Source organism: Paenibacillus sp. FSL M8-0228 (assembly GCF_038007385.1).
GTDB classification, from domain to species: domain Bacteria; phylum Bacillota; class Bacilli; order Paenibacillales; family Paenibacillaceae; genus Paenibacillus; species Paenibacillus polymyxa_D.
In genome coordinates, this window is the sequence record NZ_JBBOXA010000001.1 from 2363603 (window position 1) to 2421273 (window position 57671).

General features: G+C 46.5%; 51 protein-coding genes and 2 pseudogenes (2 of these 53 running past the window's edge). 48 read left to right on the plus strand and 5 right to left on the minus strand.

The window, feature by feature from the left end:
• The 6 genes from MKY98_RS11120 to MKY98_RS11145 form a co-directional block, all read left to right on the plus strand.
• Positions 1-316: the final stretch of an ABC transporter permease gene (locus tag MKY98_RS11120; protein ID WP_029519088.1), read on the plus strand. 647 nt of this gene lie to the left of the window's left edge; 316 of the gene's 963 nt are visible here — the last part of the coding sequence; its start codon lies off the left edge, out of view; the stop codon is at positions 314-316.
• Between the two features lie 14 nt (positions 317-330).
• A complete protein-coding gene (locus MKY98_RS11125; RefSeq protein WP_029519089.1) occupies positions 331-1218 on the plus strand; it encodes a carbohydrate ABC transporter permease in 888 nt (295 codons plus the stop codon).
• Between the two features lie 26 nt (positions 1219-1244).
• The gene (locus tag MKY98_RS11130; RefSeq protein ID WP_029519090.1) at positions 1245-2891 is read left to right on the plus strand and encodes an extracellular solute-binding protein; all 1647 of its coding nucleotides are present in this window, start codon (positions 1245-1247) and stop codon (positions 2889-2891) included.
• Positions 2892-2937: 46 nt separating this feature from the next.
• Positions 2938-4899: a sensor histidine kinase gene (locus MKY98_RS11135; RefSeq protein ID WP_069010224.1), complete on the plus strand. Its 1962-nt coding sequence runs from the start codon at positions 2938-2940 to the stop codon at positions 4897-4899.
• A complete protein-coding gene (locus MKY98_RS11140) occupies positions 4871-5659 on the plus strand; it encodes a response regulator transcription factor (protein WP_069010223.1) in 789 nt (262 codons plus the stop codon). The genes MKY98_RS11135 and MKY98_RS11140 overlap by 29 nt, the downstream gene beginning before the upstream one ends.
• A 131-nt stretch (positions 5660-5790) precedes the next feature.
• On the plus strand, positions 5791-6603 hold the full coding sequence (locus MKY98_RS11145) for a DUF3891 family protein (protein ID WP_069010222.1): 813 nt from the start codon (positions 5791-5793) through the stop codon (positions 6601-6603).
• A 104-nt stretch (positions 6604-6707) separates the two neighbouring features.
• Here the strand turns inward: MKY98_RS11145 and MKY98_RS11150 are convergent, their stop codons facing one another.
• Positions 6708-6845, minus strand: a complete 138-nt coding sequence (locus MKY98_RS11150; protein ID WP_023988334.1) for a hypothetical protein — start codon at positions 6843-6845, stop codon at positions 6708-6710.
• A 255-nt stretch (positions 6846-7100) separates the two neighbouring features.
• On the opposite strand from MKY98_RS11150, the gene MKY98_RS11155 reads away from it, so the two are divergent.
• The 6 genes from MKY98_RS11155 to MKY98_RS11180 all read left to right on the plus strand — a co-directional run bounded on the left by MKY98_RS11155 (position 7101) and on the right by MKY98_RS11180 (position 16878).
• On the plus strand, positions 7101-8246 hold the full coding sequence (locus tag MKY98_RS11155) for a glucose-1-phosphate adenylyltransferase (protein WP_029519096.1): 1146 nt from the start codon (positions 7101-7103) through the stop codon (positions 8244-8246).
• Between the two features lie 23 nt (positions 8247-8269).
• The gene (gene glgD, locus MKY98_RS11160; RefSeq protein WP_029519097.1) at positions 8270-9373 is read left to right on the plus strand and encodes a glucose-1-phosphate adenylyltransferase subunit GlgD; all 1104 of its coding nucleotides are present in this window, start codon (positions 8270-8272) and stop codon (positions 9371-9373) included.
• Between the two features lie 45 nt (positions 9374-9418).
• Positions 9419-11872 (plus strand): glycogen/starch/alpha-glucan phosphorylase, encoded by a 2454-nt coding sequence (locus MKY98_RS11165; protein WP_069010221.1) that lies wholly within the window; start codon positions 9419-9421, stop codon positions 11870-11872.
• 190 nt (positions 11873-12062) lie between these two features.
• Positions 12063-12614 (plus strand): DUF2062 domain-containing protein, encoded by a 552-nt coding sequence (locus tag MKY98_RS11170; protein ID WP_049817076.1) that lies wholly within the window; start codon positions 12063-12065, stop codon positions 12612-12614.
• A 210-nt stretch (positions 12615-12824) separates the two neighbouring features.
• The gene (locus MKY98_RS11175) at positions 12825-15500 is read left to right on the plus strand and encodes a YhgE/Pip domain-containing protein (protein WP_069010220.1); all 2676 of its coding nucleotides are present in this window, start codon (positions 12825-12827) and stop codon (positions 15498-15500) included.
• Positions 15501-15903: 403 nt separating this feature from the next.
• Positions 15904-16878, plus strand: coding sequence for an aldo/keto reductase (locus MKY98_RS11180; protein ID WP_029519103.1), 975 nt, complete (start codon positions 15904-15906; stop codon positions 16876-16878).
• A 150-nt stretch (positions 16879-17028) separates the two neighbouring features.
• On the opposite strand, the pseudogene MKY98_RS11185 reads toward MKY98_RS11180, so the two are convergent.
• Positions 17029-17145, minus strand: a pseudogene (locus MKY98_RS11185) (multidrug resistance efflux transporter family protein); the annotation flags it as partial.
• 184 nt (positions 17146-17329) lie between these two features.
• On the opposite strand from MKY98_RS11185, the gene MKY98_RS11190 reads away from it, so the two are divergent.
• Positions 17330-18517, plus strand: coding sequence for a GTP-binding protein (locus MKY98_RS11190; protein ID WP_069010219.1), 1188 nt, complete (start codon positions 17330-17332; stop codon positions 18515-18517).
• A gap of 5 nt (positions 18518-18522) precedes the next feature.
• Here MKY98_RS11190 and MKY98_RS11195 read toward each other — a convergent pair whose 3' ends face one another.
• Positions 18523-19383 carry a LysR family transcriptional regulator gene (locus MKY98_RS11195; protein ID WP_029519105.1) on the minus strand — a complete coding sequence of 287 codons (861 nt, stop codon included), beginning with the start codon at positions 19381-19383 and terminating at the stop codon, positions 18523-18525.
• 134 nt (positions 19384-19517) lie between these two features.
• On the opposite strand from MKY98_RS11195, the gene MKY98_RS11200 reads away from it, so the two are divergent.
• From MKY98_RS11200 to MKY98_RS11220, 5 genes are all read left to right on the plus strand, one after another.
• Positions 19518-19847 (plus strand): antibiotic biosynthesis monooxygenase family protein, encoded by a 330-nt coding sequence (locus tag MKY98_RS11200; RefSeq protein ID WP_013310063.1) that lies wholly within the window; start codon positions 19518-19520, stop codon positions 19845-19847.
• Between the two features lie 78 nt (positions 19848-19925).
• Positions 19926-20945 carry an ATP-binding cassette domain-containing protein gene (locus MKY98_RS11205; protein WP_069010218.1) on the plus strand — a complete coding sequence of 340 codons (1020 nt, stop codon included), beginning with the start codon at positions 19926-19928 and terminating at the stop codon, positions 20943-20945.
• Positions 20942-21757 carry an ABC transporter permease gene (locus MKY98_RS11210; protein ID WP_029519108.1) on the plus strand — a complete coding sequence of 272 codons (816 nt, stop codon included), beginning with the start codon at positions 20942-20944 and terminating at the stop codon, positions 21755-21757. The genes MKY98_RS11205 and MKY98_RS11210 overlap by 4 nt, the downstream gene beginning before the upstream one ends.
• Before the next feature lie 61 nt (positions 21758-21818).
• Positions 21819-22493: a response regulator transcription factor gene (locus MKY98_RS11215; RefSeq protein WP_029519109.1), complete on the plus strand. Its 675-nt coding sequence runs from the start codon at positions 21819-21821 to the stop codon at positions 22491-22493.
• Positions 22490-23614: a sensor histidine kinase gene (locus MKY98_RS11220; protein ID WP_029519110.1), complete on the plus strand. Its 1125-nt coding sequence runs from the start codon at positions 22490-22492 to the stop codon at positions 23612-23614. Before MKY98_RS11215 ends, MKY98_RS11220 begins: the two co-directional genes overlap by 4 nt.
• An 87-nt stretch (positions 23615-23701) precedes the next feature.
• On the opposite strand, the gene MKY98_RS11225 is transcribed toward MKY98_RS11220, so the two are convergent.
• The gene (locus tag MKY98_RS11225; protein WP_069010217.1) at positions 23702-24571 is read right to left on the minus strand and encodes a DUF421 domain-containing protein; all 870 of its coding nucleotides are present in this window, start codon (positions 24569-24571) and stop codon (positions 23702-23704) included.
• Between the two features lie 272 nt (positions 24572-24843).
• On the opposite strand from MKY98_RS11225, the gene MKY98_RS11230 reads away from it, so the two are divergent.
• The 27 genes and pseudogenes from MKY98_RS11230 to MKY98_RS11360 all read left to right on the plus strand — a co-directional run bounded on the left by MKY98_RS11230 (position 24844) and on the right by MKY98_RS11360 (position 53914).
• Entirely contained in the window at positions 24844-25113 is a 270-nt protein-coding gene (locus tag MKY98_RS11230; RefSeq protein ID WP_029519113.1) for a glutaredoxin family protein, read from the plus strand.
• 29 nt (positions 25114-25142) lie between these two features.
• Complete coding sequence (locus MKY98_RS11235; protein WP_069010216.1) at positions 25143-26483, plus strand: LLM class flavin-dependent oxidoreductase; 1341 nt, start codon at positions 25143-25145, stop codon at positions 26481-26483.
• A 17-nt stretch (positions 26484-26500) separates the two neighbouring features.
• Complete coding sequence (gene ssuE / locus MKY98_RS11240) at positions 26501-27031, plus strand: NADPH-dependent FMN reductase (RefSeq protein WP_069010215.1); 531 nt, start codon at positions 26501-26503, stop codon at positions 27029-27031.
• A 107-nt stretch (positions 27032-27138) separates the two neighbouring features.
• Complete coding sequence (locus MKY98_RS11245) at positions 27139-28029, plus strand: LysR family transcriptional regulator (RefSeq protein WP_029519117.1); 891 nt, start codon at positions 27139-27141, stop codon at positions 28027-28029.
• A 160-nt stretch (positions 28030-28189) separates the two neighbouring features.
• On the plus strand, positions 28190-29041 hold the full coding sequence (locus tag MKY98_RS11250; protein ID WP_029519118.1) for a transporter substrate-binding domain-containing protein: 852 nt from the start codon (positions 28190-28192) through the stop codon (positions 29039-29041).
• Between the two features lie 76 nt (positions 29042-29117).
• Positions 29118-29897: an amino acid ABC transporter permease gene (locus tag MKY98_RS11255; protein WP_069010214.1), complete on the plus strand. Its 780-nt coding sequence runs from the start codon at positions 29118-29120 to the stop codon at positions 29895-29897.
• Complete coding sequence (locus MKY98_RS11260; protein WP_069010213.1) at positions 29894-30604, plus strand: amino acid ABC transporter permease; 711 nt, start codon at positions 29894-29896, stop codon at positions 30602-30604. The genes MKY98_RS11255 and MKY98_RS11260 overlap by 4 nt, the downstream gene beginning before the upstream one ends.
• On the plus strand, positions 30601-31353 hold the full coding sequence (locus tag MKY98_RS11265) for an amino acid ABC transporter ATP-binding protein (RefSeq protein ID WP_025722945.1): 753 nt from the start codon (positions 30601-30603) through the stop codon (positions 31351-31353). The genes MKY98_RS11260 and MKY98_RS11265 overlap by 4 nt, the downstream gene beginning before the upstream one ends.
• 9 nt (positions 31354-31362) lie before the next feature.
• Positions 31363-32379 carry an LLM class flavin-dependent oxidoreductase gene (locus MKY98_RS11270; RefSeq protein WP_069010212.1) on the plus strand — a complete coding sequence of 339 codons (1017 nt, stop codon included), beginning with the start codon at positions 31363-31365 and terminating at the stop codon, positions 32377-32379.
• A 56-nt stretch (positions 32380-32435) separates the two neighbouring features.
• On the plus strand, positions 32436-33593 hold the full coding sequence (locus MKY98_RS11275) for an amidohydrolase (RefSeq protein WP_069010211.1): 1158 nt from the start codon (positions 32436-32438) through the stop codon (positions 33591-33593).
• A pseudogene (locus tag MKY98_RS11280) lies at positions 33593-33736 on the plus strand (dockerin); the annotation flags it as partial. The gene MKY98_RS11275 and the pseudogene MKY98_RS11280, both read left to right, overlap by 1 nt.
• A gap of 371 nt (positions 33737-34107) precedes the next feature.
• Positions 34108-35514: a discoidin domain-containing protein gene (locus MKY98_RS11285; RefSeq protein ID WP_069010210.1), complete on the plus strand. Its 1407-nt coding sequence runs from the start codon at positions 34108-34110 to the stop codon at positions 35512-35514.
• 249 nt (positions 35515-35763) lie between these two features.
• The gene (locus MKY98_RS11290; RefSeq protein WP_069010209.1) at positions 35764-36699 is read left to right on the plus strand and encodes an ArsR family transcriptional regulator; all 936 of its coding nucleotides are present in this window, start codon (positions 35764-35766) and stop codon (positions 36697-36699) included.
• A 197-nt stretch (positions 36700-36896) separates the two neighbouring features.
• Complete coding sequence (locus MKY98_RS11295) at positions 36897-38621, plus strand: ABC transporter substrate-binding protein (RefSeq protein WP_049817073.1); 1725 nt, start codon at positions 36897-36899, stop codon at positions 38619-38621.
• 107 nt (positions 38622-38728) lie between these two features.
• The gene (locus MKY98_RS11300; RefSeq protein ID WP_029519127.1) at positions 38729-39682 is read left to right on the plus strand and encodes an ABC transporter permease; all 954 of its coding nucleotides are present in this window, start codon (positions 38729-38731) and stop codon (positions 39680-39682) included.
• Positions 39683-39697: 15 nt separating this feature from the next.
• Complete coding sequence (gene opp4C, locus MKY98_RS11305; RefSeq protein ID WP_029519128.1) at positions 39698-40624, plus strand: oligopeptide ABC transporter permease; 927 nt, start codon at positions 39698-39700, stop codon at positions 40622-40624.
• Positions 40625-40637: 13 nt separating this feature from the next.
• Positions 40638-41621, plus strand: coding sequence for an ABC transporter ATP-binding protein (locus MKY98_RS11310; protein ID WP_069010208.1), 984 nt, complete (start codon positions 40638-40640; stop codon positions 41619-41621).
• A complete protein-coding gene (locus tag MKY98_RS11315) occupies positions 41614-42582 on the plus strand; it encodes an ABC transporter ATP-binding protein (RefSeq protein ID WP_069010207.1) in 969 nt (322 codons plus the stop codon). Before MKY98_RS11310 ends, MKY98_RS11315 begins: the two co-directional genes overlap by 8 nt.
• Before the next feature lie 266 nt (positions 42583-42848).
• The gene (gene rpsN / locus MKY98_RS11320; RefSeq protein ID WP_029519131.1) at positions 42849-43118 is read left to right on the plus strand and encodes a 30S ribosomal protein S14; all 270 of its coding nucleotides are present in this window, start codon (positions 42849-42851) and stop codon (positions 43116-43118) included.
• Between the two features lie 249 nt (positions 43119-43367).
• Positions 43368-44360 carry a cation diffusion facilitator family transporter gene (locus MKY98_RS11325; RefSeq protein WP_029519132.1) on the plus strand — a complete coding sequence of 331 codons (993 nt, stop codon included), beginning with the start codon at positions 43368-43370 and terminating at the stop codon, positions 44358-44360.
• A 208-nt stretch (positions 44361-44568) separates the two neighbouring features.
• A complete protein-coding gene (locus tag MKY98_RS11330) occupies positions 44569-46473 on the plus strand; it encodes a heparinase II/III domain-containing protein (RefSeq protein WP_029519133.1) in 1905 nt (634 codons plus the stop codon).
• A gap of 28 nt (positions 46474-46501) precedes the next feature.
• Positions 46502-48412, plus strand: coding sequence for a glycosyl hydrolase (locus tag MKY98_RS11335; RefSeq protein ID WP_069010206.1), 1911 nt, complete (start codon positions 46502-46504; stop codon positions 48410-48412).
• A 56-nt stretch (positions 48413-48468) separates the two neighbouring features.
• On the plus strand, positions 48469-49605 hold the full coding sequence (locus MKY98_RS11340) for a glycoside hydrolase family 88 protein (RefSeq protein ID WP_069010205.1): 1137 nt from the start codon (positions 48469-48471) through the stop codon (positions 49603-49605).
• A gap of 399 nt (positions 49606-50004) precedes the next feature.
• Entirely contained in the window at positions 50005-50499 is a 495-nt protein-coding gene (locus MKY98_RS11345; protein WP_029519136.1) for an RDD family protein, read from the plus strand.
• A gap of 76 nt (positions 50500-50575) precedes the next feature.
• Positions 50576-51295: a hypothetical protein gene (locus MKY98_RS11350; protein WP_029519137.1), complete on the plus strand. Its 720-nt coding sequence runs from the start codon at positions 50576-50578 to the stop codon at positions 51293-51295.
• A gap of 358 nt (positions 51296-51653) precedes the next feature.
• The gene (locus MKY98_RS11355; RefSeq protein ID WP_069010204.1) at positions 51654-53621 is read left to right on the plus strand and encodes an ATP-dependent DNA helicase; all 1968 of its coding nucleotides are present in this window, start codon (positions 51654-51656) and stop codon (positions 53619-53621) included.
• Positions 53615-53914 (plus strand): DUF6509 family protein, encoded by a 300-nt coding sequence (locus MKY98_RS11360; protein WP_069010203.1) that lies wholly within the window; start codon positions 53615-53617, stop codon positions 53912-53914. The genes MKY98_RS11355 and MKY98_RS11360 overlap by 7 nt, the downstream gene beginning before the upstream one ends.
• A gap of 117 nt (positions 53915-54031) precedes the next feature.
• Here MKY98_RS11360 and MKY98_RS11365 read toward each other — a convergent pair whose 3' ends face one another.
• Complete coding sequence (locus tag MKY98_RS11365; RefSeq protein ID WP_341010880.1) at positions 54032-54394, minus strand: hypothetical protein; 363 nt, start codon at positions 54392-54394, stop codon at positions 54032-54034.
• Positions 54395-54650: 256 nt separating this feature from the next.
• Between MKY98_RS11365 and MKY98_RS11370 the strand changes: the two genes are divergently transcribed.
• The 3 genes from MKY98_RS11370 to MKY98_RS11380 form a co-directional block, all read left to right on the plus strand.
• Positions 54651-55574 (plus strand): PLP-dependent cysteine synthase family protein, encoded by a 924-nt coding sequence (locus MKY98_RS11370; RefSeq protein WP_029519141.1) that lies wholly within the window; start codon positions 54651-54653, stop codon positions 55572-55574.
• 1 nt (position 55575) lies between these two features.
• On the plus strand, positions 55576-56706 hold the full coding sequence (locus MKY98_RS11375; protein ID WP_069010201.1) for a bifunctional cystathionine gamma-lyase/homocysteine desulfhydrase: 1131 nt from the start codon (positions 55576-55578) through the stop codon (positions 56704-56706).
• A gap of 195 nt (positions 56707-56901) precedes the next feature.
• Positions 56902-57671 carry the beginning of a PHB depolymerase family esterase gene (locus MKY98_RS11380; RefSeq protein ID WP_069010200.1) on the plus strand. 1987 nt of this gene lie beyond the right edge of the window, so 770 of the gene's 2757 nt are visible here — the first part of the coding sequence; the start codon lies at positions 56902-56904; its stop codon lies beyond the right edge, outside the window.

A 57671-nucleotide genomic window follows, 5' to 3' on the forward strand; every position in this document is an offset into this window, starting at 1 on the left:
CATTGACGGGGCCGGACGGTTTCAGAAAATGTGGTACGTCACACTTCCCGCTATCAAGGGGACCATATCCATTTTGTTTATTTTGGCGGTCAGCGGCATATTGAACTCCAACTTCGATCAAATTCTTGTCCTGCGTAACTCGCTGAATGAAAGTGCAAGTAATGTAGTTGATATTTATGTATATCAGGTGGGCATTCAGCAGGGCCGTTTCTCGTATTCTACCGCGGTGGGTTTGCTGAAATCGGTTCTTGCTCTCATTTTGCTGCTAATTGCCAATTCGGTGACCAAACGGGTGAATAATACATCCCTATTTTGAAGGAGGACGGGTGCATGCAGCTATTGCAACGTAGAACAGCAGGCGAAGCGATATTCGATTTCATGAACAACGTCTTCATGCTGATCATTTGTTTTGTGACATTGTATCCCGTGTGGTATGTGCTGGTGAACTCCTTTAACGAAGGAGCAGACGCTATGCGGGGTGGCATTTACTGGTGGCCGAGAGTCTTCAGTCTGGGCAGCTATCAGGCCGTATTTGCTAACAACGGTATTATGACTGCGATGGGAGTGACTATTGCCAAGACGCTTATCGGCACGATTGTTCATGTGTTTTTTACCGCTATGATTGCATATGCATATTCCCGTAAGGAGCTGATCGGGCGCAAGCTGTATATGCTGATTGGTACCATTACCCTGTTTTTCGGTGGGGGATTGATTCCAACGTATTTGCTGATTCGTGATCTCGGACTGCTGGACAGCTTTTGGGTGTACATCATTCCTGCGATGTTCAGCTTTTTTGATCTTATTATTTTTATGGCTTTTTTCCGAGAACTGCCGGATGCACTGGAAGAGGCGGCGAAAATAGACGGTGCGAATGATTTCGGTATCTTCTGCCGAATCGTGCTCCCTGTATCCATGCCGGTAGTAGCGACGATTGCGTTGTTTCATGGGGTATACCAGTGGAACGATTATTTTACTGGAATGATCTATATTAATAATACGGATCTTCAGCCGATTCAGACGTATTTGTACCGGGTTGTTGCCCAATCCAGCTCTAATCAAATGATGGCTGCTGCACCGGGGGGCGTTGCCCAGTCTGTCACTTCGCAATCGATCAAGCTGGCGACGATGGTCGTGACGACATTGCCCATTGTACTGGTATATCCTTTTCTGCAGAAGTATTTCGTCAAGGGTCTGATGATCGGATCGATCAAGGGTTAGCACATCATCCAAGGGGGAGATTTATGATGAATATTCGCAAATGGCAGAAAGGGCTGTTGGCCGTCGTGCTGCTGATAGGACCGCTCGCGGGGTGTACGTCCGGTGGAAGTGGCGCTGTCACGGAATTGAAGGACGAGAAAACTAAGGCTTCGGCAGATACGCCAGGCTGGAAGGCGGATACAGAGCCGATTACGTTTGACTGGTATTTGAATTTTTCCTGGTTCCCGAACAAGTGGGGAACGGATATGACCTCGAAGTATGTGACGCAAAAGACTGGGGTCAGCGTTAATTTTATCGTACCCGCAGGGAATGAAAATGAAAAACTGAATACCATGCTCGCCTCGGGCAAACTGCCTGATTTTGTCACGCTCAGTTGGGGGGAAGATGCGATCAAAAAAATGATCGAGGGCAAGATGGTGCTCCCACTTAACAAGTTGGCCGAGAAATATGATCCATATCTGATTAAAGTGGCAGACCCAGCTAAAATGTCATGGTATCGTCAAACGGACGGGAATGTATATGGGTATCCTAACGCGTCCTCTTCACCACAGGATTACCAAAAATACGGCCAAAATTTTGTCTCCAATCAAACGTTTATGGTTCGGAAGGATATGTACGAGGCGATTGGCAAGCCGGATATGAGAACACCAGAGGGATTCCTGAAAGCGCTTCAAAAAGCAAAGGAGAAATTCCCGGAGATAAACGGTCAACCGCTGATCCCGATAGGGTTCCACGAATTTACGGATAACGGAAATTATTCTTTTGAAGACTATTTACTTAATTTTTTAGCCGTTCCACATGAGAAGGACGGAAAGCTGTACGACCGTCGATCGGACGAAGAGTACATTCGCTGGCTCAAAACATTCCGTCAAGCCAATGAGCAGGGTCTGATCGCCAAGGACGTATTTATCGACAAACGTCCGCAAATGGAGGAGAAGGTGGCACAGGGACGGTATTTTGCCATGCTATATCAGCGCTCTGATTTTGCTACACAACAGGTGACGTTGCATGCGAAAGATCCCAACTCCGTCTACATTGCGGTGGATGGACCTTCCAACAGTAAGCTGGACCCGCCGACGCTGGCCGGGCCGGGCATTTCCGGGTGGACGGTGACGCTTATTTCGAAGGATGTCAAAGACAAGGAGCGGGCTATTGAATTTCTGACTTATCTGATTAGCGAGGAAGGGAATCGTGATCTGTATCTGGGGGAGCAGGGAAAGCTGTGGGACACAGTTAACGGTAAGCCAGCCTTCAAGCCGGAGGTACTGGAGCTGCTGAACAAGGATCGGTCTGCATTTGACAAAAAGTATGGCGCCTCCTTCACTTTCTGGATGCTGATGGATACAAATATGAATTTGCAGTGGGCGCCGCCCAGTGTCGAGCCGTATAAGCAGCCTGAAGATTGGACGAAAGGCAAGACCCACAGCTTCTCTCAATATGAGAATATCAAACCGACCGGAACCTCGGCAGAAGGCATTGCGTCAGGCCAGATAGACAAAATTTGGGGCAAGGCATTACCGAAACTGTTGCTGGCTTCCTCGGATGAGGAGTTCGATCGGCTGTTTGCCCGCTTTTTGGAAGACCGCAGAAAAGCAGGCTATGACAAGGTATTGGCTTATCAGCAAAAAGCCTATGAGGAAAACCTTAAGAAAATTGAACAGTTCACCAAATGATTTAATTCAATAACTTAATCTATTGAACCCCTAAGGATGTGATTACATGCCAGGCCGTGCACGTTCACAGATGAAGAGCCTGCTGCGCCGCACGATATGGCAGTGGATGACGGGAACGACCGATCGGCTTGGCGGTTGTTCCCTTCAAGTTAAGCTCATTGTCGCGTATATCGGCGTCATTTTAATCCCGGTGGTATTGTTCTCGCTATATACCTTTCACCAACTGTACGAGAATACAATGAAAGACATTACCGTACAAAATCAGTATGTGTTGGATACAGAGCTGGCCCATATTCATAGCAATATGGAAATTATGGAGCGAACCGCACAGCTTGCGATCTCAGATCGCAACGTGCTTCATTATCTAACCGAGGAACGTGAAATAAGCAGCGATGAGCTAGTCCAATTCAACTTGAATGTGTTTCCAAATTTACAGCACTTGCTGTACAGTAATCCCAATGTAGAGAACATTCGACTGTATACCAATAATCCCCAGACGCATGAAATATGGCCGATGATTTTCAAAGAATCACGATTGCCTAAGGCTTCCTGGCTGAAAGCGGCTCAACTCCGACAAGGGAAAATATGGTGGGATATGTACAAGGGGCCGAAAAGCTTACTTGGGGGACAATCCCGCCAGGAAAGTGAGACAGTGCAGTATATGGCACTGCTGCGTGAAATTCAGTCTACTGGAGGAAGACACGCGGGGTTGGTAGAAACAAATATGAGGCTGGAGCTATTTTCACCTAGGGTATTTGGAATCCCGCAACGTAATCGCGCATGGCAAATGTTCATTCTGAACGGCGGGGATTCCATCTCAAACGGTGGAAAATTAGTGTCTTCTACCGATATAGCTATAGCTTCCTTTCAACCTGATCCCATTCCGATCCCTCTGTCCCATGTGCACCATCTGTTACAGTCCCGCGTTCAGGGACAGGGTGGTGTTTTTGACTTTACCTATGGGAATAAGCCTTATCTTGGTTTGTATCGTTATATAGAAGGGTTGGACGCCTACCTGCTAAATGTGGTGGCGCTGGACGGTCCGCTGGGTGATCTCCGTCAGAAACGCAATGCTATGCTGCTCATTATTAGTATGCTGATTTTGTTTATGTCCGTCATTTCCTATACCTTGCATGCCTTCATTCTCAAGCAGCTACATACCCTGCGTGAATCCATGAAAAAAGTAGAGCAGGAGGGTGACTTTCAGCTTAAGATTCCAGTATATGGACGGGGAGAAGTGGCTGAGCTGGCTTTATATTTTCGCAGTCTGCTGAGTCGAATTAACGGGCTCATTGCCGAGGCAGTACACAAGCAGGCCACTGCTCAAGAAGCTGAACTGCTAGCGCTCAAGCATCAGATTGATTCCCACTTTCTCTATAATACATTGGAAAATTTAAAAATGATGGCGGAGATAGAACGGCAGTATCCGCTGTCGGATGCCCTTACCTCCCTTGGCTCGATGATGCGTTATAATCTCCAATGGTCCGGGTCGTGTGTTGCGTTGCGGGATGAAATCCGACATATCCAGCATTACGTGGCCATCATGAACATTCGCCACGATAACCAAATTGGATTGGAAATTCATCTATCGTCGGCGTTTATGGAACTGGAGATGCTGAAAATGTCGCTGCAGCCTGTAGTCGAAAATGCTATCAAGCACGGGTGGAGTACATTGCAAAGCCCATTCAGCATCACGATTGAGGCCTGCTCTAAGCAGGATATCATAGAATTGCGTATACAGGATAACGGAGTGGGGATATCTGAAGAAAGAAGAAACGCCATCATGGCTGGTCTAGCGCGAACGAATATGGATTTCCACGAGCCCGGGATGAATGGGGGAATCGGTTTGTATAATGTGCATCGCCGTTTAAGTATGCAGTATGGCGCAGAGTATGGCATAAGACTGGACAGCATCCACGGACAATCGACGACAGTGACCCTGATTTTGCCTAGACGTTACATGATGAGGGGGACGGACCATGACGACCAAGCTGTTGATTGCGGATGACGAGAAAAATATTCGAATGGGACTTCAAGCTATGATCGAACGGGAATTTTCCGGTCTCTATGAATGTGTACTGGTCAAGGACGGAAGGGAAGCCTGGCAGCATGTGAAGCAGTTTTTGCCCGAGTTGGTGATAACGGATATCCGTATGCCTATTATGGATGGCATTATGCTGATGCAGCATATTCGTGAGCTGGAGCCGGAACGCAGGCCTTCGGTGATCATTCTCAGTGGATATGACGAGTTCCAGTATGCGCGCGAAGCGATTCGCTGTGGGGCACGGGAGTATTTACTCAAGCCGATTGTAAGGGAGGAACTGTTCGGTGCACTGGCAGTTTTGAATGAGGAATTGAAGCAGAGGAACCCCCTCACATACGATAGTGTTGTCGGCGTAGAGAAAGATAGACTAGCTGGCGCGAGTGCCAACGTCGATAGAAGTGGTAGTATGACACGTGCTATCCAATATATCCACGCTCATTACAGCGAGGATTTGAATATGGCAGTAGTATCCAACTCAGTATCCTTGAATTATACGTATTTTAGTCAGGCGTTCAAAGCCTATACAGGCCTCAGCTTTGTTCAATATGTAAAAAGGCTGCGCATTACAGAAGCCAAAAAGCTGCTGGAGTGTCAAGGGGGCAGGATCTATGAAATTGCGGCTAACGTGGGCTTTGACAATGCAAAGCACTTTAACAAAGTGTTTCGTGAGCTGGAGGGGATGAGCCCGCAGCAGTTTCGAGTGCAGAATCAAAGGGGTAATTAGATATAAAGAGGGGGAAAACTCCACTGCCTTTTTACCCTTATCCTGATATAATAAACGTATGCATAACCATGACCTTCAATCAGAGAGTTTGTACACAATCACACGAATCGCCGAACGGAAGGGGAGAGCATATGGTTATTTATGAAACGGACCAAGCTTATATCATGACGACGCAGCATGACCATGCCCATATTTCAGGTGAGTTGGCTTTACAATGGGAAGAGAGTGCCTTCAAGAATAGACGTCATAAGCAGGATTTTGTATATGCAGCAAGGGAGCATGATCGGGGTTGGATACAGTTAGACGCTGCTCCTTTCTGGAATGATCATATGTCAGCACCTTATACATTTATTGATTTTCCACTCAGTCCACGTTTTGTTTTCTATCGTCTTGGGATTGATGAAGTCGAACAAGGAAACACGTATGCTGCGTTGCTGTGTAGCTTGATGTACAAGGAGCTAGTCGGGCGGACCGAGCATCAAAATGCTCAGGACAAGCAGATTACGCATGCTTATCAGGAAGCGGAGGAACAGCGTCGTCTGAGGCTCAAACAGGAGCTGGCATGTGGCGTAACCTTCGACCATCAAGTGCGGACGGATGTACGGAGAATGTTGTTTTGCGACGAATTGAGTCTGTTTTTGTGCAGTCGAGAGCCGGGTACGCCTACAGTAGAATATGAATGGTTTGCTGAAGGTTTGAGCTTCCCGGCTGTTCGTCATGAAAGCGGGCGAGTTTGGGCCGAGTGGCTATCGGATCAGACTGTAGGTCTCTCCTTTTTTCCTTTCAAGGGCAAGGTAGGGATTACTCATACCTTTAAAAAGGTGGACAAGGAGAAAATTCGTACCTTCGGTCTCCTAGAGGCTTACCGTTCTTCCGAATGGACGCATCGAACCTTTACCGTTGAACATATCATGGAAGTAGAAGAACATAAGGAGAATGCCTGACCGTCTACGGATACAGCCTCGAACAATAATTTGTTTGTAGACGCAGAGAAAAGCCTCCCTGAACCATGATTCAGAGAGGCTCGCTTTTTTCTAGCTTTAACATTTTACGATTTTGCAGAGGTTTTCGCACGATTGACAATAGTCTGTACCTTATTCAATACCTTATCGCGTGCCCCTTTATTTTTCATCAGATACGTCACACCCATTCCCAATGCTGCTACCACCCATTTCTTATTCTTCATAAAGTACGCCTCCTTATGATCATGTTGTCATACCCAAATGCTTAAAAGCATCCAAAATGTGAAAAGATGAACGGGATTTTACGATTTAGTGATTCCTTGCACTCGTTCCGCATAACTATGATTTACCCTTCTCCATCACATCTTACCCGTTCCTTCGCCAATGAAACGATTACGACTGTCTTTTCATGTTTAATGGATATTATCAAATATCCCGCCACAATGGCTTCAGACGCACATGACAGGGAGGTCTTTGTTATGAGAAAGAAGGAAGTGGTTGCCATGCTGCTCGCCGGCGGACAAGGCAAAAGACTCAAAGGACTTACTCGTACACTAGCCAAACCGGCAGTATTTTTTGGGGGAACTTACCGCATTATTGATTTCCCTCTCAGCAATTGCACTCATTCTGGTATAGACACCGTAGGCGTATTGACCCAATACGAGCCGTTGGTGCTTCATTCCTATATCGGCGTAGGCAGCGACTGGGATTTGGATCGTCTGGATGGAGGAGTGTTCGTTTTACCTCCGCACGAGAAAGAAGATGGAAACAACTGGTACAGGGGCACGGCGGATGCAATTTATCGAAACCTGCATTTCTTGGATCAGTATGACCCGGAGCATGTACTCATTCTGTCAGGGGATCACATTTATAAAATGGACTACAGTCGAATGCTCCACTATCACAAGGAGAAGGAAGCAGACTGCACCATTTCTGTTATCAATGTCACGATTCAGGAAGCTAAACGATTTGGAATCCTGAACGCTGACGATGATCTGAAAATATATGACTTTGAGGAGAAGCCTGAACAGCCGAAAAGTACATTGGCCTCCATGGGTATTTATTTGTTCAAATGGGAGGTGTTGCGTCGCTATTTACTGGAAAGCGCAAGCGATTCTGAATCCTCACATGATTTTGGCAAGGATATCATTCCATTGTTGCTTCAGCATGGCCGGTCGCTGTATGCGTACCCGTTTGCTGGGTACTGGAAGGATGTAGGTACCATTCAGAGCTTGTGGGAGTCCAACATGGATCTTCTGGTTCAGGATCCGCCTTTGGATCTGAACGATCCTTTCTGGCGCATCTATACTCGCAGCCCCAATCAACCGGCCCAGTATATAACCCAACGGGCGATCCTCAAAAACAGCATTGTAAATGAAGGTTGCATGGTGGATGGAGAAGTAAGGCATTCTGTACTATTTTATGGGGTCGAAGTAGGTGAAGGGAGCGTCATTACCGATTCTGTCATCATGCCGAACGTAAAAATTGGGCGCAATGTACGTATTCACCGGGCTATCGTGAATGAGAACATCGTTATTGAAGACAACGCGTTTATTGGACCTGAAGATAGTTCTGATGAGATTATTTTGTTCGATCAGGAAAGCCAGCTTCATGCACGAATTTAACCCGGATAAGGACGGTGTCTGCTATGAGTCGACTCATTGGAGTTATCAACCTGGATCACGAACTGGATCAGTTGAAGGAGTTGACCTATTTCCGGTGCGGGGCCGCAGTCCCCTTTGCTAGTCGATATCGGCTCATTGATTTTACCTTATCCAATATGATGCATGCAGGGGTGCATGATATTGCACTGTTTATCCGCCGCAAATACCGTTCGCTGCTGGATCATCTGGGCGAAGGTCGGCCTTGGGATTTAGACCGCAGACGGGGCGGGTTGTTTATTTTGCCACCTGACTGGAATGATCCGACGGATGCATCGCGTGGAGATTTGCAGCATGTGCACAACAATCTGGATTTTTTTCATCGCTCATCGGGGCAAACCATTATTCACGCAGGAACTCAGCATGTCAATAAGGTGGATATCGAGGATGTATACCGTTATCATCAGGAGAAAAATGCAGATGTTACCCTTGTATATAAACCCATAGACCAGCTAGAATCTGAGCATGATCCTTGTGCACGACTGGAGATTGATGAGAACGGACGAGTGACGGGTATTCATCAGGAGCAGGATCATCATAACATTTATTTGGAAATGTTTGTGATGGACAAAGACTTGTATCTGGATCAGGTGAAGCATTGCATTGCCCATCAGGATAATCATTTCTTTCGTGATGCCATCCAGAAAAACCCAAGTGGACTGCGTATTTATGCGTATCGTTATGAAGGTTATCATGCGGTTATTAATTCTATTGAGAGCTACTATAAAAATAGCATGAAGCTGTTGGATCAGCAGCAGTATCAAGCCCTGTTTCAGAATCAGCCGGTACACACCAAAATCAAGTATGAAGCCCCGACCCGCTATACGCACAGCGCCGAGGTGGATCATTCACTTGTTGCCAATGGCTGCACCATTGGAGGCAAGGTCGAGAATAGTATTCTTTTCCGTGGAGTGCGGGTGGAGGAGGGCGCGCGGGTAAGCAACTCGATTATTATGCAAAAATGTGTCATCCGTAAAGGGGCAGTTGTGGAGAATGTGGTTTTAGATAAAGATGTACAGCTTTCACCAGATCGAACTCTGATTGGAGACATTAGAGTTCCCTATGTCATTGCCAAGAATAGCGTAATTTAAAGGATATACTTAGCCATTAAAACGGAAATAACAGGAGGTACAACTTTGTTCAGCAATAAAGAAGCATTTAAGCAGGCTTTTCGAGAGCAACTGGTCGGAAGGCTGGGCAAACCGATGCAGGAGGCTCAGTCGGAAGACGTATATAAGGTTTTGGGTGGCATGATTCGTGAACAAGTCGGCAAGAATTGGGCAGAAACGAACCAAGCCTATAAAGAAGGACAAGAGAAGCAGATTTATTATTTTTCCCTGGAATTTTTGATAGGTCGTCTACTGGGCAGTAATCTGCTGAATTTGGGCGTACTGGATATGGTTCGGCAGGCATTGGGTGAACTGGGCTGGGATCTGGAGGAAATTGAAGAACAGGAGGCGGACGCGGGGCTAGGCAATGGGGGTCTCGGCCGTCTGGCGGCTTGCTTCATGGACTCGCTGGCATCCCTTGGCTATGCAGGACATGGCTGCGGCATCCGGTATAAATATGGTCTGTTTGAACAGCGTATTGTGGACGGCAATCAGGTTGAACTGCCGGATTACTGGCTACAGAAAGGGAATGTCTGGGAGGAACGTCGTCCTGATAAAAAGGTCGAGGTTCATTTTTGGGGAAGAGTGGAAACCCACGAACAGGAGGGACGTCTTGTATTCGAGACAAAGGATGCTGAAACGGTCTGGGCTGTCCCTTACGATATTCCGCTGGTAGGCTATGGTCATACACAGGTGAATACGCTGCGGATTTGGAGTGCGGAATCAGCGCTTGATCCCGTTCGAGGACCGATTCGAGGCGAGGGCGGTTATTACCGCTTTCTCGACTACAATCGATCGGTGGAATCTATCTCCGCATTTCTATATCCGGACGACTCCAATTATGAGGGAAAGCTGCTTCGCTTGAAGCAGCAGTATTTCCTGTGCTCGGCCGGATTACAAAGTATTTTGCGTACGTTTGAGAAGCTTCGTTTACCTTATAGCCATTTGCCCGATAAAATAGCACTGCACATTAACGATACACATCCGACCCTAGTTATTCCGGAACTGATGCGTATTCTGATGGACGTGAAGGGCTTGGGCTGGGACGAAGCATGGGATATTACGACGCGAACCGTTTCATATACGAATCATACGATATTAAGTGAGGCGTTGGAACAATGGCCTGTTAATATGGTACGGGAGCTGCTTCCTCGTATTTCTTTAATCATTGAAGAAATTAACAAACGTTATTGCGCTATGCTACTGGAGCGTTACCCAGGCCAGGACATCAAAATTGGTGAAATGGCGATTATTCACGGTGAACAAATCCGTATGGCCCACTTGGCAATCGTCGGCAGCTACAGCGTTAATGGGGTGGCTGCGCTGCATACGCAAATATTAAAGGAACGAGAGATGAAGTCGTTTCACGAGCTGTACCCTGACCGTTTTAACAATAAAACAAACGGGATTGCCCATCGCCGCTGGCTGATGCACGCCAACCCGGAGCTGGCAAGCTTGTACGATGAGACGATCGGCACACGCTGGAGGACCCGTCCAAGGGAGCTCATCGACCTGCTTCGTTACAGTGGGGACGAGACGTTCAAAGAACGGATACAGGCGATTAAGCGAAATAATAAAGTCAGGCTTGCTGAGCATGTTTTTGCAAAACAGGGCGTGCGATTGGATACGTCCTCCATTTTTGATGTACAGGTCAAACGGTTGCATGGTTATAAGCGACAGCTGCTCAATATTTTGCATGTGATGCATCTATACAGCCAGCTTAAAAGTAATCCGGGCCTGGATGTGACGCCACGCACATTTATTTTTGGAGCCAAAGCCGCCCCCGGTTATTTTCTCGCCAAACAGACGATCAAGCTCATTAATAACGTGGCGGACACGATCAATCGAGATGTGGAAGTCAAGGACAAGCTGAAAGTCGTTTTCCTTGAAAATTATTCGGTCTCACTGGCGGAGCTGATTATTCCTGCGGCGGATGTCAGTGAGCAGATTTCCACGGCAGGCAAAGAAGCTTCAGGCACAGGCAATATGAAATTTATGATGAACGGTGCGCTCACAATAGGTACATTGGACGGAGCCAATGTTGAAATGCATGAAATGGTAGGCGATGCCAACATGTTCATTTTTGGATTGAAGGTGGATCAGATCGAGGCATATTACCGGAACGGCCAGTATTCGGCGCGCAAAACAGCCAACAGTGACGAAAGACTGCGTGAAGTGCTGGATCAACTCGTGAACGATGCTCCTTTTACGCGGCATGAACGGGAATTTGAGGCCATTTATCAATCCCTGATTGATCATAATGATGAATACTTTGTGCTCAAGGACTTCGCAGCCTATGTGGATACGCAGGTTCATATTGAACAGGTGTATCGGAATCCCTCGGAGTGGGCTCGGCGTGCTATTGTCAATATGGCACACTCCGGTAAATTTTCTAGTGATTGTACGATTCAGCAATACGCGGCTGAGATTTGGGACATTGTACCTCTCCAGAACGATGTCTACAAGCGAATTCTGTCCTAAAACGGCGAAACAGGCGGAATAGCATTGCTTTTCGAACGCTGAGGGTTATAATGACAGTATAGACATAAGTAAGGATGGGAGCTGTAAATACTCATTCCTGAACTTGAATTGTACTGTTGAAGGAGTCCTCCTATTGATAAAGCTCAATCCGAAAAGGCTCAAACCTCATAAATCGAAGAAGAACTATAATATGTTTCAAAATATAGGGCGTGCGATTCGGCTGAATTTCATCAAGCTGTTGCGCGCCCCTGGAGGAGTTAAAAAGATCTCCTTGGGCTTCGCCATTGGCTTTGCGCTGGAGATGATTGTGATTTCCACGGCTTCTCTGGTATACCTTGTTTTTTATCCGATTGTTCGTCTGTCTGGCGGCTCGCTGCCTGCGGCCATCGTGGGTAACGTTGTAGGTAAGCTGACCTTTTTACCAATTGTACTGATGCCATTCGCCAAGCAAGTGGGGGCTTGGATTTATCCATCTCATTATCCGGTACATGTCAGGGGCGGACGACTTCACGAGCATTCTTTTATGGAGCTGTTTCACGGCAACTGGTCTGTATTCAGAGACTTGTTGCACGGAGGCTTGCACATCCTGATCGGTATGTCGATTTTCGGTGTGGTGCTGGGCATTATCTCGTATTTTGTCATTCAGGTTCTGTATAATCGTTCGCTGCACAAACGGTTGGAGAAGCGGAAGTTGCGTCATGGCGCAGCATTTTCGGCGGCCAGACTGCTGAAGAATGGATAACTATGTATAAGAAGGAAGCTCTTCGAGCCTATTTATTAGGTCTGAAGGGCTTCTTTGAGTTGGGGCAAGAAAAAGCCTATGATCTCTATAAGACCCATACGCTTTTGGCATATATTGTAACAGGATTGGCTTCATTCGCTCGAATCGTTTACAATACGTGTGCATACAACAATGGACGACAGGTTAATGTACATACAAGGAGTGATGAAGTTGCGGAAGATATGGCAAATCTACTTAACAGACTGGAGAAATGTATTCAAAGTATCGACCGGGACTTTATTAGTCATTGGCATCATTCTTTTGCCTTCCGTCTATGCATGGGTGAATTTGAAAGCGATGTGGGATCCATATGCGAATACATCTGGAATTAAAATTGCAGTAACCAGCCAAGATCAGGGTGCAGAAGTAAATGGTAAGAAGATTAATATCGGCGATGAGGTTTTGCATAACCTTCAAAATAACAAGAAGCTGGGTTGGACTTTTGTCAATGAAGCGGAAGCACGGAAAGGTGTGTTGGATGGTGATTATTATGCCAGCCTGCTGATCCCGAAAGACTTTTCAGAGAAAATTACGAGTGTGCTGACGGAAAATCCGCAAAAGCCGGAAATTGATTACGCTGTAAATGAAAAAATTAATGCAGTAGCTCCAAAAATTACATCTTCGGGGGCAACCTCTCTGACGAACCAGATTAGCCAAAACTTTATTGAAACTGCCAGCCAGGCGGTATTGACGAAGTTGAAGGAAGCTGGAGTAAAGTTGGAGGAGGAACTCCCGACAATTCGTAACATTGAAAACCGGGTGTTGGAGCTAAATAATCGACTACCGGATATCGATAGGTTGGGCAAACAGGCCTTGGAGCTGGAGCAAAATTTGCCGAAAATTAAGGCGCAGGGACAAAAGATTATCGCATTGAAGGAGAAAATTCCTGAAATTAACCGCGCCGGTGACCTGGTGCTCAAAATTGACAAAAACATGCCTGAGCTGGACAAGGTAGCCGCTGTTATTTTAGATATCCAAAAAAGACTACCTGATATTCAAAAGGCTGGTGATCGAATTGTTGAACTGGATCAAAATTTTAGCAAGGTAGAAAGCGCACTGACCACCGCCCTGGAGGATACGCAAACGGCTCTTAAAGTTATTAATGCTGCCCAGAGGGCACTGCCAGAAGTACAGCAGATAGCGGACACAGGCAAGGACTTTACAACCGGTTTACTTGAATTTCTGGACAAAAATGAGGGTGCGCTTGATTCGATAGGTACAGTAGTTAAAGAAGATTTACAACTGGTACAACAAATTGCGAATGAGGTTTCTCAGATTACAGACATCATTCGTGGTGTGGATTTTGATCCTAAAGCAGCACAAGCTGCGGTGAATCGTGTCAGCGGTAGGCTGACAACTGCCGTGGGGGTGCTGGATCATATTTCTCAATTGCTGAACCGTGTGAACGGATACTTGCCAAGTCAACCTCTGGATTCACTTATTTCCCGTGTGGGCGGGGTGGAGGATCGTTTCCGCCGTCTGAATAGCACAGTAACTAGTATCGGGAATGCCATCCAGCGCGGTGAAAAGCCCGCGCAAAATCTGCTGGATGACACTGATCGCCTTGCTGGAGAAATCAGTAGCGGAATTGACAGCATTTTGGGCAATTATGATACGGAGTATGCACCCGCCATTCAAAAGGCGCTAGATCAGATCAAATCCGTTGCCCGCAATTCTGCCAATGTGCTGACTACAGCTCAAGAGCAGCTACCGAATATTGAAAAGCTATTAAATGACGCACAGGCTGCAGCAGAATTCGGCCAGCAAGAGCTAACACGTCTCCAGCAGGATCTGCCACAATACCGTCAGAAACTGCATGAAGCGGCGACAACGATTCAGGGACGTATGGGCGAGTTTACGAATGCTGTGAACAAAGCAGCAGACTTCGTAAATAACGATTTGCCGACGGTTAAAAGTAAAATTCATCAGGCGGCAGATTTTGTGCGTAATGATTTGCCCAAAGCGGAACAACAGTTTGTCAAAATGGCTGGCTTAATTGAAAATAAATTTCCTGAAGCGGAAAAAGCGGTGCACCAAGTAGCCAATTTTGTAAGGAGCGATCTTCCAGCTGCCGAGGATTCCATACGTCAGGCTGCAGATACCATTCGCAAGCTTAAGGGCGAAAATGCACTCGGACGCGCTATTGCATTGCTCAAGGGGGATGTGAAAAAGGAAAGTGAGTTTCTCGGCAGTCCGGTATCGTTGAAGCAGGAACGGATATATCCAATCCCTAACTATGGTTCTGCGATGTCCCCTTTTTACACTACATTGTCGATTTGGGTAGGTGCGATGCTACTGGTATCAATGTTCAGGGTAGATGTGGATGACCCGGAAGGACAATTTAAAAGCTACCAAGTGTATTTCGGACGGCTGATGACATTCTCCACAATTGGTATTTTTCAGGCGCTGAGCGTATCTCTCGGTGACTTGTTCCTGCTCGGGGCGTATGTGGATGCCAAAGTAGCCTTTGTACTGTCCTCTATGCTGATCAGTCTGGTGTTTACGGCGATGACCTATACACTAGTTTCTGTGTTCGGCAATATCGGCAAGGGACTGGCGGTGATCCTGCTGGTGCTTCAATTCTCCAGTTCAGGAGGGACGTTCCCGATTGCGACGAGTACACCATTCTTTCAGGCGCTGAATCCATTTGTACCATTTACCTATGCGGTTAGTCTGTTACGAGAGACAGTAGGAGGGATGTTGGCTTCAACGGTGATACGGGATGTGGTGATGCTGTTTGTATTTATCGGTGTTTGCTTCCTGTTTGGATTGGTGTTGAAGAAGCCGCTCAGCAAGCATACGAAAAAAATGGCTGAGCGAGCGAAAGAAACGAAATTAATTCCTTGATTGTTAAATAGAGAGTGAGTTACGGTGGATAAACGCGCTCCGCGAAGGATTTGATCTTACGATCGCTGTTGCCACGGGATTCTTTGGATTAGATAGACATGAAAAGGTAAGAATCCCGTGGCAAAGGCGAACGCTCCGCTTCTCCAGATTCAAATCCTCCGCTCTGCTGGCATCCGCCGTAAAGTCACCTTCTTTTAATATTCGGCGGGTAGTACGGGGAGGTGGCCTCCGCATGTTATGCTTCGGCATGGTGCGGAGGCCTTTTTGCATGCGCTCTCCAAACTTTAAATTGCATTTGGGGGTGTTTCAATGCGGTTTGTTCTGGTGAATAAACGGAGTATGGTCTTTTTTGGCATGTAATTTTGCGGAATTTTAAAATCCTTAAGCAAAGGCGGGAGGTAGTATGGAGTATTCATACTTAGGAAAGTCAGGCTTAAAGGTGAGTCGGTTATGTCTGGGGACGATGAATTTCGGACCAGAAACCGAAGAAAAGGATGCGTTTAAAATTATGGATGCCGCACTGGATGCGGGCATTAACTTTTTTGATACGGCTAATGTATATGGCCATGACCGTAAAGGTTGGACAGAGGAAATTATCGGACGTTGGTTCCAGCAGGGCGGCGGAAGACGCGAGAAGGTCGTGTTGGCAACGAAGGTATACGGAGATATGAAAAATGAACATGACGGACCCAATGCAGGATCAGGCTTGTCTGCTTACAAAATTCGCCGCCATTTGGATGCGTCTCTGAAACGTCTGCAGACCGACCATGTAGAGCTATACCAAATGCATCACATTGACCGAAACGTGTCATGGGATGAGCTGTGGGGCGTATTCGAGTCCGTGGTGGATCGGGGACAAGTTGGTTATATCGGTTCCAGTAATTTTGCGGGCTGGCACATTGCGGTGGCGCAGGCCGAAGCGAAGGCACGGCGTTTTTTGGGGCTTGTATCCGAGCAGCATTTGTACAACTTGAACGAACGTTCCGCCGAGCTTGAAGTATTACCGGCAGCTCAGGAGCTGGGGCTGGGTGTGATCCCATGGAGCCCGTTGGCGGGCGGACTGCTGGGACGGAATGCGTTAGCTGGTACAGGTTCCCGCAGCGCACGCGCCAAGGAAAAGGTGGAGCAGAATCGTATGAAGCTGGAGCAATTTGCAGCATTGTCCCGCGAGCTGGGTGAAAAGGAAGACGTGATTGCACTGGCTTGGGTACTTTCCCATCCGGCTGTAACGGCTCCAATTATCGGACCACGGACCTTAGAACAGTTAGAGGATGCTCTACGGGTACCTGAGGTCAAATTGAGCGAGGAAGTGCTTGCCAAGCTGAATGAGATTTTTCCAGGTCCAGGAAAACCTGCGCCAGAAGCCTACGCTTGGTAATAATACTTTGTACTCGTCATAAAGCATCATTCTTTGTTAGAAATCATCGGCAAAAAGCAGCAGATCAGGAGCCTCTCTTTGATCTGCTGCTTTTTTCTGGTGCCTGATCCACATTTGAACGACCATGGAAAAAATATATATGCGCTAAAACAAAAAGATTAATTCTCCCATTAATGCAAAAAGAACTTCCAGAGATTGTGTTGCTTCTACGGTCGCCAGTTTTTGCATATTTCCACGAACCTGATCTATAGCTTTAAAAAATAAAACTCTTTAAATATCGTTATTTCTCATATTAATAATAACTTAGGTCATTCATTTCAAGAGTTTTTTTACGGTTGACAAGGCAAAAGGGATGCTGTATATTACTGAAAGTTGGTGTTAATAGTAATTATTACGATTTAAAAAATGAAAATGAAAATGAAAAGCCGATATTCAAGGGAGCGTACCAGCGATGAATAAGAAAGCAATACCAGTAACAGTGTTGAGCGGATATTTGGGTGCAGGAAAAACAACGATTTTGAATCATGTATTAAACAATCGGGACGGAATGAAAGTGGCAGTCATCGTCAATGACATGAGTGAAGTGAATATAGATGCTGAGCTGGTTAAAAAAGAGGGCGGCTTGTCCAGAACAGAAGAAAAACTGGTCCAGTTGTCTAATGGTTGTATTTGCTGTACATTGCGTGAAGATTTATTGGTGGAGGTCAAGAAACTGACGGAACAAGGCGAGTTTGATTATATTTTAATCGAATCTACAGGCATCAGTGAACCTGTGCCAATCGCTCAAACCTTTACGTACGCCGATGAAGGAACTGGCATTGATTTGGCATCGCTGGCAAAACTGGATTGCATGGTGACCGTAGTCGATGCGAACCGTTTCTGGCATGATTTTGAATCAGGAGAAACGTTACTGGATCGCAGGCAGGCTACTGGTGAAGACGACACGCGTGATATCTCGGACTTGCTCATAGACCAGATTGAAACCTGTGATGTATTGATTCTGAATAAGTGCGATCTGGTTCAGTCTGCTGAGCTGGATAAGCTGGAGGGTGTGCTGCGGAGATTACAGCCTGAAGCCCGAATCATTCGTACTTCCAAGGGAAAGGTCGCTCCTTCGGACATTTTGAATACAGGGCTGTTCAATTTTGACAAGGCTAGTCAATCCGCTGGATGGATTCGGGAGCTGGAGCTTGAAAGCCATACACCGGAAACGGACGAATATGGGATAAATTCCTTTGTATATCGTCGTAGAAGACCATTTCATCCTGCAAGATTGGCTGAATTTATGAACTATTGGCCGGAGGAGATCGTTCGCGCCAAAGGTTTGGCCTGGATTGCAACCCCGCAGGATTGGGCAGCGAGTATTAGTCAGGCAGGACCATCTATTCAATTTGGCCCTGCGGGAAGCTGGCTTGTTGCATTATCCGAAGAAGAACGGCAGGAGATCGTTGCAGCTGACCCTGAGGCTCTGGACCAATGGGATGAACAATGGGGCGATCGCATGAACGAAATCGTCATGATCGGTATCGGAATGAATCGACCGGACTTGGAAGAAGAGCTAGATGAATGTCTGCTGAACGATAATGAAATGGATATGGACTGGTCCAGTTTTGAAAATCCGCTTCCTTGGCCGACATGATGAAGCTAGTTGATCCATTCATTAATAAAGTCCATACATTTTTTAGCTGCTGGAGAAACATTTTTTAAGGAAGCGGTAGCGATACCGATAGTACGGGAATGCCTCTCATCCAATGGACGAATAGAGATGTCGTAAGGAATGTGAGACAGGATCATTTCAGGAAGAATACTCACGCCTAGTCCATTCTGCACCATAGCCATAATCGCATGGTCATCTTCTAATTCATATTTGATTTTAGGTGACATATTATGCTGTGAAAAAATATTCCTTACATCGGTGTCACAGCCTGCAACAGGCATAATAAAAGGCTCATCTCTGAGCTGTTCTACTCGAATGGAGGCTTGCTTTCCCAGAATATGATCGGAAGGAAGTAGACAAAGCATGCTTTCTTCTTTTAAGGGCAACGCCTCTAATGTGTCTAGCGTGGGGAGGTTCACAAAGCCGAAATCAGCCTCCCCACTGATTATCCAGCTCTCAATTTCATGGTAGTTCCCATCGAGCAGTTTTATTTCAATAAGAGGAAACTGCTCATTGAATTTTTTTAGAATACGGGGCAGCCAATGAATAGAGACGCTTGAAAATGTGCCGATCTTTACGGTTCCGATTTCCAATCCTTTAATTAGAGCTACCTCTTGGTAGAGCTTTTCGTCCATTTGTACGATCTCTCTAAATTGCTTCATCAATCTTTCTCCGTTATTGGTCAATCTGATGCCTGAACGACCTCGGATCAGAAGAGTCAACCCTAATTCATGTTCCAATCCAGAGATCGCATGGCTGATTGCCGATTGTGTAAGATTTAAAACTTCCCCGGCCTTTGTGAAACTTCCCATTTCAACTACGCAAAGAAAAATCTTATATTTAAACAAATTCCTGTTCACTCCTATTTTTTTAATGAAATATATTCATGTATCATATCAGATATATTCATTTTTTTTATTTAATATTTATGATTATAATCAAATGAAAGAAAGGTTATATATTTTTGTTTTAGGAGGAACATATGAACTCAATTGCTAAAACTCCTCGGCCACCCTATTATGCGGCTATCTTTACTTCTGAACGTACGGAAGGAGATGGCGGATACGGAGTGATGGGAGACAAAATGGTGGAACTGGCTGCCGAGCAGCCTGGTTTTCTAGGTGTGGAAAGTGTTCGTGATCACAATGGAGTAGGCATCACAGTTTCCTATTGGGAGTCTCTAGACGCTATAAAAAATTGGAAACATAACGAGCTGCACAAGGTAGCGCAGGAAAAAGGGAAATCCGAGTGGTATAAAACATTTGGTTTAAGAGTGAGCAAGGTAGAACGAGATTATTTTTTTACAGTGTAAATAGGTTCAATATCTTTCTATTCATATTCAGTTCATAAACGTGGGTTATCCTCGCTATAGAAACCGTATAGGGAGGATATGAATGTGGATTATACAGACAAAAAAGAGACCTTGGCCATTGAAGCAAGGGGACTCGTTAAAACTTTTGGTGATAAGCATGCGGTTGACGGTGTCGATTTGAATGTCCATGCTGGCACGATCTACGGTGTGCTCGGCCCTAATGGAGCAGGTAAGACGACTACCATCCGAATGCTGTCAACGTTATTGCGACCTGATGGTGGATCAGCGCGTATCTTCGGGCACGATGTAGTAAAGGAGCCGCAGGTTGTGCGTCAATTGATCGGGGTAACAGGCCAATACGCATCGGTCGATGAGTCGCTTAGCGCTACTGAGAACTTGATCATCTTCTCTAGACTGCTTGGACTGGGACGTGCCGAGGCGCGTCATAAGGCAGCGGAGCTGTTGGAGGAATTTGGCTTGGCCGAAGCAGCCAAGCGATCGTTAAAAAATTTTTCGGGAGGCATGCGCCGCCGACTGGACTTGGCCGCCAGTCTCATCGCTAAGCCGCCGCTGATCTTCCTGGATGAGCCGACTACCGGACTAGACCCGCGCACGCGTGTCCAGATGTGGGACACGATCCGGCGTCTGGTCAAGACCGGTTCCACCGTACTGCTCACTACCCAGTACCTCGACGAGGCGGATCAACTTGCTGACCGAATCGCGGTGATCGATCATGGCCGGGTAGTCGCTGAGGGTACGGTGGATGAACTGAAAGCGGCAGTGGGGGCGTCGACTCTGCAACTCAAAGTGCAAAATCAACAGGACATTGAGAGAGCTGTTCAGATCGTTGAACAGGTGCTTTCAGTCAAGTCCAGCGTGTCAGTGGAAGTTGGAAAGATTATTTCTCCGATGGCCAATGCAGATCGGGTAACGGACCTGCTGATTGCCCTCCGTACTGGAGAGATTCGTCTAGCAGAAATGAGTGTGCAAAAGCCGACGCTTGACGAGGTGTTTTTGTCCATCACTGGTCATGGGGCACAAGTAAACGAGCAGCAGACGTCCCAAGGAGCGCATGCTGGGGAGGGGGCGAGAGCATGAAGAGCACTACGGTTATGACAGGTTTTGATCGCACTTTGAAGAAGTCTGTGAGTTTCAGACAGGCGTTCTTCAATTCCATGACGATGGCCTACCGGGGCATTCTGAAGATCCGGCATACTCCCGAGCAATTGTTTGATGTCACGCTCCAGCCGATCATTTTCACACTTATGTTTACCTATATCTTTGGTGGCGCCATCTCAGGAGACGTGCAGCATTATTTGCCGGTTATTATTCCAGGCATCCTCGTGCAGACTGTGATCTCGACCTCCGTCGTTACCGGCGTCCAACTACGTGAGGATATGGACAAAGGAGTGTTCGACAGGTTCAAGTCACTCCCAATCGCACGTATTGCGCCTTTGGCTGGAGCTCTGCTGGCTGACAGTATCCGGTATACTATTGCGACTGTACTTACCTTCGCCATGGGGTATATTTTGGGGTATCGGCCAGAGGGAGGGCTGCTGAGTGTTGCTATCGCCGCGCTTTTGGTCATCGTGTGTTCCTGGGCAGTCAGCTGGATTTTCGCCTTCTTTGGCGTGATTGCCCGCACTGCTTCCAGTGTACAGGGCATCTCCATGATTGTTCTGTTTCCGCTCACTTTTGTTTCCAACGCATTTGTGCCTGTGGACACAATGCCTGGTTGGCTACAGTGGTTTGTGAACGTTAACCCGATTTCACATCTTGTGAACGCAGTCAGGGAGCTTGCGAATACGGGAACGATTGGCGGGGAACTGGCGATCTCCCTGCTTGGCGCTACAGTCATTGTGGCGATCTTCGCGCCGCTTACGGTGCGTGCATATATGCGTAAAGCATAAGATGGCAGTCTTCTTGACGAGGATGAGAGATTTAAGGCAGAACTAGTTAGGGGGGATTGAAATGGCGCGTGTATTGGTCGTTGATGATGATCCGCATATTCGCGAACTGGTCGGACACTTTTTGAGGATGGAAGGTCTGGAGGTAGTCGAGGCGGTGGATGGATTGGACGCGATGCGCATTTTTGATCAAATCAAGGTCGATTTACTTGTTCTTGATATCATGATGCCGGGAATGGATGGTTGGGAGTTGTGTCGTAAGCTGAGAGAGCAAACCGACCTGCCGCTGCTTATGCTTACAGCTAAAGGCGAGACGTCACAGATCGTGAAAGGTTTCGCGCTCGGAACGGACGACTATCTTGTCAAGCCATTCGACCCCATGGTGCTTGTTGCACGCGTGAAGGCTTTATTAAAACGCTATCGTATCATGGCTTCCAAATCAGTGACTGTCGGAGATCTTGTCCTGCGCAGTGATACATTTGAATGCCGGGCTGGGCAAGAGGAGTTTACCCTGCCGCGCAAGGAATTTGAGCTGCTCTTCAAGCTGGCCAGCTATCCTGGCAAAACCTTTACCCGCGACCAGTTGATCGAACAGATCTGGGGTTATGATTATGAGGGAGACGAAAGAACGGTTGATGTCCATATCAAACGCCTTCGGGAACGGTTTCTGGAGGCAAGCCACTCCTTCCGGATCAGTACGATCCGAGGATTGGGTTATCGGCTGGAGGTAAGGCAATGAAACGAGAACCGGGATTCCTCCATATCCTTGCGAGACTCATGCTGGTGTTATTGGTGCTGTATCTCAGCTGGACTGCCGCGTTCTTTATTATGGAGGCGATCTATTCGCACATGTCATGGGCTCCCCATGGTTTGTTCGTCTTTCTTATGAATACGACGCTAGGCTTTTTCTTCTTCGGTATTATCAGTATGACGGTAAGGCGCTTCTTCCAGCCTAGAGAACAGCACGCTTTTACCGAAATGATCGATGCTTTAAAACGTATTTCGCAAGGAGACTTTCACATTAATCTGGATTGGGATCTCGGCGGGAGGAACGGAAAACATCGGAGGCCGCATCCTTATGTACAGTTGGTGGACAGTATCAATGATATGGCTGCAAATCTGAAGGCTATGGAAAAGCTGCGGGAGGAGTTTATTTCAAACGTATCCCATGAAATCGGCTCACCGCTGACCTCGATAATCGGATTCGCCAAGGCGCTCAAGGACGAGAATCTGGATCGTGAGCAGCGAGACCGGTATTTGACGATCATCGAGACGGAGTGTATTCGTCTATCCAAGCTAAGCGATAATCTCATGAAGCTGGCGATTCTGGATTCGGAGCGGCATCCGTTTCGTCCGTCCCTTTATCGGCTGGACAAGCAGCTGATTTCGCTTATTCTCGCCTGCGAACCGCAATGGGAGGCTAAAAAAATCGAGATGACTGTTGAGGTGGATATCGTTGAGATCAACGCGGACGAGGATCTGATGGGCCAGGTTTGGGTAAATCTCCTTCACAACGCCATTAAATTTACACCACAGGGTGGAAGCATATCTGTTTCTCTTTCAAGTAACGGTGAACAGGCGGTTATCCGCATTGCGGACACGGGACAGGGCATCAACGAACAGGATCAGCAACGCATTTTTGAACGGTTTTATAAAGCAGACCAGTCACGGGCCCGAACTGCAGGAGGCAGCGGCTTGGGACTGTCCATTGCTTATAAAATAACAGAGATGCATACCGGCTCTATCTCTGTATCCAGCAAGGTGGGAGAAGGAACGGTATTTACGGTTATGCTGCCGCTGCGCCGGCAAGGAATGAAAGGCAGCAACAACTGTGAAATGTACACCGGCACAGTAATATAAAAAGGAGCGTCTTCAAAGCCATAAGCGGCTGAAGGACGCTCCTTTTTAACTCCCATGCTTATACTCTTATGGCATATGCGTATGTGCTCAGGACTTAGATGAATTTACCGGCTGCATTTCCTGGATAGCTTCCTTCAAGTTGTGTGAGCATAGCTCATACAACTGTTTCCTTTGCTGTTCGCTGGAATTCGTAGCCAGTTTTTGCAGCTCGGTTGTACATTGCTGCAGCAGCGTCAGCACAGCTTGATTCGAATCCTGTGCCTTGGACATCTGTACATTATCACTGTATGGGTCAATATATAGCTCCCCTTGCGTGTCCACCTGCGCGAAAAACACATCTTTGACCGTCAGGCTCTTTTCCTTTAGCTTGGCATCCAGCCATTGTTGAGTAATCCCCATATATGCCATTTGTTGCTCCATAAGTTGTCCATCCATAATGACTGCTGTGGGTTCCTTCTCCGGTAGCTGAAACATATTCAAATCTTTAAGCGTCACAGGCTGCTTGTCTTTGGTTAACAGCACATTGACTTCGCCACTGGTTTCCATGAGAGCAAATTCTACATCAGATACTTTGAATACATTCTTGCTTCGTAGCTGCTCCATGAGTTCATCCAGGGTGAGCCGTTCCTTTCTCAGATTATCCTCTAAAATTTTGCCGTCTTTGATCAGGATTGTTGTCCTTCCATCTGTTATATCTCTGATTTTCTTGCTTTTAATTTGCAAATATTCAATGCCAAGTGTTGTCAGTACCCATACTGACAAGGCTATGAGGCCTAGATACCAGGTGGATTCACGCTCCATAGGAATGGTAGCAGCCAGGTTACCTATCGTGATTCCTGTTATATATTCGAACAAGGAAAGCTGGGATACCTGACGTTTTCCAAGAATTTTGGTGATTAAAAATAATATAGCGACAGCCATTAATGTGCGTATAGCAACCTCGGCCCAATCCTGCATTTACTCAACCCCATTTCATTTCGCCACAAGGGCGCTACTATTCCAAGGATATCCGCGTCAAGGCACATTTAAACTCCAATTCCCCTAAATTTAAATAACTGAGCTACCAATAAACCGATTAAATACGATATAAGATTAAAATTTTCTATCGTTGAATTAGCAATGTCTATTACACAAGCGATTGACGGAAAAGGGTCGGCAGGATACATTATAAATATAATCCTTATTTAATTCATCGGAATTATAAACATTAAGCTCACGGAGGTATGTATATGTCGTCCAAACCTAAAGTTGTATTGTGGAGCAAAACCGGCTGTCATTTTTGTGGAGAGATCAAATCGTACCTGGAATCCCAAAATCAGCCGTATGAAAATATCCAAGTGGACGGAAATGATGCGCTGCGTGACGTGCTGGAAACCAAATATGGTGTTCGTTATGTTCCTGTCGTCGAAGTAGGCGGGGATAACAAATATGAAGCCCTGCTCAACCCGGATCTGGAAGAGTTGGGTAAAGTGCTGGAAAGTTACAATCAAGTGGTATAACAATCATGTTCAAGAGAGGTGGAAGAGTTATGGCTAAGAATAAACAAATTAAATTTGGTGCGATTATTCACGGCGTTGGGGGAAGCATGACGACTTGGCGTCACCCTGAAGTACCTGCGGACGCGAGTGTTAACTTTGAATTTTATAAAACGCAGGCGCAAAAGGCAGAGGAAGGAAAGTTCGACCTCGTATTTATCGCAGATGGCCTGTTCATTAACGAAAAATCCATTCCTCACTTTCTGAACCGTTTTGAGCCAATTACGATTTTGTCTGCTTTGGCTGGAGTGACGAAGCATATCGGACTGGTTGGCACATTGTCGACTTCCTATAGCGAACCGTTCACGGTAGCACGCCAGTTTTCTTCCATTGATCATATTAGCGGAGGTCGTGCAGGCTGGAATGTGGTGACTTCCCCGCTGGAAGGCTCTGCCCTTAACTTTAGCAAAGGCGAGCACCCGTCGCATCCGCAGCGCTATAAAATTGCAGAGGAATATTTACAGGTTACGAAAGGACTGTGGGACTCGTGGGAAGCGGATGCGTTCGTTCGTGATAAGGAAGCTGGAGTATTTTTTGATCCTGAAAAGCTGCATACATTGAACCATAAAGGTGAGTTTTTCTCTGTGCAGGGTCCGCTGAACATTGGACGATCCAAGCAGGGACAGCCGGTTATTTTCCAGGCAGGTTCCTCCGAGGATGGCAAAAACCTGGCCGCTAAGGAAGCGGATGCTGTATTTACAGGACATGAAACGTTAGAGGAAGCGCAGCAGTTTTATCGTGATGTGAAAGAACGTGCGGTACGCTATGGTAGATCCGAAGAGGATATTGTCATTTTGCCGGGCATATCGCCGATTATTGGCAATACAACGGAGGAAGCGGAACGTAAGTATGAAGAGATCACTAATCTGGTGACGATTGAGGCTGCGCTAAAATATTTGGGACGTTTCTTCGATCATCATGATTTCTCACAATATCTGCTGGATGAGCCATTCCCTGAGCTTGATGGTATTGGCAGCAATGCGTTCCGCAGCGGTACAGATAAAATCAAACGAGTAGCCAAGGAACAAAACTTGACCTTACGCGAGGTTGCGTTGCGTTCAGCTACACCGAGAACCTCTTTTATCGGAACCGCTGAGCAGGTGGCGGATCGAGTGCAGGAGTGGTTTGATAGAAAAGGAGCAGACGGATTCATTATTGGTTCTGATGTACCATCGGGTCTGCATGACTTCATAAATCTGGTTGTGCCTATTTTGCAGGAACGCGGTGTGTACCGTCAGGATTATGAATTTAGCACACTGCGTGAAAACTTGGGCGTGCCTATACCTGAGAACCGCTACACAGCGGCCAGATCCAAAGTGAAGGTTGACGCATAACAGAAGGAGGAAAAAATATGTCCAAGGTTGTCATCCTATCAGGCAGTCCGTCTACACAATCCCGTTTATACGGCTTGATTCACTATACAACGGAGCAGTTGCAGCAGGCTGGAGCGGAGGTCACATTACTGAATGTGGTCGACTTGCCAGCGGAGGATCTAGTCACAGCTAACTTTAACAGCCCCGACATCACAGCATCACTTGCGCTGATTGCAGCAGCGGATGCCGTTATTGTGGCTTCTCCAGTCTATAAGGCGTCCTATTCAGGACTATTGAAAATATTCCTGGATTTGGTTCCGCAGGAGGGGCTAAGAGGGAAACCTGTCTTGCCTTTATTTATCGGAGGTACACTGGCTCACCTGCTGGTCATTGACTATGCGTTGAAGCCGGTTATTAATGCACTGGGCGGAAGACATATTCTTGGCGGGGTGTATGCAGTGGATCAGTGGGTCGAGCGTCTGCCAGATGGAGCATACGGGTTGTCCGAAGAATTGGTTGCACGGTTGGAACGTTCTGTTAAAGAACTAAATGAGCTATTAAAATTATAGATATTTTCAATATTTCCATTGACAGGTCGTTCAGTGAGTTTTATGATACAAAAAACCAAGTTAACTTATTTGATAAATGTATATAAAACTTACTGGGGGACTTGCGTATGAATATCGAGAATATGGAAGCCTTTGTATACGTGAATCATTATGGGAGCTTTAATAAGGCGGCAGAAGCCTTGTTCTTGTCCCAGCCCTCTGTTACAGCCCGGATTCAGACGCTAGAGCGCGAGCTAGAATGTAAGCTGTTCGACCGTCAAAGCAAGCAAACGGTTCTGACGGAGTATGGACGAAAGTTTCTTCCTTATGCGGAGCAGATGCTTCAGGTGCTGCAAAAAGGGAAGCAAAAGCTCCAACAGCGTAAGAAAGCCCCTCAACAAATTCGAATTGGCTGCACGATATCGGTGTCGAACTACATTATTCCAGAGATATTAAAGCAGCTTCGTGCCCGTTATCCAGAGGTTAACTACAAAATTGTGACGGCAACGACGGATCAACTGGTACATAAACTGTTGAACCGTGAGGTAGACATTAGTTTTGTCCGTAAAGTGATGCATCCGGCTATCCGTACGCTTGCTTTTTATGAAGATCCGATTTCCCTGTATGTATACGACGGCCATCCGTTTATGAAGACAGGAAAGGCCAGCATACAGGATATTCAACGTGAAACACTGGTGTTTTTTGAATGCGGATCACTAGATTGGATGAGAATTCATCGCGCTTTTGAATCACTGGAGCAGCCACCAGACATTGCTTTTCAGGTAGACAATGTGGTCACGGCCAAAAAGCTGGTATTGGAAGAAGCGGGTATTGCCTTCTTGCCAGATGTCTGTGTGAACCGTGAAGTAAAAGATCAGAAACTGTTCCGTATCCATGTTCCAGAGATAGCTAGGGTGTCGATGCAGATTAGCATAATTGCGACCAAAGAAGACTGTGCAGTAACCTCAGATTTTGCAGATGCACTGACAGAAGGTTTCCGGAGTGCTGTTTTGTTATAGAAAAGTTCTATAGCTTGGTGGATTGACGTATAGGTATCCAGGTGTTAAATTAATCACATCCTAAAACCGATTAAACTTATAGGAATTATGTATGATAGAATGTTATAGCTACCATGTATGTCGCAAACTGCTGATATACAAAGAGATGAGGGGGGTTCATATGAAAAAGTGGTTTGCAATATTGTCTGTTATGGCAATCATCCTGGTGTTGGCAGGCTGCGGTTCCTCAGATAACGCGTCCAGTGCGTCAGGTTCAAGCGGAGACGTGAAAAAAATTATCGTAGGCACAGGTACTCAATTCAAAAATGTATGCTTTATTGACGAAAACGGAAATTTAACAGGTTTTGATGTGGAACTGATCAAGGAGCTGGACAAGCGCCTACCTCAATACGAATTTGAATTCAAAACGATGGACTTTGGAAATTTGCTGCTAAGTCTCGATGCCGGCAAGATTGATCTGGTATCGCATCAAATGGAAAAAAACCCGGAGCGTGAAGCCAAGTATCTGTTCAACAAAAATCCATATAGCATTTTTCTGAACAGAGTCGCTGTAGCGAAGGATAACAATACCATTCATTCCATTGATGATTTGAAAGGGAAAAAGGTACTTACCAGCCCAACCAGTAATGCGGCGTATGTGCTAAAAGAATATAACAAAAACCATGGAGATGCCCTGAATATCGTTTATACGAGTGGTGCGGCCAATGATACGGTGCAACAAATTACGAGTGGCCGTATAGATGCTACCGTTACGACAGACTTTGCGAACCGTTTTAACACCGATGAAAAAGGAGAAGTAGCTCTGAAAACCGTGGGTGATCCTTTGACTCAATCGGATGTACTGTATGTACTGAATAAAAATGAGCAAGGATTGGCGGATGACCTGGACAAAGCCATTCAGGAAGTGAAGGACGACGGTACGCTGTCGAAGCTGAGCATTAAATGGCTTGGAGAGGATTTCACGAAGTCTCTGGAAGATGTGAAAAAGGAAGGTAACAGCAGTAAAAAGTAAGGATAGACTTGGACATTTCAGCGGTCAGGGTACTCTATGTATTCTGACCGCTGATGTATAGAAAGGAGGCAGGCATATGAGCAGAGAGTTCAATATTGACTATGTTTTTAGCTTTATCCCGAAAATGCTGTCTTACTTACACATCACCTTGTTTATTGTAGCAAGCTCGCTTGTATTGGGGCTTATCATTGGTCTGTTGGTTGCGCTGCCTCGCATGTATAACATTCCATTTCTCAAACGTGTTTCTCAGGTGTATGTTTCCTTTTTTCGCGGAACACCTATTCTAATCCAATTGTTTCTGGTGTATTACGGCCTGCCAGAGCTACTAAAGCTGGTAGATATCAATTCCTCCAGATGGGATGTGCTGTGGTTTGCTGTAGCGACCTACGCGCTCAATAGTGGAGCCTTTATTTCCGAAATTATCAGGTCAGGGGTAGAGGCAGTAGATCGAGGACAAATCGAGGCTGCGCAGTCCGTCGGCATGTCAGGCTATCAGACCTTCACACGTATCATAATGCCGCAAGCGCTGGCTGTGGTGATTCCGGTATTTTCCAATCTGGTGATTGGCAATCTGAAGGATACTTCGCTGGCATTTACAATCGGAGCGATGGAGATGACAGGGAAATCACAGACATTAGGGTCGGCTACCCAGCATTTTGTTGAAACCTATATCGCGTTATCCCTTATCTATCTGGTGATCAGTCTGATTTTACAAAAATTGTTCAAGATGCTGGAAAATACGCTTCTCCGGCATGAGCATCGGGATGCAGTGCAGAAAGAACCCGAAGAACGAAAAAGTTTTGTGGTGCGCTACTTGAGAAGTCCCCGTCTGAGTAAAGGAGGTAAAGGCATATGAGTCTGGACTTTGGATTTGTATACACCGCCTTTTTAGGATTGTTTTCTGCGCTGCCCAACACTTTAATCATTACAGTGGTTTCCGTACTGGCAGGGTTGATCATCGGGATTATAACGGCGTTGGCACGAATTTATAACGTTCCTGTGCTGTCGCAAATCTCTCACGGTTACGTTACTTTTATCCGAGGCACACCGATGCTGATGCATTTGCTGCTTATTTATTTCAGTTTGCCCTTGTTAATTGATGCAGGAGCAAAGCATTTCGGCTGGCCACTGCAATCCAAAGATGTTCCGTATATGGTATTTGCACTCATTTCGTTTTCCATTACCAGTGGCGCGTATATGTCTGAGGTCGTCCGTTCTGGAATTCAATCGGTCAACAAGGGACAAATCGAGGCAGCTTATGCTGTCGGTATGACGACGTGGCAAGTACTGAGACGGATTGTATTTCCGCAGGCGTTCGTGGTGAGTTTGCCAAATCTGACGAATTCCGTTATTGGGATGCTTCATGGCTCTACCTTGGCCTTCACGGTTTCGGTCACAGAAATCCAGGCACAGGCTGAAATTCTGGCATCTACCAACTGGAAATATTTAGAGGTATATATCGCAGCTGCACTGCTATTTTGGGGCTTGACGGTATTGATTGAACGAATATCCGGCTTGCTGGAGAAAAAAATCAATGTGTTTAATGGAGGTCGAGCATCATGATCCGTCTGCAAAATATAACGAAGTCGTTCGGCAAACATGAAGTGCTCAAAGGCATTGATTTGACCGTGAACAAAGGCGAGGTCGTCGTTATTTTAGGCCCGAGCGGTTCAGGTAAAACGACTCTGCTGCGCTGCATTAATTATCTGGAAAAGCCGAATGATGGGGAAGTGAGCATTGGCGATTTTACAGTGAACTGCAAGCGACCTGCGAAGAAGGATGTTTTGGCTCTACGTCAAAAGACGGCCATGGTTTTTCAGCAATACAATTTGTTCAAGCATAAAACAGCACTGGAAAATGTCATGGAGGGACTTGTCGTAGTCCGTAAGGTCAAGCAGGAGGAAGCGAAAAAAATTAGCATTGAAGTGCTGGAAAAGGTCGGTCTGGGTGAAAAGCTGAATCATTATCCAAGCCAGCTATCCGGCGGGCAGCAGCAGCGTGTCGGCATAGCGCGTGCTTTGGCGCTGAACCCGGAAGTGATTTTGTTCGATGAGCCGACTTCGGCGCTGGACCCTGAATTGGTGGGTGAGGTGCTGTCGGTGATCCGCAAGATTGCGAAGGAAGGCATTACGATGATTGTCGTTACACATGAAATGGGCTTTGCGCGTGATGTTTCAAATCATGTGGTATTTATGGATGGCGGTCATATTATCGAGGAAGGTACACCGGACGACATTTTTAACCACCCCAAAGAGGAACGTACCAAACAATTCCTGAAACGGATTACACCGGAATATAACTATTCAATTTAGACGGGAGACATGGGTATCAAAATCGGAGTATTGGATCAAAGCCCTATACACGAGGGGGAAACAGCAGCGCAGGCCCTTCGTAATACGATTAAGCTAGCACAGCGTGTAGAGGAATTGGGGTTTACGCGCTTCTGGGTATCAGAGCATCACGATTCCGAGCAGGTTGCGGGCTCTTCGCCAGAGGTACTCATTTCCCATTTGCTGGCACGCACTGAGCGTATTAAAGTCGGTTCTGGTGGAGTGATGCTTCAGCATTATAGCCCTTATAAAGTAGCTGAAAACTTTAATGTACTGTCCTCTCTTGCACCGGGTCGCGTAGATTTGGGAATCGGACGAGCGCCGGGCGGGCTGCCGAAATCCACACAGGCGTTACAGCGAAACGTTCATGACGCGCCTTCTCTCGAAGAAAAAATTGATGAAGTAAGCCGCTATATTCACAATATTCCGTCTGAAGAAGGACCGTTAGCCGGGTTACAGGCGAATCCGATTCCAGAAACACCAGCGGATATTTATGTTTTGGGTACAAGTATAGACAGTGCTGGAATTGCTGCGCGCTTGGGGTTGCCCTACGTTTTCTCGCAATTTATCAATAGTAATGAGCAGGTTGCATTGGATTCATTCCGTACGTATCGGGAGTCTTTCGATTATAGTTATGGACGTGAGCCGAAAGCTCTTTTTGCGCTTTCTGTCATCGTAGCGGACACTTCCGAGGAAGCTGCAGAGTTAGCAGGTGAGCACAAGCTGTACAAAATTCATCTGGCCAGTGGCAAGACGGCTACGGTGGGTACGCTGGAAAGTGCAGAAGAGTTTGGCAAGCAATCGGGTGAAGAATATACAATAGAAGCTACACAAGCGCAAATTAACAAAGGGAATAAAGACGAAATCTATGCTGCGCTGACGGAAATTCAAGCGAAGTATCAGGTCGATGAGCTGATCGTTACGACAGGAATAAGGGATATACACAAGCGCGTGCGCTCGTTCGAGTTGTTGTATGAAGCTTTTGCCGGATTGCCTGTGCAGTCCTAGATGTTGTTGGTCTGAGAGAATTGTAACTATTTTGCGTTCACGAAGGAGGAATAGGGATGAGTGGATCAACCGGGACGAAGGAGCAGGTTTTGGAGCAGAAGCTGGTGGACATTCGCCGCCATCTTCATCGAAATCCCGAGCTATCTAACGAGGAGGTTGAAACTACCGCCTTTATCCGTGGTCTGCTGGAAGAACAGAACATAACGATTTTGGATGTGCCGCTGCGTACCGGATTAGTGGCGGAAATCGGTGGACGGCAGGAGGGACCAACTGTCGCGCTTCGTGCAGACATTGATGCGTTGCCTATTCAGGAGGAAACGGGATTGCCTTATGCTTCGGTGCATCCGGGCAAGATGCATGCCTGTGGGCATGATTTTCATACCGCGTCCTTGTTGGGAGCAGCCATACTGCTGAAGCAGCGAGAGCAGGAGCTGAAAGGCACGGTTCGACTGGTGTTCCAGCCAGCTGAGGAAAAGGCTAAAGGCGCTGTCCAAGTGTTGGACAGCGGTGCGTTGGAAGGGGTGCAGGCCATATTTGGCCTGCATAACAAGCCGGACCTGCCCGTAGGCACGGTCGGCATCAAAGAAGGTTCGCTAATGGCAGCGGCGGATGGTTTTTACATCGAGGTGGAGGGTCTGAGCACACATGCTGCAGTGCCGCATGCAGGGATTGACCCCATCGTGGTATCGTCACATATCATTACGGCGCTGCAATCCATTGTGAGTCGGAGCATTAATCCGCTGGATAGCGCGGTCATTAGCGTCACGAAGCTGCATAGTGGCAATGCCTGGAACATCATTCCAGACCGCGCCCATTTGGACGGAACAATTCGCACATTTGACGAGAATATTCGCGCTCAGGTGACTGAACGGTTCGAGCAGGTCGTAAAAGGTGTTGCCGATGCTTTCGGCACGAAAGCAACCATCCGCTGGATCGAGGGTCCGCCACCTGTGCTGAATGACGGTAAGTTGGCCGCCATCGCGGAAGAGGCGGCGGAAGCGGTCGGTCTGGATGTCGTTCGTCCCATACCATCCTCGGCGAGCGAAGATTTTGGGTTTTATCAGAAGAACATCCCAGGTGTATTTGTCTTTGTCGGCACTGCGGGAAGCCAGGAATGGCATCATCCTGCCTTTGATTTGGACGAACGTGCGTTGCCGGGAACAGCGAAGCTACTGGCTTCACTGGCTGAATCGGCATTGAAATCCATAAAGTAGAGCATGAGCCTAGGGGTGGTTTTCCTGTGCCAACTATTATGTGGGCCGGAACTTCTCCCAAAATAACAGAGTGGGATACCTGGATGTTGCGTTATACCTGGAGCCAAGTCAAGAAGGATACTACTCGTTTTCCTACCCGCTAAAAAATGCTAGAGTAGTGTGAAAAAGCTTATAAATAGAGCCGTTTATTCCAAAATCAAATTCTGTGATGGAATTGATTCAGTGAATAAACGGTTTTTTCATTTTATAAAATACCAGTTTTGTGCATGCCAAAGAGTAAGTATATGTCCCAAAATACGATTAAAAATCCTAATTTAAATCATTAAGGAAAATATTGACGATGCAATAATCCAGTGATAATATGATTTGTGATTATTTACAAAAAACGACAAGGAGGATTGATAGTGTACTCTTGATCTCCTAGATTAGTTCGCAAACACGAAAAGAGAGCTGATAGAGATCATCGTTTCAGGAAAACTACTGCAATAATACAAATGGATATGGAGGTACATACATGTTGAACAGAAAAGGAATGATGGCTTCTTTTTCAGTAGTCATTGCTAGTTTATTACTGATGGGAAACGCTAGTTTTGTATCAGCGGATTCTCATCTAAACCGGAATTCTGTGGTTGCGGCAACGAGTGATTCGACATTGGCTGATATGCCAGCTTATCTCAAATCATCGGTGGAATGGGTTTGGAAGAATAGAATGCTGACCGAAGGCTCGACGGCTCGTAAAAATACGATTTTTGATCAAATTTTTGCGGGAAAAGGGACTCTTAATTATGTTATACGCTGGCAATCTTCTAAGCCCGTTACACTGAAGCAACGCCAAGATATTGCTAAAATGATAGATCGGCAGATGAACCATTGGACAGATCATCTTCAAGGATATGACGGCTGGCCTTATAAGAATATTAAAGTAAAAGTGGTAGGCTGGGCTGTTGCCGATCCTTCACTGCTCCTAGACAAGCAGCCTGACGAGGTCATTTATACGGATACCATTCTAGATACACTAGCTTCTGAAAAACCGGAAATTCCCGCTGCACTTCCCGTTGCGCCTAATGAAATATCCCGATTTGAGCATTTTTCGGACCCAAACTATTCTTATCCGGGTGGATTGGATAAACGCTTTGATATGTATCTCTGGGCCACAGAAAATTTTGACGGGGGAGCCGGCGGCGACTGGGGACAGCGTATGAATGATGAATACGTTCTGAGTACGGTGAATTCGGATGAGATTGAGATTACTGAACATGAAATTGGGCATGGATTTGGATTAAACGATTTTTATGAAGAACATGAGCGTCCACCAGGTGGATTCCCAACGAACACCATTATGTGGGCCGGTAATTCCGATCATATCACCGACTGGGATATCTGGATGCTGCGTTATACCTGGAGTCAGCTCAAAAAAGATACTTCCCGTTTCCCAATCACGGCTAAAGACGACGATGGCCCAATTGAAACAGATCCTGATAAAATCGTGAACATAGCACCTGCGGCAACGGCTAGCAGCTCCTATACTTCATCTTGGGAAAATGTAAGCGCGCTAAACGATGGATTTGAACCTGCTAATTCTAATGATCGAAGTCATGCCGTGTATGGTAACTGGCCTGAGACAGGTACACAATGGGTTCAATATGATTTTGATCAAGAGTATACGGTGTCTCAAACGGATGTCTATTGGTTCCAAGATGGCGCTGGCATTGATGTTCCTAAGTCTTACAAGATTAAGTATTGGAATGGTCGCAGCTGGTCTAATGTCAAGCAGGCTAATGGATTGGGTACTTCGGCAGACCAGTATAATACGACTACTTTTACGCCTGTAAAAACAACGAAATTAAGAATTGAAATGGTATCCAAAGGTTCAGCATCCACAGGAATATTAGAGTGGAAAGTAGCAGCTAACAAACTTTAAACATCATATTATTTGTCCAAAGGTTGTCTCCTGCGATATTTGTGGGAGACAACCTTTTCTAATTCATAGCTGAACAGTTAGGGTCTGATGAGATCAGGCTTTTTTTGCGCTTTGATTATGATGCTTATTACGTTCATATTTGTATCTGTGTTTTGCTAAACTCTCGTAGAAAGGGACACTAAGAATGAACGGGTGTACGATAGTATGTATAATGGACATCAGACATGAAAGAAAAGAGGACAGAAAGCGATGAGTCATGACGTGAATGCTCCTTACGATGTACATGTAGCATATGGACCGGTGTTTGAGTTGCTCAGCAGCTTACACACCTTTATTTGCCGCAAGGCGTACAAGAAGACCGATTTATCAGCCGGGTGGGCGGAGCAAGTGCGTGGAACGCTGTCTCCAGGTTTGTCCGAATTGCTGGAGTCCATGGAAATCAATGCAGATTGGAAGATCTTTTATGGACTCGTCTGTATGCTTTCTGATCAGGGGAAGGTTGAAGAGGTCGTAGACCGTCTGGAGAACCGGACTGTACAGGAATTAAATGAACAGGCATCAGCCTATGGAATCCCGCTGCCTGACGACATGGAGAAGCTTCGCAAACTTGCTTTGCAACTGCTATCTGGCTGGGACGAAGAGTATTTTCGCCATGTGGATATAAGTATTCTAAGCGGTCTGGAACAAGAAGCTGAACGAAGAAATAAGGAGAAGGGCATATATAGCTCTATGGAGTGGGTGGATCGTACCACTAATGGCTTCCTGTTCGAGCCTTCCGAAGGACTGACGCGCGTGTTGCTGGTGCCTCAATACCATTTTCAGCCGATAAATATTATTTATCGATTTGGGTCGCTCCTGTTGTGCCATTACTCGGCAGGAATTTATGTTCAGGAGGACGATTTTTTATCCCCACAGGAATATCGAATGATCCGAAGCTTGGGGGAGAAGAGCAGGCTTAGGATTTTAAAATATTTGTATCAAAGCCAGTCTCCACGAACCTTTATTGAGATTGTCCGTCATCTCAAGCTGTCCAAGGGAATCACGCACGACCATATTTTTAAGCTCCGGGCCTCCGGCTTCATTCATGCACATTTTGATGGAGAAACATTACTCGGATATAGCGCACGGCTTTCGGCTGTGGATGAAATGCATCGGAGCATTTTTGGCTATATGGAGCGAAATTAGGCTGCACGCACCCGTCAGACTTTAACACTTTAAACAAATAGACGTCGATCATTTGGAATCCAGATGAGTTGACGTCTTTTTTTACATAAAAAATGTAGTTCTCCCTTTACAGAACCCCAATAAATTCCTATAATGAGGTTTATCTTCTTAATCACAACTTGTTCTATCGGAATTTAATAATTTAACTCGGGGGGATTATGTTGAAAAAGAGTATTATTTTACTTAGCAGTCTACTTCTGGCGAGCTCTATTTTGCTGGCGGCTTGCTCTAACGGTGGACCGGACAGCTCCAACAATGCTACTGCCCAAAATAATGGGGACACACAGACAGCTACTACAACGCAGCCATTAACAAGTTTGGTAAAGGCCTCTGATATGTCCAAATTGCCGGAAGTGTCCAAAAAGAGAAGCGACACGATTATTGTGGGTCTGACTGACCCAGCCGGGGTGTTTACTCCGTATTTTAACCAAAGCGGCTATGACGGCAACGTGATTTCGCAATTGTGGACTCCGCTGGTCACAGTAGACGAGAAGGGGCTTCCGCTGCCCAATCTGGCTAAGAGCTGGGATATTTCTAAAGATAATCTAACGTATACATTTCATCTGGTTCCCGGTACTAAATTCAGTGATGGCTCCCCTTTGACAGCAGAAGATGTCGCTTTTACTTGGACGTTGATCTATGACAAAGCCTATCCTGGCGACAGTCAAATCCGAAAGCTGAACATTAAAGGCGGCAACGCCTATACGGAAGGCAAGGCAAAACAAATTGCAGGAATCAAGGTAATTGATGCGCAGACCATTTCTGCGACGTTGGAAAAACCTAACGCGTTGGCTCTGCCGATTCTGGGTGAATATGTACTGTCCAAAGCCTACTACGGCAAGGATTATAAGTTTGGACAGCTGGATTATTTTAAGAATCTACATAGTAGTCCTCTGGGGAATGGGGCTTATAAGCTGGAAAAATTTATTCCGGGGCAAGAAGTTCGTCTGGAGGCGAATGATCACTTTTTCAAAGGCAAGCCGAAAACACAGCATTTCATTTACAAAACAGCAGAAGGCGATGCTTGGCAGTTTATTGAAACGGGCGATACCGACTTTGCATCCTTCACCGCAACTCAGGAAAATATTGACAAACTGAAAGGGCTTGGCTTTTTAAACATTTTGCCGTATACCCCTAGCACTTACGGATATTTGCAAGTAAATCTAGAAAATGAAAAGCTTAAGGATAAAAAGGTTCGTCAAGCATTGACCTATGGACTAGATCGGAAAAGTATTTATGTCGACGCAGCTCAGGGAGCAGGGGCAGTCGCAAACATTCCAGCTTCCCCAATATTCTGGTCTTACACGACCGAAGGAATCAATCCATACAACTACGACCCGGAGCAAGCGAAAAAGTTGCTGGATGAAGCGGGTTGGGTGGAAGGTAGTGACGGTATCCGTGAGAAAAACGGACAGAAGCTGACCATTCACCTGCTGACCTCTAAACGTCCAGAAACAGACACCTTTATTGCGCTTGCGGCTGAAAATTACAAAGCGATTGGTGTTGACCTTCAGCCGGAAATCTTTGCAGACTTTAATGCAATGGTAGCCAAAGTAGAAGGTAAAGATTATGATCTCGCCGCCTTCTCGACAGGCATGCTGACAGATCCATCGGATGGAATCGAGCAATTCGTTAATGGAGAAGTCAAGGGATATAACAATCCAAAGGTAAAAGAGCTATATGAAAAAGGCTTGTCTACGACGAATATGGAAGAACGCAAGAAAATATATAAAGAATTATATGTGCTGCTAAACGATGAACTGCCCGTTATTTTTACCAACTATAAGAAGACGGTGTATGCCTACAATGGTCGGATGGAACATGTAAAGGTCAGTCCGTTCATTGGCTTGTCTGGTAATCTGTTCGAATGGTCCCTTAAATAAGCCACATTTGCGGGCCCCTTGTGAAGAACATCAGGTTCGGATCAAGGGGCCTCCCAAATGGGGGAAACGTAATGAGTAGCCTGACCTTGAATTGAAAGGAGTCTGTCATGAGCTCGTTTTTAACGAAAAGACTGACGTATATGGTTATTATTTTGTTGGCCGCATCGATGATGATTTTTTTCCTGTATGCCATGACACCGGGAGATTTCATTAGCGGCAATCTGAAGCTGTCGCCAGAGAGAAAGGCGGAGCTGAGGGAAATTTACGGCCTAAATAAGCCTATTCTTGAACGCTATGGAAATTGGCTAGGCAATGCGCTGCATGGCAATTTTGGCTATTCGCTTGCCCAGCAGAAGCCGGTGCTGACCTTATTTAATGAATATATCTGGAACTCGTTTTTGCTGGCCGTTATATCGACCTTCCTGACCTGGTTTATCGCGGTCATTATTGGTGTGGTTGCTGCTTATAAGCAGTATTCATGGTTTGATACTTTGGTAATGGTAATGATTTTCGCTGCCATGTCTGTGCCCTCTTTTTTTATCGGACTGTATCTGATTAAAATCGCAGCGGTTGACCTGAAGTGGTTGCCACCCGGTGGCATGCTCAATACGGGCAGTAACGCTACAGGTATGGAGTATGTGAAGGAGGTTCTCCAGCATATGACCTTGCCAGTGATCGTTATGACGCTGCTGGGACTGGGGTCGTTGACCCGCTACTTCCGTAGCAATATGATCGACGTGATCCAGCAGGATTATATACGCACAGCCCGTGCAAAGGGCTTAAAGGAAAGAAAGGTACTTTTTACGCACGCATTGAGAAATGCATTACTGCCTGCCATTACGCTCGTTGGCTTCGAATTACCTGCGCTGTTTGGCGGGTCCCTGATTATTGAAAAGATTTTTAATTGGCCGGGGATCGGTCAGTTGTACATGCAATCCTTTTCGCTCCGGGATTATCCGCTACTTATGGGCTTTACGATGCTAATTGCCATATTGAGCGTGATCGGGACACTGTTGTCCGATATTTTGTATCGCATCGCGGACCCGCGTGTGAAAGTGTAAGAAGGGGGCTAAGGAATGTCATCCGTGAGCAGTAATTTGAGCAAGAGCAACGGCAGACTGCAAGCAACTGTTAAATCTTCAATGTGGCAGCAAGCGCTCCGGCAGCTGTTCAGAAACAAGCTTGCTATGGCTGGTCTGCTCGTCGTGGTATTTATGTTTTTGCTCTGTTTTATCGGCCCGCTATTTTCTCCTTATTCCGATAATAAAACAAATATATTAATGATGAACAAGGCGCCAAATATCCATCACTGGTTAGGAACAGACAAGCTGGGACGGGATGTGCTGACACGTGTGATGCAGGCAGGTCAAATTTCTCTTACCGTGGGTTTGGCTTCCATGGTATTGTCAGTCTTTTTGGGGGCTACGCTGGGGGTCATATCCGCATATTTTCGCGGGATTGCAGATCAGATTATTATGCGCGTTGCTGATTTGCTGCTGACAATTCCCAGTTTGCCCCTGCTATTTATTATGGGCGCGCTGCTATCTGATTGGAAGGTTCCACCCGATCAACGGATGTATATTGTCATGCTGATGCTTAGTCTGGTCAACTGGCCGGGGATTGCACGGATGGTGAGGGGCCAGATGCTTAGTTTGCGGGAACGTGAATTTATGCAAGCCGCGACGGTACTGGGACTCTCGAATCGTCGAAAGCTGTTCAAGCATCTGCTGCCGAATATTTTACCGTTGTTGATCGTTATCGCTACATTGAATATTGGCGGAGCTATCTTGAGTGAATCTGTACTCAGCTTCTTTGGCCTTGGCGTGCTACCCACGACACCAACTTGGGGCAATATGATTGATGCCGCTAACAATGTGCTGGATTTTCAGCAACGACCGTGGTTGTGGATACCGCCAGGACTGTCTATTTTTGCTACAGTCATCGCTATTAATATTTTTGGTGACGGGCTGCGGGATGTACTTGACCCGAAACATAAGAGGTAGGTGATCATACACCATGGACAATTTACTTTCCATTGAACATTTAAGCACTCATTTTTATACAGAAGAAGGAACGGTTAAAGCGGTGGATGATATCAGCTTCCGTGTGAAGCCGGGGGAAACGGTATGCATTGTCGGTGAATCGGGCTGCGGCAAAAGTATTACCGCGATGTCGATCATGGGTCTCATCCAGAGTCCTGGTGGTAAAGTGGCAGGCGGAAGCATCCGTTTTGAGGAAACCGATCTGCTAGAGCTTAGCAGAAATGAGATGCGCACGATTCGCGGGCATGAAATATCCATGATCTTTCAGGAGCCGATGTCTTCATTGAATCCAGTCATGACCATTGGTGAACAGCTATCCGAACCACTGATTGAGCATTTGAAAATAGGCCGTAAGGAAGCTCGTAAGCGAGCACTGGAGCTGATCGAACAGGTCGGTATATCCCGGCCGGAGCAGATTTTAAAAAGCTATCCGCATGAACTGAGCGGAGGAATGCTGCAGCGCATTATGATTGCCATTGCTGTTTCTTGCAGTCCCAAGCTGCTTATCGCGGATGAGCCAACCACGGCGCTGGATGTAACGATTCAGGCGCAGATTCTCGATATGCTGCGTGAATTTAAAGCCCAATCCAATATGTCGCTCATGCTAATCACTCATGATCTGGGTGTTGTCGCCGAAATGGCTGATTACGTCATAGTGATGTATGCAGGCAAGATCGTCGAGGAAGGCGAGGTGGTACAGCTGTTCAATCATCCCAAGCATCCTTATACACAGGGGTTACTAAAGTCCAAACCGGTGCTTAATCAGCGCCAAGAGGAACTGTATTCCATCCCCGGGCAGGTACCTAATCCGCTGGAGCTGACGACTTCCTGTTATTTTCACGACCGCTGTGGGTATTGCATGGACATTTGCCGTATAAAAGAGCCTACATTAAAAGAAGTTTCAGCTCAGCAGAAAGCATCCTGCTGGCTATATGAGGAGGCGGTTGTTCATGGCTGAGCCATTGTTGGAAATAGACCGCTTAAAAACATACTTTCCCGTGAAGTCCGGGTTTATGAACCGTACTTCAGGACATGTGCGGGCGGTAGACGATATCAGCTTTACAATCCGTCAGGGTGAAACCTTCGGGTTGGTAGGGGAATCGGGGAGCGGTAAAAGCACGGTGGGCCGCACGATTGTTAGATTGACGGATAAAACGGACGGTACCGTAAAATACAAAGGGGTGGATCTGCACAGCTTGTCTGCCAAAGCGATGCAGGAGCTTCGTCCTAAAATTCAGCTGATCTTTCAAGACCCGTATAGCTCGCTGAATCCCCGTGTACGGATTGGTGATGCCATTGGTGAGGCGCTACTGGATCACGGTATAGCTACCAAAGAGGAGGTCCGGCAGATTGTGCTGGACGTGCTCAAGCTATGTGGATTGTCCGAATATCATATCGACCGTTTCCCCCATGAATTTTCGGGAGGTCAACGTCAACGGATCGGCATTGCCCGAGCGTTGGCGCTTCAGCCGGATCTAATTATCGCTGATGAGCCGGTATCAGCGCTGGATGTGTCCATACAGGCGCAGATTATTAACCTATTCGCCAAATTGCAGGCCGAACGGGGTTTGACATATTTGTTCATCTCGCATGATTTGAGCGTGGTGGAACATTTGTGTTCCCGTATTGGCGTGATGTATCTAGGCTCTATGGTCGAAACAGCTTCGCGTGACGAGTTATTCGGCAATCCGCTGCATCCGTATACGAAGGCGTTGCTGTCGGCTGTGCCTATTCCGGTGCCGAAGTTGAAAAGAGAACGAATTTTGCTCAAGGGGGATATTCCTAGTCCGGTTAATCCGCCTTCGGGCTGCAAATTCCATACTCGCTGCCCCTTTGCCATCGGGCGTTGTTCTAAAGAGATTCCACTCTATCGTGAGGCACGTCCAGATCACTGGGTAGCTTGCCATTTGGCTGAATGAACAGAGCTAGTCAACAAATTTTAAAGCCGTTGAAACGGCAGACCGATCACAAGAGTGAAAGGGGTCTACTGTTTCAACGGCTTTTTAATGTTGTTGTGATTCAAACCGCTTGGGTTGACAACACGCTTGGAGCAGCGTTATATTAAATAGTAATCGTAATTATTACTATTTATGGTGTGAAATCATGTTCATATCCGTGTTCATCAATCTCGTGGTAGTGATGGTGAACCTTCATGATTGGCATATAACACAAGGAGGAGCTTTACATGGCCAAGAAGTCAAAAGTCGTAAAAGAGAAGAAACGCCAGGAAATTGTAGCTAAATATGCGGACCTGAGACGTGAATTGAAAGCAAAAGGGGACTACGAAGCTTTGCAAAAGCTTCCGCGTGACTCATCTCCAACACGCCTGAAAAGCCGTTGTGAGCTGACAGGAAGACCCAGAGGATACTTGCGCAAATTCAAGCTGTCTCGTATAGCGTTCCGCGAGTTGGCACATCAAGGCCAAATTCCAGGCATTACGAAATCAAGCTGGTAAACAGGCACTTATGTTGATCGCCAGCGCATGTAGATTATCTGTGTTGTTAACTTGAGGGTATGTCTGATAGAAGGCTGTAACGGGAATGCTTCATGTCGTAGGGTGACATGGGGCATTCCTTTTCCATGGAAAATATTATCGTTTGTATTGATTCTCCTCAGCTGGTTAGGTAGAATATGGACGGGTTAAAAATAATACATAACAAACGATGATATAACAGATTATGTATACCTCAGGAGGAGCTACAAGATGGAAGTGAAACAGAAAGAGGACTCCTTTTGGAGTATGGTCAAAAAAGGAAACAAATCTTCGGGCTCGGCGGCGTTAGGTAATACTGGCATTGCCTTGATTAAGGGGATTGCTTTTGCCTTGACAGGTAGTGGTTCTATGTTTGCTACGATGATGCATTCCATTGCGGATGCAGTGAATCAAATGTTTGTGTTCGCGGGCAGTGTACTAGCAGAGAAAAAACCGACAAAACGCTTTCCTACCGGCTTTGGACGGGTGATTAACCTGTTCTGTATGGTTGCTGTTATTGTCGTAACGATCATGGCCTATGAAACCGCATTGGAAGGCATTCATTTGCTTCAGCATCCGGCTGAATCTACACATGGATTTTGGATTAATGTAGTAGTGCTGATTTTGTCACTAGTGGTGGACGGATTTGTATGGAGCAAAGCGATGAAAGAAGTGCTGCATGAATCCAGAGTAGAAGCGAAGGGGCTAAGCATTTTCACCACTGCGTTCCGCCACGTGGGGCGTGCTGCACCGCCAACCCGTCTGGTATTTTATGAAGATTTGGTAGCAACAACGGGGGGAGTACTCGCCCTGCTAGCAGTGGTGGTCACATCGCTGACCGATTTTAAACTGTTGGACGGTATTTCAAGTATTCTCATCGGTTGTCTGATGGTCGGTGTTGCTTTCCGGGTCGGTTACGACAACATGGTAGGTTTGATCGGTGTATCTGCTCCTCCTGATATCGAAGAACGTGTGGCTTCCATTATTCTAGCAGACACACATGTTACGGATATTTATCAAATGCGTATTTTGCAGGAAGGACGCTACTATCACGTGGAAGGGTTGATTGAGCTTACACCGGGCATGACGCTGGCAGATGCTGACGATATTAAATTTAGAGTCGAGGACGCTTTGCTACGTGATCCTAATATCTCAGATGCAGCACTGGGTATTCTGGAGGATGACGGAATTAAAAACTGGAAACCAGAAAAGCCAAAGGTCTAGAAACGATAAATCCAGGCCAATCTGGACTCAGTCTGGCAAAAGAGTAGAACAAGAACTTCCATGACTACAGCAACGTGGCGTGGAGGTTCTTTTGTGTTTTGCGGTATTGTTTTTCTACCCCTTTGAATTTAGGATGATTGTTAGATACAATGAAAGCGTTAACAAAAAAGAGGGTGAAACGAATGCTTCTCATGGGGAGGAAAGGCAAATGAGTCTTCTGAGGGAGGCTTGGCCTGCTTCGCGGCTCGTTAAGGCGCTGGCTGGTAGTATGCAGGATTCAGCAAGGCAACGGTTAAGGAGTAATTGGACAAAAAGGCTGCGGACGACTGTCTCTGAGCCGATATACGCCGAGTTTTGGAAGGATATTGAGCGTGCCTGTAAAGATAATCGGGAAACATCATGGCCTGAACTGCCGTTGTCTCTGTTTCGGGAATTTGCTAATACAGGGGAGCGCAAACCGTATGAGGATGTGTACTTTGGACGGCGTGGACGACTGGTTGCTATAGTGCTGGAAGCGGTTGTCAAGCCGGAGCCTCGAAAGATAAAAGCGGTGGAAAGCGGTCTGCTGGACATATGCAGCGAGTACACCTGGGCGCTTCCTGCACATGTCAATGAAGAGGACACAGTAACACCGCCTTGGCAGCAGGTGGATTTATTCACGTCCGAAACAGCACAAATGCTGGTTGAAATTTTATTGCTGCTAGGAGAACAACTGGCTAGCCATGTGGTCGCTCAGGTGCACGAAGAGATCGAACGTCGTGTACTGGAACCCGTTTTTTGGCAGCCTCGTCATTTTGGATGGGAAACCGCAGATCATAACTGGTCGGCAGTATGTGCTTCGGGTTGTGGAATTGCAGCATTGCTGCTGGTAGAAGATGACTTTTCCAGAGCGGTAGCCATCGAGAGCATGCTGGGCGCACTGGATTGTTTTTTGGCAGGCTACAGTGAGGACGGGGGATGCCCCGAAGGCGTAGGATACTGGGTGTACGGCTTTGGTTATTTCATTTATTTTGCCGATATGCTGCGTGAGTTTACCGAAGGAGCAGTGGATATTCTGAACTCGGAAAAGATTAGGCAAATCGCAGCCTTTGCAGAGCGGGTTCATCTGTCGGATGGCATTTTTGCTAATTATTCGGACAGTAGTGAAACGGAACGTTTGCCTTCCGGACTCATCTCTCATTTGAATTCATTGCAAGAACGACCATCTACACTCCCTTTCTGCGTACCTGGTCTGTTGGAAGACCCCTGTCGCCGCTGGGCTCATGTATTGCGTAATCTGGTCTGGACGAATCCTTTGGCATTTGGGAGCGGTGAGACCGTTGCCAATTATTTGCCGCAACTTGGTTGGCTGATGTGCCGCAGCCGCAGTTCCAGCCATAGTGGATATGGAAGCCAAAAGGGTGAATCAGGTATCATGCTTGCATTTTCAGCGAAGGCTGGGCATAACAATGAACCGCACAATCATAACGATCTTGGACACTTCATCCTTCATGGTGGTGGCGAAAATCTATTGTGTGATCTGGGAGCAGGCTTATACACGAAGGCCTATTTTTCACCGGGAAGAGAGTCGATTATCAATATCTCCTCCGGAGGTCACTCCGTGCCTGTCATCAATGGGACTATGCAGCAATCGGGCGCAAAGGCAAAGGCGGTTGTACTGGATATTGCTTTGGATGAGCAGGAGGAGGTACAGCCAGGCACAAGACTTAAGCTTGATTTGACATCTGCTTATCCCGTAGAAGAATTGGCAGTCTTCACCCGCTCCTTCACATGGACTGTGCTGGAGGGAAGCAAGGGAGCAAGGCTTACCGTCACAGATCATTTTGAGTTTGAAACGTCTGGCGTTAGCATGAAGTCATGGGATGTGGAGGAGCTTTTCATCAGCCGCATTCAGCCTAATCTGGGAGCAAACTTCGTGGAATGGAAGGGAACGAGCGCGGTCGTCAGGCTAGATTATGATGCCAGCGTGCTGCGGGCGGGGGTGGAGGCTGTGAAGCACATAGATCATGACGGAGTTCCCTTTGTGTTTTATAAAACATCGCTGCAGCTGGGCTCCAATCACTGGAACGGTTCTGCAAGCGTAGATTGCAATCTGTTTTTTACCATACATTAATTTTCATTTTGAATGGGAGGCAGACAGGATGAATAAGCTGCAGACAGGCAGCGCGTACCCTTGGCAGACGGAACTGGAGAGATTTATAGAACAGGTGGAAAGCGCACCGAACCAAGTGAATGACGGATGGACTCACCAACATAAGCTGGCCGTGCTGGAAAAGCTGGTTCGCGCATATGCCCTGCATCAGGATGAATCTGGAGCTATCATTGACCTCCATTCTGAAAGTGAACGGTACTACTCCACCCCGTCCTATGCGTTCGCTGCGGCGGTATTGGTCAAAGAAGGCCGGCATGATTTACTGGAATCTGCTGCTGCGGCCTTGACGCATAGCATAGCTTGTGTAGTGGAGGAAAAAGCGCCCGATCACCACCCAGACTTTTTTCCAATTATGATGATGGGAGCGTATCGGCTCCTTAAAAATTTGCTGCCAGAACAAGCCACGGCATGGAAGCAACAACTGAGCAGAATTCAGCCGGAGCAGACCTACATTTTTACGATGAGCAAAATGAAAAACCCGAACCGGATGATCAACTGGAATGCAATTATGATTTCCGGCGAGTTTTTGCGTGCAGCGGAAGGAATTGCAGCCGATTCGGAATGGATGGAGAAGTATATCCGAAGCTACCATTTGCCTCGTTTTACCGGTTTGGGCCTGTATCAGGATGGACCGCTGGATCGGCCCAATAGCCCATTTGCCTACGATATCGTTACACGCTTCCATCTGGGCGTGATGCTGGAGAATGGATATGATGGCAGCTGCGCACTCGAACTGCGTGACCACCTTCGCAGGGGGGCGCTCAGCACATTACTGGCGCTATCCCCGCACGGGGAAATTCCGCCGCGTGGAAGAAGCGCGCAGCATCAGTGGAACGAAGCGGCTGCTGCCTTTGTCTTTACAACACATGCTCAGCAGGCTATTACGGCAGGAGAGCATGGGCTTGCAGGTGCGTTCCGACGGGCAGCAGATCTATGCTGGCAAGCAATTAGCCGTTGGCAGACCGATGACGGCAAGCTGCATATCGTCCGCAACCATTATTCGTCCGAGGCACGGCATGGCTTTGAGGTGTATTCAAATCATACCTGCTACAGTCTGTGGACGGCGGCTGTGCTGGCCCACACCCTTCTATATGGGGAGGAGATGGATCGCATTTCTCCAACCTTCATCCCGGCGGAAATCGGCAGCCGGGTGTTGGCAACGGATGGCTGGTTCCAGACTGTCATTGCAGCCGTAGAGGGGCAGCAAATGCTTGTGCAAACATCGGTCAACGACCCGTATAATGTTCCGGGCATCGTGCGTATTCAGCAGTCTGCGCTGCCGTCGCTGATCGGTCCGTCCTCAGCAGGTCATGCAGACCGCGGCTTTACAGGCTTCGCGGAGGGAGATATTTTCCCGCTGAGCTATACCCCGGCCTGGCAAACGGAGGACGGAAAGTGGCACAGCTTGTCGGAAGGCATTCCCGGTACGTTGGAGTTCGACCGGGATGGAGGGATTGACCCGCAGGATGGCGGAGGAACCGTACAGCTGGAACAAAGCTCAGCGTCTGACGGAGCAACGGATTTCACTCTCTTGTGGGAAGGTCCATTCCCGGGAGTGAGGGAAATCCGAACGCATTATCGTCAGGTACCTGGCAAAATTGAAGTGGCGTATGAGATTCAAGGCAATATTCAGAATGTAGGGGCACTTATTCCCTTAATGGCATATGACGGTCGGGAGCGCAGCGTAATTCATCATGTCATGTCAGCCGGGAAAGAAACGGAAAGCATTCGAGTAGAATACGCAGGCGCAAGCCTCGAAGTTATCCCGACGACGGAAGGAACGAACGTGGTATGGCCGGAAGAATTAGCTTCAGTAGCCTGTCGGAATGGTTTACTTAAGGGAGCGCGTCTGGAATATGAAGGCAACCGCATTTCCTTTATCATTCGGTTACCTGAATAGTTAGAGCTGGAGCCATGAATATGGTTTAACATGTGGAAAAAGGAGAGGGAAAAGAAATGACGAAAGCAGAAGCGTGGCTGGAGCAATCGTGGGATCTGGCTTTGGATAAGACCCTTGCCTTAGCGGCAAGACTGGGGGACGCTTTTCCACATGTTGCTGAGGGTGGACGTTATGATAATCGTGAAGAAGCGTGGTGGACAGCAGGCTTTTATCCGGGGCTACTGTGGCTGACCAATCGGGCGCGTCCTGACAGTGTGGCTGCCGGGATTGCACAGCGGTGCGAGGGTCGTTTGGAAAAAATACTCTATAATAGCGAAGCTGTAGACCATGATCTTGGCTTTATTTGGCTGCTCAGCGGTGTAGCCGCCCATCGGCTGACCGGAGATTCAGAGTCCAGAAGGCGAGGGTTGTTGGCTGCCAATCTGCTGGTTGCCCGTTTTAACGTGAATGGCCGTTTTATTCGCGCATGGAACTTCTCCTCGAAGGACATGGATACACGGGGCGTTGCGATTATAGATAGTATGATGAATCTGCCCTTGCTTTATTGGGCTTCGGAGGTAAGCAGAGATCCGCGTTTTGCCGCTCTCGCTGTGCAGCATGCAGATACCGTAGCACGTGAATTTGTCCGCTCGGACGGTTCTATCGCACATGTGGTCGAATTCGATCCGGAGATTGGAAAAAAGGTCGCCGAGCATGGTGGACAGGGATTTGCTCCCGGTTCTGCTTGGGCACGTGGCACGGCTTGGGCATTGTATGGTTTTACGCTTTCGTATGGGTACACGCGCGATTCGCGTTATTTGAAGGTGGCCGAGAACACGGCTGATTTTTTCCTGTCCCAACTGAGCGATGCTTGCCTGCCTGTGTGGGATTTTAGAGCAGAAGAAGAGCACCGAGGGGCATGGGATTCATCGGCTGCGGCGATTGCAGCCAGTGGTTTGCTAGAGCTGGCAAAATATTCGACACGTGCGGAGCATTTTACAGAAGCTGCAGAATCTATACTCAAGGGCTTGCATCATACGTGTACGGCGTGGGGCGAGGAGCATGAGGGATTGCTGATGAATGGGACTGTACATTATCCTGAGCAAAAATACATCAACGTTCCCATTATCTATGGCGATTATTTCTTTGTCGAGGCATTGGCAAAGCTGCGCGGTGAAGAAGGTTTGTTTAGTGTTGAATGCAAAAAAATATAGTGAGTAAGATGGTCGGGAACAAGCTCATTCGAGCTGAGCTGTTGCTTGTCAAATCCACAGAGTAATAGTGAGGCAGCGTGTATGTAATCTCATTTACATATGCGCTGTTTTTTTATGCACAAAAAAAGACTTTATTTAATTCGATGCCAAAGTACTACTTATAGAGGGGGAAGAGATTGTAGCTGCGCTTATTTTGTACCCAATCAAAGAAAAATCATTGTATATAAAGCTCTTAATTCCTATAAAATTTTCATTTTGATGCATGGAAATAGGTCCTTTTACTTGTTTAAGAGTATTTATTCGTAAATTGACAATATAGGTAGGTAACCGTATGATATCATCTTGTGTAAAGGAATAAACTGGATTTTAAATATCATTTCAAAAGGAGTTATACATATCATGACAGGAACAAGTGATACTGAAAGACGGATGTACGGAGGATTCTGGATAAGAACAGCCGCGTTTTTGATTGATTTGATCATCCTTACTGGCATAGTCCTTTTAGTAGGGGGAGCAATTAACATTATCCCAGATCTTCTGGGTATAAAGGAGACGGGTTTCATACAAGTGCTGCTTATGGTTTGGCCGCTGATCTTATGGCTCGTAGTACCATGGCTTTACTGTGTGTTATGGGAATCATCGAAGGTAAGAGCAACACCGGGTAAGCTTGTGTTCTCTTTAATTGTTGTAGACAAGGAAGGAAAGCGTCTTGGATTCTTGCATGCCTCAGGACGTTATTGGATTAAAGCCGTTTCTTTTGTGATTTTACGTCTTATATATATTGTGGTCGCTTTTACTGCGAAGAAACAGGGAGTCCACGATCTTTGTACCAATACCTTTGTTGTACATAAAAAAGAGTTGCAGCGATACAATCAGCAATCGTCTTTTCTGTAAGTACGGAGGAGATCACCGATTATTAAGGAAAGCTTAGTAGTCTTTGATTTTCAAAATAATGGGGGAACATGAATTCATGCGACAACGAAAATGGATATTTTGTTCAGTTGTAGTCCTGCTGCTGTTCGTAGTGGTTGCGGGTTGTACGAATAAAGGACATTCTGGAGAGATCAGCTCTGAAGATGCTAGAAAAGAGCAGCCTGGAAGCACTTATTTGGAGAACTTGCAGGCAGATCTGCCACAACCCACTGAGGCGCAATTTTCCACGCCCGAATTGGTGGTAGAAGCCTTTTTTGAAGCTGTAAATGATCATAACTTCGACAGTGCGTTAAAATGTTTTCCTATTGTGGAAAAGTATCGTGCGAATACAGTAGATAATCATTTCAATTTGCTCCATACCTATGAGCTTCAAGCAGGTGCTCCCATTCCTTCCTTTGAAAGCCATAACTTTTTAAAAAGCTTTATCGAATATGAACAGTATTGGGAGAAATTTTATATGTTACTGTTCCTAAACTCAAATCCGGATATGGTGGGCAAACGTATCGTTATGGGAGAAGCGAATGCTGCTATGGACCTAAAGAAAATCAAGGAAATGAAGGTGAGTAGCACGTACTCTAAGCCTCAAATAATATCGAGTCATAGTGAAAAGAACAAAAATGTTATAGAGCAGACTATGAATATACAAGAAATAAGGGTGCTTGAAGTTAAGCTTTATATAGATGGAGAAGAACAAAACCATGTATTAATAAGCGTGGGGAAAATTGGATCTAATTGGCGAATCTTAAACATGAGTTAAGGAGAACGAGCTTCTGCTTAATGCATATTCATCAATCAACAAGAAACCAGCTAATGCTTGTAATACATTAGCTGGTTTCTTTTATTTTGTCATGATAATTTTCTTCATTTACTATTACGGAAAAAACAGACATTTCTCAAAAAATTTCCATCGTAGATGTCTATGTAGCTTTCTTTATGAAATATTAATATAACGTAGCATCTCACCGAGACGAAAGTATGCCCCTTTATTTTAAAGGGAATCTTATACCGACATAAAAAAAATATAAGCTGCTCTTACAGTTTTCATGTTCTTTTTAGCTTGTTTTGCGTTATAATGAAAGGATGCACATTATGAACGAATTGGAGGCACAGCCCGATTGACTACTTACCCTTTTGCCTTTGATCCGTCCAAGCCGTTTATTGAGCAGGCAAGTGACTGGATTGCGGATGTATTTTATGAAGTTTTGCCTGAAGTCGGCTTTGAGGTTCGGGATGAACAAATTTATATGGCATTCCAGCTAGAACGTGCCTATAAGGAAAAAAAGACCATTTTTGCAGAAGCAGGTGTGGGTACTGGTAAAACGCTGGTATACCTGCTGTACGCTATTGCATATGCCCGATACATGAGAAAACCGGCGATTATCGCCTGTGCAGATGAATCGTTAATTGAACAATTGGTAAAGCCGGAAGGGGATATCGCCAAGCTGGCACAGCATTTGAGTCTGACGATTGATGCCAGATTGGGGAAGTCGCCAGATCAGTATATTTGCCTGAATAAGCTGGATGAGGTGCGAAGCGGACTGGATGAGGACGCAGATGTTTTCCGTGATATCTATCAGGATCTACCGGATTTTGTTCATTTTCCAGATACGTTACAGTCCTTCACTCCTTACGGGAACCGAAAGGAATATCCTGAGCTAACAGATGGACAATGGAGCAGACTCGGATGGGATGTATTTCAAGACTGTCTCGTTTGCCATCAGCGGCATCGTTGTGGTCAGACGTTGTCTCGTGATCATTATCGCAAAGCGGCAGATCTGGTCATCTGCTCTCATGATTTTTATATGGAGCATGTATGGACCTACGAAGCGAGAAAGCGCGAGGGTCAGTTGCCGTTGCTGCCGGAGCACAGCTCTGTTGTTTTTGACGAAGGGCATTTACTGGAGACAGCGGCACAAAATGCGCTTACTTACAAGCTTAAGCACGCTCAGTTTGAGTCTATAATTACCCGACTGCTGGAGGGAGAAGTGCGAGAATCTCTGGCAATGACGATTGAAGATGCAATCTCCCAAAGTGAGGCTTTGTTCGCTGCACTAGATAAGAACAGTCAGCCTGTCCAGGGTTCTAATCGCAAGGAGTTCTTCCTGAATGAGTCACTGACTCGAGAGGTAAACCGCTTTGGAGAACTGATCGGCATGATCGAGGAAGAGCTTGTATTTGAAAGCGGACTATTCTCTTTGGATGAGTATCAAGTCAAAATTGTGGAAGAACATTTGGAAATGATTCAAACCGCGTTGGCTTTGTTTAAGCGTCCTGAACTTCTCATTTCGTGGGTGATGGAGGATCAGGATGGATTAACGCTTGTGGTTATGCCGAAGATGGTAAAAGAGATTCTCAAAGAGCGAGTATTTGCGCAGCATATACCGATCGTATTCTCTTCAGCTACGCTTTCCGTAGAAAGCTCTTTTGACTATATGGCGCAGAGTCTCGGTATTGAAAATCCGCTAACGTTCTCTGTTGCTTCACCTTATGACTACAGCGATCAGATGCAAGCTGCACTGTACCCGTTGCAAGCGGGGGATGATCCAATCCAGAGAGCGCTGGCACTGCTGGAGAAATCGCAGGGAAGAGCGCTTATCCTGTTTCCTTCACAGGAGGAATTGGCTGCATTCCAGACGGGTCTCGTTGCTTACCCGGAGGCGTCTGCCTATCGTTTTCTGTACGAAGGTTCGGCTGAAATCAGCCATCTGATCTCAGCTTTTCAGAATGATGAGGAAAGTGTGTTGTGCGCTGTTACATTATGGGAAGGATTGGATATTCCTGGACCTTCTCTGTCGCACGTCATTATCTGGTCACTGCCATTTCCTCCGAATGATCCGGTTTTTACGGCTCTGCGCAAGGATGCAGCAGATCCGTTTATTCAGATAGATATGCCTCACATGGCACTTAGACTTAGACAAGGCATAGGGCGTTTAATTCGCTCGCGTAATGATCGGGGCTGGATATCCATCATGGGCCAGGATTTGAGTCGCCAAGAAGTACGTATACAAGTTGAACAACTACTGCCTGCAGGCGTAGAATGCACCGTAATTGAAGGAAACCCGGAGGGAATAAAAACATGTTGAACTTTACAGCGTACACCGTAGATCAGATTAAAGATGCTTTTGGTATTTTGACTGGACAGCGTTATGAATTTATCATTGATGTAGAGGTAGAGGAGGACGACGAGCTATACACTGAAAACGGACTGTATATCCGTTGTCTTTATTTAGTAGACGAAGAAAAGACAGGACTGCTGAAGTATGAATTAATTGAAAAAGTAACGAATCGTTACATTGATCTTGAACTTGAAGAGGATGAGCTGCAAGCTGTTGAGAACTTCTGTAAAGAACATGTACAGGATGAAATAGTGAAGTAACAGTAAGACACTTAGCTAGTACAGCTGGTATATGGCTAACATATGATGAAGATATCAAGGAGTCCTGACATGATCAGGCTCCTTTTTTTATGGTCAAATGAAGAGAACTTATCTGCTCTAGCGCAGTCTGTCCCACACATTCACCATAAACAGCATAATCCCCCCTGCGAGTAACACCCACCCTATGACGATCCAAACTTCAGTCTCTGGAACCTTGTAATTTTGACCTATAAGCGCCAATATCAACACGGGCAGACCGATATTATGCATCCAAAAATGGATATGTGCCAGAATAGTAACTGAAAGTGCGGGAAAGGCCACATAGATCAGACCTATGATTCCAAGCGTTGTCCAACCTAATAAATAGATATTAGACTGAATATTGGACAGACTGTAATCACCCGACACGCCAATAATGGCACTAAGCAGCTCACTGAGGGCAAAATATACGGCAGCTATCTTTAGAAATTGCTTTCCCATATATGAACTCCTCCTTATGTTGCACGGGAAATATTTTGTGACATCTTCTCTATCCTATCGAGCAAGCAGGCAGGGGGTGTGGGTATTGTGACTGGTCCATTTGACAAAAGCTTCAAATACACATAAAATCTTATTGCATCAATACTTACCGCATTACTATGTTTTCTTGGAGATGATAGCGAACTTCTCCGACAGTAGGCGTTAATTTTTGACCATTGGTTTATTTTGGATTCGCCATTAAAAGGAGCTTGAAATTATGAATGTATATCAAAATACCCTTGAACTCATCGGACGTACGCCATTAGTGGAGCTGAACAGCTATTCTCTACCGAGAGGAATTCGCCTGTTTGCGAAGCTGGAGTTTATGAATCCCGGCGGCAGCGTAAAGGATCGGGTGGGTAAGGCTCTTATTGAAAAAGCATTAAAAACAGGTCAGCTGAAGCCAGGTGGGACATTAATTGAAGCAACAGCAGGCAACGCAGGTATTGGTCTTGCGATGGCAGCACTTCATTATAATATCTCGGTTATTTTTGCTGTGCCTGAGAAGTTCAGCCAAGAGAAACAGGACCTGATGAAGGCATTGGGAGCACGCATCGTTCATACCCCGACGAGTAAGGGGATGAAAGGAGCTATCGAAAAAACAAAAGAATTGGCTGCTGAAATAAAAGATGCATACTTGCCGCGGCAATTCAGTAATCCGGATAATCCCGAGGCATACTATACGACAATGGGACCTGAAATATGGAACGATCTGGACGGCAAAGTGGACGTATTTGTGGCAGGTGCAGGCTCGGGGGGAACGTTTATGGGAACCTCGCGTTATCTTAAGGAACAAAATGCAGCCCTTAAAACAGTCATCGTGGAGCCGGAAGGATCCATTTTGAATGGCGGCGAGTCAGGTCCACATAAAACGGAAGGAATTGGCATGGAATTAATTCCTGAATTTGTGGATAAAGGATATTTTAATGCCATCCACACCATTAGTGATGTCGATGCTTTTGGCCGTGTCAAGGAACTGGCTGCACGTGAGGGTCTTCTCGTTGGCAGTTCTTCAGGGTCTGCTTTACATGCCGCTTTACTGGAAGCAGAAAATGCACCGGATGGTGCACATATTGTTACCATTTTCCCGGATAGCAGCGAACGTTATCTGAGTAAAAAAATATATGAAGGCGGGATATAAAATGAAACGCAAAACAAAACTGATTCACGGCGGGCTTCCTACCGATCCCCATACAGGCGCGGTTAACGTTCCTATTTATCAGGTAAGCACTTATGAGCAAGAGGAAATTGGCGTCCATAAGGGATACGAGTATTCGCGTACAGGCAATCCGACCCGGTTTGCTTTGGAGGAGCTGATCAAGGATCTGGAGGAAGGAAAGCGTGGTTTTGCTTTCGGTTCGGGTATGGCTGCAATTCATGCGGTATTTTCACTGTTTAATGCAGGGGATCACATTTTGCTGACCGATGATGTATACGGAGGCACCTATCGCATTGTAAGCAAAGTGCTCAGCCGTATCGGAATTGAGTACACATTTGTGGATACGACTGACCTGGAAGCTATCTCCAAAGCAATTCGTCCGAATACGAAGGCATTGTATGTCGAAACGCCAACGAACCCGCTTTTGAAGGTTACTGATATCCGCGCTGTTTCGGAGCTTGTAAAAAAACATGATCTTTTACTGATCGTCGACAACACATTTGCTACCCCTTATTGGCAGACGCCAATTACACTCGGGGCAGATATTGTCATTCACTCTGCTACCAAATATTTGGGCGGCCACAGCGATGTTGTAGCTGGTCTGGCTGTTGTGAACAGCGACGAGCTGGGAGAACAACTCCATTTTCTGCAAAACGCCATTGGTGCTATTCTCGGTCCGCAGGATTCTTGGTTATTGATCCGCGGTATTAAAACATTGGGTCTGCGTATGGAAGCGATTGAGCAAAATGCGAAGGAAATTGCAGCCTTTTTGGAAAAACATCCGAAGGTTAGCAAAGTGTACTATCCTGGACTGGAAAGCCATGCGCAGCACGAACTGTCCAAAATCCAGGCTCAAGGCTTTGGCGGCATCATTTCCTTTGATGTAGGTAGCGACGCTAACGCGGTTGCACTTCTGAAAAAGGTGAAATATTTTACACTGGCTGAAAGCTTGGGAGCGGTTGAAAGTCTGATTAGCGTTCCTGCACGTATGACGCACGCCTCTATTCCGGTAGAACGTCGTGCAGAGTTAGGCATTACCGAAGGTTTGGTGCGGATTTCGGTTGGGATTGAAGATCTGGAAGATTTGATTGAAGACTTGCAGGCAGCATTGTAAGAAAATAAGTGTAATGTTCAAGAGAGGTGGCAGAAGCTGCCTCTTTTTTTGTTGTGAGAATAGCTTCTTTTTTGAAAAGCACAGAGGAGTACGTAGAGGTAATAACGAATAGTTTTATATAGTTCAATTGAATGTTAAACGGAATATAACCGCGACTACGTCTCTGAGGAAACAAAAACCTGGAGGGGGAATGTTATGAGGTTCACACATCTGGAAAAAGCAACTACTGTGCTGTCGGATCATCCGGTACGTCTGGCGTCTGCTTATGCAGTCGGTCCAGTCGAGCTTCCGGAAAATTGCGGTGTGGGCAGGGAATGGTCAAGTTATTTTGCCCATGAGGATTGGAATTTGGAAAAGGCTTGTGGTGAAGAAGGAGTAGAGCTTTCAGCCGGAGGAAAGGCAGCGTGCCGATTATTGACCGAGCTGGACCCTCGGACTGCGGAGCTGAATCTAGGTGTTTTTCCGCCTTTGGCCGAACAAGAAAGGCTTTTGCTGGTTTCAAATCTTCGTTGTATGGCTGCACAGGAAGTGATTTTCAGACCCTTTGAAGGAACGGGACAAATATGGATAGATGGCACACTGGTATATGCGGAATCCGGTCCTTTTCGCTTGTATCTGGAGGAAGGCGATCACACGGTAGTTATCATTGCTGCGTTTATTCCCGAGGAGGCCCGCTCTATTCGTATCAGTGGAAATCAGGTATGCGACGAATCAGATGTGACAGAACTGCATCGAGAATTTGTAGAGCGTAATATACGTTTTCATATGGCATGGCTAGAGGTTGAAGAAAGTGCTGGCAGGGAGGGCGAAGACAGCCCGATCTTATTTTATTTACTGCGTAAGGATCGGATAGATCTTCCCTTAGATCAAACGTTATGGGTCGAGGTAACGGATGATGAGGGCATGAAGCTGGATCGCTTTCCAGCACATTGGGAGCAGGAGCAAAGCTATGACTGGGATGAGGA

Excerpts from the sequence above, each read along its gene's own strand:
- MKY98_RS11125 (WP_029519089.1), top strand. The coding sequence starts at position 331 with ATGCAGCTATTGCAACGTAGAACAGCAGGCGAAGCGATATTCGATTTC.
- MKY98_RS11130 (WP_029519090.1), top strand. The coding sequence starts at position 1,245 with ATGAATATTCGCAAATGGCAGAAAGGGCTGTTGGCCGTCGTGCTGCTG.
- MKY98_RS11135 (WP_069010224.1), top strand. The coding sequence starts at position 2,938 with ATGCCAGGCCGTGCACGTTCACAGATGAAGAGCCTGCTGCGCCGCACG.
- MKY98_RS11140 (WP_069010223.1), top strand. The coding sequence starts at position 4,871 with ATGACGACCAAGCTGTTGATTGCGGATGACGAGAAAAATATTCGAATG.
- MKY98_RS11145 (WP_069010222.1), top strand. The coding sequence starts at position 5,791 with ATGGTTATTTATGAAACGGACCAAGCTTATATCATGACGACGCAGCAT.
- MKY98_RS11150 (WP_023988334.1), bottom strand. The coding sequence starts at position 6,845 with ATGAAGAATAAGAAATGGGTGGTAGCAGCATTGGGAATGGGTGTGACG.
- MKY98_RS11155 (WP_029519096.1), top strand. The coding sequence starts at position 7,101 with ATGAGAAAGAAGGAAGTGGTTGCCATGCTGCTCGCCGGCGGACAAGGC.
- glgD (WP_029519097.1), top strand. The coding sequence starts at position 8,270 with ATGAGTCGACTCATTGGAGTTATCAACCTGGATCACGAACTGGATCAG.
- MKY98_RS11170 (WP_049817076.1), top strand. The coding sequence starts at position 12,063 with ATGTTTCAAAATATAGGGCGTGCGATTCGGCTGAATTTCATCAAGCTG.
- MKY98_RS11180 (WP_029519103.1), top strand. The coding sequence starts at position 15,904 with ATGGAGTATTCATACTTAGGAAAGTCAGGCTTAAAGGTGAGTCGGTTA.
- MKY98_RS11190 (WP_069010219.1), top strand. The coding sequence starts at position 17,330 with ATGAATAAGAAAGCAATACCAGTAACAGTGTTGAGCGGATATTTGGGT.
- MKY98_RS11200 (WP_013310063.1), top strand. The coding sequence starts at position 19,518 with ATGAACTCAATTGCTAAAACTCCTCGGCCACCCTATTATGCGGCTATC.
- MKY98_RS11205 (WP_069010218.1), top strand. The coding sequence starts at position 19,926 with ATGAATGTGGATTATACAGACAAAAAAGAGACCTTGGCCATTGAAGCA.
- MKY98_RS11210 (WP_029519108.1), top strand. The coding sequence starts at position 20,942 with ATGAAGAGCACTACGGTTATGACAGGTTTTGATCGCACTTTGAAGAAG.
- MKY98_RS11215 (WP_029519109.1), top strand. The coding sequence starts at position 21,819 with ATGGCGCGTGTATTGGTCGTTGATGATGATCCGCATATTCGCGAACTG.
- MKY98_RS11220 (WP_029519110.1), top strand. The coding sequence starts at position 22,490 with ATGAAACGAGAACCGGGATTCCTCCATATCCTTGCGAGACTCATGCTG.
- MKY98_RS11225 (WP_069010217.1), bottom strand. The coding sequence starts at position 24,571 with ATGCAGGATTGGGCCGAGGTTGCTATACGCACATTAATGGCTGTCGCT.
- MKY98_RS11230 (WP_029519113.1), top strand. The coding sequence starts at position 24,844 with ATGTCGTCCAAACCTAAAGTTGTATTGTGGAGCAAAACCGGCTGTCAT.
- MKY98_RS11235 (WP_069010216.1), top strand. The coding sequence starts at position 25,143 with ATGGCTAAGAATAAACAAATTAAATTTGGTGCGATTATTCACGGCGTT.
- ssuE (WP_069010215.1), top strand. The coding sequence starts at position 26,501 with ATGTCCAAGGTTGTCATCCTATCAGGCAGTCCGTCTACACAATCCCGT.
- MKY98_RS11245 (WP_029519117.1), top strand. The coding sequence starts at position 27,139 with ATGAATATCGAGAATATGGAAGCCTTTGTATACGTGAATCATTATGGG.
- MKY98_RS11250 (WP_029519118.1), top strand. The coding sequence starts at position 28,190 with ATGAAAAAGTGGTTTGCAATATTGTCTGTTATGGCAATCATCCTGGTG.
- MKY98_RS11255 (WP_069010214.1), top strand. The coding sequence starts at position 29,118 with ATGAGCAGAGAGTTCAATATTGACTATGTTTTTAGCTTTATCCCGAAA.
- MKY98_RS11260 (WP_069010213.1), top strand. The coding sequence starts at position 29,894 with ATGAGTCTGGACTTTGGATTTGTATACACCGCCTTTTTAGGATTGTTT.
- MKY98_RS11265 (WP_025722945.1), top strand. The coding sequence starts at position 30,601 with ATGATCCGTCTGCAAAATATAACGAAGTCGTTCGGCAAACATGAAGTG.
- MKY98_RS11270 (WP_069010212.1), top strand. The coding sequence starts at position 31,363 with ATGGGTATCAAAATCGGAGTATTGGATCAAAGCCCTATACACGAGGGG.
- MKY98_RS11275 (WP_069010211.1), top strand. The coding sequence starts at position 32,436 with ATGAGTGGATCAACCGGGACGAAGGAGCAGGTTTTGGAGCAGAAGCTG.
- MKY98_RS11285 (WP_069010210.1), top strand. The coding sequence starts at position 34,108 with ATGTTGAACAGAAAAGGAATGATGGCTTCTTTTTCAGTAGTCATTGCT.
- MKY98_RS11290 (WP_069010209.1), top strand. The coding sequence starts at position 35,764 with ATGAGTCATGACGTGAATGCTCCTTACGATGTACATGTAGCATATGGA.
- MKY98_RS11295 (WP_049817073.1), top strand. The coding sequence starts at position 36,897 with ATGTTGAAAAAGAGTATTATTTTACTTAGCAGTCTACTTCTGGCGAGC.
- MKY98_RS11300 (WP_029519127.1), top strand. The coding sequence starts at position 38,729 with ATGAGCTCGTTTTTAACGAAAAGACTGACGTATATGGTTATTATTTTG.
- opp4C (WP_029519128.1), top strand. The coding sequence starts at position 39,698 with ATGTCATCCGTGAGCAGTAATTTGAGCAAGAGCAACGGCAGACTGCAA.
- MKY98_RS11310 (WP_069010208.1), top strand. The coding sequence starts at position 40,638 with ATGGACAATTTACTTTCCATTGAACATTTAAGCACTCATTTTTATACA.
- MKY98_RS11315 (WP_069010207.1), top strand. The coding sequence starts at position 41,614 with ATGGCTGAGCCATTGTTGGAAATAGACCGCTTAAAAACATACTTTCCC.
- rpsN (WP_029519131.1), top strand. The coding sequence starts at position 42,849 with ATGGCCAAGAAGTCAAAAGTCGTAAAAGAGAAGAAACGCCAGGAAATT.
- MKY98_RS11325 (WP_029519132.1), top strand. The coding sequence starts at position 43,368 with ATGGAAGTGAAACAGAAAGAGGACTCCTTTTGGAGTATGGTCAAAAAA.
- MKY98_RS11330 (WP_029519133.1), top strand. The coding sequence starts at position 44,569 with ATGAGTCTTCTGAGGGAGGCTTGGCCTGCTTCGCGGCTCGTTAAGGCG.
- MKY98_RS11335 (WP_069010206.1), top strand. The coding sequence starts at position 46,502 with ATGAATAAGCTGCAGACAGGCAGCGCGTACCCTTGGCAGACGGAACTG.
- MKY98_RS11340 (WP_069010205.1), top strand. The coding sequence starts at position 48,469 with ATGACGAAAGCAGAAGCGTGGCTGGAGCAATCGTGGGATCTGGCTTTG.
- MKY98_RS11345 (WP_029519136.1), top strand. The coding sequence starts at position 50,005 with ATGACAGGAACAAGTGATACTGAAAGACGGATGTACGGAGGATTCTGG.
- MKY98_RS11350 (WP_029519137.1), top strand. The coding sequence starts at position 50,576 with ATGCGACAACGAAAATGGATATTTTGTTCAGTTGTAGTCCTGCTGCTG.
- MKY98_RS11360 (WP_069010203.1), top strand. The coding sequence starts at position 53,615 with ATGTTGAACTTTACAGCGTACACCGTAGATCAGATTAAAGATGCTTTT.
- MKY98_RS11365 (WP_341010880.1), bottom strand. The coding sequence starts at position 54,394 with ATGGGAAAGCAATTTCTAAAGATAGCTGCCGTATATTTTGCCCTCAGT.
- MKY98_RS11370 (WP_029519141.1), top strand. The coding sequence starts at position 54,651 with ATGAATGTATATCAAAATACCCTTGAACTCATCGGACGTACGCCATTA.
- MKY98_RS11375 (WP_069010201.1), top strand. The coding sequence starts at position 55,576 with ATGAAACGCAAAACAAAACTGATTCACGGCGGGCTTCCTACCGATCCC.